The organism is Loktanella sp. D2R18 (assembly GCF_003318235.1).
Taxonomy (GTDB): domain Bacteria; phylum Pseudomonadota; class Alphaproteobacteria; order Rhodobacterales; family Rhodobacteraceae; genus Yoonia.
Genome location: NZ_QOCG01000022.1, coordinates 1 through 56469 on the forward strand (window position 1 = coordinate 1; position 56469 = coordinate 56469).

Here is a 56469-nt window from a genome sequence, read left to right on the forward strand (position 1 = left end):
ACCACATCCGTGTCTCGGTGTGCGGTAATCCATTTGTTCAGCGTCGACATGCCGACACCCAGATCGTCGGCTACTTGTTTACGCGTTAGCCCACTGGTCAACGCGATACGCACCGCATCTTGGCGGAATTCATCCGTCCGTTTCAGTCCCATAGTCAGTATCCTTTGCTACAATAAATGCTATCAAAGGAGCGGCATCAAACCGCGACAGGTCCAAACCCCTTTTTGAGCCAGCTGTCAGGAAAGAGTTTTTCGATGTAAAAAATCTGATTTTCCACCACTTGGGATGGGTATAACATACAGGTTTTCAGCGACATGGTAGAATGGTTTTGAGCCGCGATCTGGCCCCTTTTTACTCTGCGATTGACACAGACGCTATGCGAAGGATCCCGTTAGCCTGTTTCAACTCGCGGTTCTCGCGTTCGAGAGCCTTCATCTTCTCGGTCATCTCGGTCGTGACACCACTCCGTTGGCGAGTATCGACCTCGACCTTCTTGACCCATTCGTTCAACGTTTGCGGCGCGCAGCCAATCTTCGCAGAAATCGACAGGATCGCTGACCATCGGCTGTCATGCTGCCCTTGATTGTCCAAAACCATTCGCACGGCACGTTCGCGCACCTCTGGGGAATACTTGTTCGTTGTTTTGTTCATGATGCTCCATCCTACTCATGAGTTGGAGCCTCTGGCAAACAAGGCGCGGTTCAAATGACACTATTCGGCCCCATAGGCGCTGACGTCAGACAGACTAAACTCCTAAATGCTGCGGTTCGAACATGCGCCGCAGCATTTAGGCTAGGCTTTAGATAGCCAGTGTCTTTTCGACGTTTTTAACTTGGACACGCGCCATGCCTAAGTTTGCGCTCTTTTTGTCTAAGGCAACATAAAGGAAGACCGTTGGTGTCTTTTCTAATGGGCGGATCAAGTGAAATTGCTTACCCAAAGTGATCAAGATATCGTCGATGTGATCGTCGAGGCCGAGCATTTCGATTGCCGAGAGCTTGGCTTTGACAACTTCTGTGTTTGCTGCACCTGCGGCCTCAAGGTCCAGGTCGCCACCGCCGTCTGAGGCCATCATCAGCCCTGTTTCACTGTCAACTAAACATGCACCGATAAAACCACCTATTTCTGCAAGTTTCGAGATGTCTACTTTTGCCATGTCAGATTCCTTTTTTGAAGTTGGATGTCTTGTCGTTTCTTTTGGTGTGTGAAGGGGGCCTTTCTTTAGTTGCGTTTGGGAAGAGTGAGACGTCGCTTGTGAGGCATGAGTTGGTGACAACGTTGGGGTGGCAATATCGGGGCGAGCCAAGCAGGCAGCTTTGGCATCCGTAACGATCACCGTGAGGGCAGTCTGCAATGCGGAAATATTGCTTGCTTTCAAAAGATCGTCGCGGTCAGCTGCGCCTTTTGCTTGCTCTGCCTTTGAAGCAGTGTCGATCGATACTGCAAGCCGTTGAGCAAATAGTGTTTTCGTTTCATGAGTAACGCGTTTCATGACCTTTTCTACATCAGGCAGATTACGCAACTTGTCGCATTGCGTCAAAACGAGCAGGCTGCGCTGGTGCAACGGTTTCGGAAATGACCGCCACATTGATACTTCTGTCTGGCGCCACGCTTGGCTTATATTTGAACACCAGATGACTGCATCCAGAAATGGCGCAAACATGTGCAGCGATTTTTTGGTTAAACGTACATCCGAAATCCCGGGCGTGTCGATGATATCAATATCACGCAATAACGGGATCGGGAGTGCGACGCGCAAAGCTAAATATGCACTGCCGCTGTAATCGTTGATATCAATTGGATCAAAAGTTAGTGGGGGGGCATCTGCCCCAATCGCAATCCCATAGGGGGTATCGGCATAAGTCAGCCAAATCGGCGGATAATTTGTAGCTGTGATGCGAGTGGGAAACACGTTCGTACCAAGCAGATAGTTAAGCAACGTTGACTTGCCTGCACTATATTCACCCATAACAGCCAATACGGGGCGTTGACTGTGCCAACCGGCAAAATAGTTTTCGGGTTCATCGATACCTTTTGGCATATTAGGTCGCCTCTGCGGTTTCGTGCAGGTCGGCGTCAATACGGGTAGCCAAGGCGTTCAAACCGTCGGATATTTCGGACAAGGTTTCGAGCCTAACCTTTATTCCATTTTCCATCCCCAAGGCATCTAATGCATGTTCGTGCTGACCTTTGTCACGTAACAACACCAGATTTTTTAACCCGCGAATATGGTCTTCGAAAAAGCCATCAACAATCATCGTGTTCTCAGCTGCAAAGTCATCGATACAATCACTTTGAATCTCGGCGAGGACAAGCATTGCTTCCGCTTCAACTAGCTTGTTCAACTTGCGTAGAAGTGATGTCAGCTTTACCTTTTTCGGCATCCAATTTGACAGCCAGCTCGATGAAATATCCAACGGCAAGGTTTTCATTAAGCAAAGCGGTTTAGGAGGGCAGTTTGATTGTAGTGGTTCCACATGAAATATCTTAACCGGATTGTTCAACACCTCGTCGTAGGCGCCTTGAACCTCTTGTGCGGCACCAATCAAAATTTCGCCAATTTTGATTGGTAACGTTTCTGAGAATTTCGCATACGACGCCATTAACCTGCGACGTAGCACCTCAATATTGGGCTTCCAATCTGTCAGGGGGGCACCTGTTTCGGCCGTAAGCGCTTCTTCCTCGTGATCCAAAAAATTGCTGTACGTATCTGAAATAGATGACAGCAGAACCCGCGTAGCGGCTTTCAACTCGGTTTGGCACGATTGCTGTACCTTTTCGTGGACGGCCTCAACCCGTGCAATTGCACCCGTGATGCCGACCTCGTCTGCCCTCCGTAATTCAGTAACATCCGATTGGTCAAGAAAGGCTAACGATGATGATACGATTTCTCGCGCACGTTGCGTAATGTTGGCCAGCTTTGGAAAGCCATTGTCCATACGACTTTTTGCTGCGATCAGATTGCGTAGGTCGAATAACCCCGACAGATCTTGTGCTTTTGCCAAAGTATACGCAATCGACCCAATAGGATGGGGCTCTGTTGATTTGTCGTTAGCATACTGTTTACGTGCAGCGGCAAGCGCGTCGAGCTTGTCCATTGACACAGGGTTGCCCGTTGCGTTCATTCCGAATGACGCGATTTCACCCCATACCGCGCTACCGAAAATGATTGGGACGTCAGTTGGTAACTCTTGATCCGCCAAAATACCGCGGATATATGCGTCAATCTCGGGTATTTGTTCGTTCGGGTTACTCAGCTCGTCAATCCTATTCACGAAAAAGATGATTTGCTGCTTTTTCAGTGATCGTACAACCCGTAAAAGCCCCACATCTACGGTGCTAAACGATTGCTGTGCAGAAAGGACAAGAACGCAAATATCAGTATTGCCGAGGCTATTGAGCGTCACCGTTTCACGCATCAAGAAGGGGTCATTCACACCCGGTGTGTCTTGGATGATCGTCGGAACCCTATAGCGGTCGCTGTCTATATAGAGATCCGCCGTTTTTGTGACGTCAGCATAGCGCCCTTCCGGTGCCGATGCATCCGTTTCGTCGCCCAAACAAACGTATTTCTGAAGCATGGTGGGAGAGAAGCCCATAAAAGTATGCTGACCGCCCATCAGTAGATTGAAATTACGTCCAAGTCGCTGTTCTGTACGCTGCTGCATTTCGCGAATTTGATTTCGCATTTGATTGGCCTCAGCAGCAAATCCTGCGCGGTTTGCCGCTTCTCCCAACGTCCCGCCAGCCTCAACCATGCTGAGCCATTCCTGCGTCGTGAAAAAATTGAAAACCGCGTTTGCGCCTGCTGGTTTTGTAGTATTGATATGCACTGATGTGACGACTGAAGTCCAAGGGTTGACATCAGACGGTAACATATTTGGCTTACCGATAAGTGCATTCGTCAAAGCGGTTTTGCCTGCCTTAACTTGCCCAATTAGCGACACATGAATCGCAAAGCTTTCAAGTTCATCGATAAGGCTCACAACGCGGTCGTGCGCCAACAAAGCGACTGCTTCACGTAAGCGGCATAGCAAAGCGAGCAACTCATCACGGTGTACATTAAAGCGAGGTACTAGCCGTGGCTTATCAACCATAGGGTTGCCTGGAGAACCATACGGCGACTCGGCAAGGCCAAAGGTCAGGAGAGGATCACCGTTGTTGCTTATATCGGCTAATGACATGCTTATACTCTATATTTTTTGTCGAGAACAGATCAATTCATTAGGGCGTGCTCGGCACAAAACTATGCTTTCCAAGCTGGAGGCTTAGTTCAAAGATTCTCGTGTTCTACCTCAAGGTTGTGTTTGAAAGTTAACAAAGTCAATCGTTTCGCTGACAGTTTTATAATCTTTCTAAATAAATATATTTATCTGGGTGATGCCAGAAATGAGGGGTGTTAATCTCAAAGGTTTCTCGGCATTGTTGCGCGATTGAATAAAAGCAAGCCGTTTTTTTTGCCGCGCGGAATACGGCCAGTTTTTGGCAGTTTAAAATCTATTTTGAGCAAGATACGATGGCAAAGCCTGCTTTTGTATAGCCGCTTCAGCGTGTGGCGGTGCAATCGCTGGGTATGTACTGCGCCGCCCGAAGCGCCGCAGTACGCAGTTATCTTCGTTCGTTAGAGCGAAATGGTCTTTTCGACATTTTTAACCTGCACACGTGCCATGCCTAGGTTCGCGTTTTTCTTATCTAGGGCTACGTAGAGAAAGACGGTTGGCGTCTTTTCTAGTGGGCGGATCAAGTGAAACTGTTTGCCCAACGTGATCAGGATGTCGTCGATGCTGTCTTCGAGGCCCAGCATTTCGATCGCTGAGAGTTTTGCCTTAACAACCTCTGTATTGGCTGCGCCGGCTGCTTCGAGATCCAATGCCCCACCACCTTCGGATGCCATCATCAGGCCGGTTTCGCTGTCAACGAGGCACGCCCCGATAAAGCCACCGATGGATGCGAGCGCTGAGATATCTGTAGACATGTTTTCTTCCTTACTAGTTATAATGGCGGGGGGCATGCCCCCACTTTTTTCATGAGATCCCAAGGTTGCCTTGGGGCTCAATTCGTCAGCTGAAACCGATTTCGTTTCAGATTCATTTTTGCTTGCCCAGTTGGCACCAAGGTCCTTCAGAAAAGTCTTTAAGCTCATGGTGTATTTGCCTGTTAAGGGCTGTTGAATCGGTATCATCTTGCACGCGCAGCGACAACAATTCATGAATGACGCTCGCGTGTGAATCAGTATCCACTTCATCGCCGATAAACGTGGTTTTTAATTGATCAAATGAGGCAATAATATTTTCATTTGAGGTCATGCTTGTGACATCAGCGATTGCTGCCGCGATGCAATCTTCGATTGATTGCGTATCCGTGCCTGCCACATGCACGATTTCGACCGACGTGGGGACAGGTTCGGCAACTGCAATCTCTCCTTCACGTTCGCGGCGTTCGGCGCGGTATGAAAGCGAGGCCGCAACCCTTGCTTCTATTGCGCTAACAAGCGCCGCAGCGCCGCTGTCTTGCCAACCTTCATCGGTACCAGTCTTTGCAGTTTTGGTTGAAATGGGAATAATCGCATAAAACGACTTTCCGGCGTCACGCTGGCACCGGGTAACGACCCGATTCACATCTTTTTTTGCACCGAGCAAATCAATACGTGTGATAGCAAGCAGGCTGTTATCCTGCAGTTCGTAGGACACGCTGTTCCAAGCTGCAGTTTCAGTTTGTCGCCAGGCTTGGCTCGCAGATGTGCACCAGACCACAAAATCAACATGAGGAGTGATGAGTTCAACAATATCGTCTGCGAGGTTGGGGTCGGAAATTCCTGGCGTGTCGATGATGTCTGTGTTGCGTAAAATTTCAGAGGGCAGTGTGCACCTAATGACTAAGTTATCGCTTAAATTTGCCAAATCAGCATCAGGATCAGGGATGGACGAAAACGTTCCGTCGTAGTCTAGAACCTCAACCTTCCGCGTTTCACCATGGGTAATCCAAACCGTGGGCAGTCGTGTTGCCGTCACACGTGCGGGTAAAAGCTGCACACCAAGCAACAAATTCAGAAGCGATGACTTTCCGACGCTGTATTCGCCCATTAATGCAAAGCAAGGGGTTTTTCTTGACCAAGCTGTCAGGATTGATTTGGCTTTCTCTGACACCATATTAGTCATTCTGTTGTTCCCCTAGGGCCAAGCCTTGCGTATCGCGCGAAATGGACTGCAAGTCTTCCTTCAAGGCGCTCAGAGCTGTGATCCGCTGTTTTACTTCGTTCTCAAGCCCAAAAGATTGGCGCGTTTGCGCAAATTCGGGGGCACCCTCCGTTATAGTGATATTGCGAATTGTTGCGATGTGGGCGTCGATGAAATCCTGCAACTTGGCCCGTGACTGGACCGCAAATTCGTAAATGTAGACGCGTTTTAGCTCCGAGACAGTCGATAACATTTCTTCCGTGGCAAGTTTTTCAAACTGTGCAACATAGCTTGTTGCTTTGCGTTGTTTTGACGTTAGGCGCCCTAGCCAGCCAGCGCTCAGATCTATGCTCATTGTTTTCATTAGAAAAACGGGAGTCTTCGGCTGCTCGAACGCCGGCCCTACGACAGGGAAAAGACTCTCACTGCTACCCACTATGTCAGCATAAAGCGCTGATATACTGTTTGCCGCATTTTGGATAACTTCGCCTAATTTCGCAGTAGCCCTATTTGAAAATTCATTATAGCCATGAAATAACTCTTTGCGTAACCCTTCGGTTTGCGGCGCCCAGTTTTTAAGGCCTTTGCCCTTTGTGACGGCACTGCTGAGTTCACGGGATTCTTTGACTATGAATGAACGATATGCATCTGACATTGCAAATGATGCCATTTCGATTACGTCGTTTATCAACGCGTCCAAATCCGCATTCATGGTATTGTAAATTTCTGAGGTGCGTAATGAAATAGCGTCCGCATCATTTCCGATGCCCGCCACGTTTCGTTCGCTTAACGCATTGTCTAAGACAAGGACGGACCGGTTCACCAAGTCCGTGCATTCGTCACGCAAAGCCTCAATTGCTGGCCAACTTACATCATTCGTAGATTTCTCGTCCAAAACCCGCATTAATTCGCTGATACCGGACAGATCAGCCTTGTCGCCATCATCACCATCAGGCGCCAAACCCAATTCGGCACCCCACTTCGCACTGCCGAAAACAATCGGAATGTCTTGCGACATGTTGCGATCTTTAAGCGTGCGCTGAATGTATTTTTTTATCTCAACCGTTTGCTCTTTGGGGTCTTCTAGCTCATCAATTCGGTTTACAAACAAGACGACTTGTTCGTGGTGCAGCCCCATAATGATGTTGATCAATCCAATATCCACGGTGCTAAGCGCCTGATGCGCGCTCAATACAATGACGCAGATGTTTGAACTCGCGAGATTATCGAGCGTGACCGCTTCGCGAACAAGAAACGGGTCATTTACTCCGGGTGTATCGGCCAAAATCACTGGCATGGGGAACGATGAATCTTCAAAGTATAAATCTGCGGACTTTGTCAGATCGGCGAAACGACCACTCGGGTCCACGTCCGCATCGTCATCGTCACCAAGGCAGACGTACTTTTTGATCAATGCTGAATCGAATTCAGAAAAACTATGCTTGTTACCAAGAAGCAAGGTGAAGTTTACCCCCAATCGGTTTTGGGCGTGCGATTGCAGCGCGCGCACCTGTTCGCGCATTTCATCGGCTTCTCGTTCGAAATTGGTGCGTCCTGCGAACTCTCCAAGTCTGCCGCCAGCAGCGGTCATGTTCGCCCATTCATCTTTATCAAAAAATTGAAATACGGCACCTTTTTTTGGGGGGGTGGACGGATTCATATGCAGGGATGTGATGACCGATGTCCAAGGGTTTACATCTGAAGGCAGCAACCCAGGGCGTCCGATTAACGCGTTTGTCAATGCGGTCTTACCTGCTTTGACCTGACCAACGATTGAAATGCGGGCCTTAATTTCAGGAATGTTCTGTTGTATCTCTAGCGCACGTCCCAATGCATCGGGTACAACGAGGCGCTGCATATCCTGTGCGATTGCCTCCAAGCGTTCCACTGCAATCCTTGCAGCCTGCGCGTGCTTCATGGAAGCGGGAAATAGCTTTTTTTGCTGATCATGATCAGCCGTAGATAAAGACATGTGGTAATCCAACAGATTAGGAACGCAAACAGTCGTCAGGCAGACGCTCAGTATAGGCTACAATACCCAGATCAAACACTGGTTAACCGCAAGGGTGCCAGAAATGTGAGTGATAGTGTAGCTCTGCTTTAAGTGGTATTGACAGACAAATTACGAAACGAATCGCAATGTCCCAATTATTGTTCCATCTGCGCGTCGAACTTCGATTGAAGATATTTCTTCGCTTGAACTTAGCTCGCAAGCAATCTCTTGTAGGTGTAACATTCCGGAAATGATTTCACTCGATGCGGTGATCGGCGCAGATAAGAAATCGCCATTTACATCTATATCCCACGCATGCGTTGATTTGTCGTTATTTGGGGCAAGCAAACTACTAATCGGGTAGGTGTACCGTACCGCTAGTTCTGAATTGTCCCCGAGTGAATAAGCGGCCTCTTTGCCGTCCTCGGCTGCATTTTGGATGGCCTTGGCGATTTCTATCGGTGATGTGGCGCCGTTTAAGATATTAAAGTAGCCGCGATGGGCTTGCAGCACGATTTCATTCTGACCAGCGCGAAGAACAAACACACGTGTTGCTTCGCTGCGTGCAATACGTGCGCAAAGTGCCAAGAGTATTTGGCGTTGGGCTGTACCTGCGCGAATATTTTCGGGTTTCAGCTCTGCCGCATGAGAATCCAGAGCCCGTAACTTTGGAAGTAGAAGACCGATGTTTAGCGATTGAGTGCCTTCGCAAATCAAGGAACCTTGAAGCGACGCAACGGAGGTACGGTCGTTAGAGCGGACGATCAACGTGCATGCGTCAGGAATGTGCAGCGCGCCTTGCAACAGTGCGCGGCTTTGCGCTGCATAAGCGCCAAGTGTTGCAACATCGGCATGCGCCGCGACATTTGTAGGGAGCACATCCCTACCTGCAAAACTGTAAAGAGCAAGAAATCCGCGGCTGTTAAAAACGGGCCAATCGAAAGTTACCATAACTTTTTGCCTCTACACTACAAAAACCTGTGTCAGTTATCTCAGTGTTCGAAACCCGCAGTGCCTAAGAGTGCACGGAAGTTTGGTTCACTTGATGGAGTTAAGTATGTAGCACGTCACCAGTTATGCAAGCGGCATGTTGTTTGAGCAGCCCCACTTGAGTGGTCCAATTTGAAAGTGAGTGCATGATCGGCCTTTGGTCCATCGGGATGATGGCTTCGGGCGCTGGTGGGCGGTAGCCCAATGCACTGTGTGGCCGCTTGGTGCTGTAGTGTTTCCTCCAGCTTTCGATGAGCCAAGAACACTCTCTTATCAAATACGGCTATTTGGACCCATAAGCGCTGACGTCAGACAGGCTCCCTGCATTTGCAATGCGGCCATTGAAGCCTTGAGCCGCAAAAGACCGCTGTGAGCCCATTTTTGACCGAATCTGTTGCATCAACAAATGTCGACTTTGATGACCTTCGCTTTACTATACGCCTGCCGCCACCTCCCGTGATGCGCTTTTCGCCGTGATTTGGAGTTTACTGAGCTCTCCCTCTAGCACCTTGCGCGCATCATCCATCAATGCATCGCGTCGCGCGCCGAGTAGATCGTCTTCGCGGCGTGTTCCGGGCAGCATTGTCCCGACCAGCAACCCAAACCCAAGTGCCACAGCCCCGACGGCAAGTGGTTGCTCTTGCATCGCGCCTTTGGTCTTGTGCGCCGTCCGACGGGCCTGCAATTCGACCGCTTCTTGCGCCGCTGATGCTGCCTTGCGGGCTTGAATGACCCGCTTGCGTGCTTTGGGTGGCAAGTGATCAAGACCCTTATCAAGGGTTGCACGCAATTTTGACGCTTTGGGGCGATGCGACATTTGTCCTGTCATATCCTTTCTTATTTCATGATCGGCTTGTGCGACGCGGGCATCAAAACCGATCAACGCCTCCTCAGGGTCAACAGCTACTGGACCCTTTGCGCGTTCAGGCGCTGGTCGGCTAAGCGGGCCGGACGCCATGAGGCCGAGACCGATTAACGTCATCAAACTGCCTGCCGGGTTTTGACGCACACTTTCCCAAGCCTTGTGTGCGAGGTCTCCCCCAATTTGCCCGGTCGCATCGGACACCTGATCTGCGATGCGTTGTGGCGCCACGGCATCCGAGAGCGCGTCAAGCGTTGCTGCAAGGTCTGCGCGGTCCTGTTCGACACGTTCGGTCATTGTGTTCAGATTAGGCATTGGTTGCCTCCTTTATTGCGTGAACATCACGGCGGATGTTTTCGTTCGTTTTGTTTGGCGACAGCGCTTCTGTGTTCAGCCGGGATTTCCCCATAAGCACAAACACCAGTGCGATCAGTAGCAAGGCACCGCCAACGATCAGCGCGGCAAGCGCAACAGACATGCCATTTGCAGCGATGTAGGCCACGGCAGCAGATGCCAGCACATTCAAGGCAACAAGTCCCATCAAGAAGGCAATCGCCAAAAATACCAACCCCATGGCAGCACGGCTGAGAATGGCTTTCAGTTCTGTGCGTGCGAGCTTCAGTTCGCCTTGCACGAGGGATGTAAACTGCCGGATCGTATCAACAAAAAGCACAGGAGTGTCGCGTAATGTATTCTTATGCATGGCCGCGCTCCCCGTTGATTTGTGCAAGCACAGAGCTATCATTGCCGACAATTTCTTCTTCGCTTCCGCGTGAACCTGCATATGGCGCCGCCCAAGGATCGGATTCCGCGACGTCGTCAGAGCGCTCAGGGTTGCGCGCCTTTAAAAAACGCGCGACCGCAAAGCCCGCAACTGCAGCACCACCGATAAACAACAGCGGATTCGCCCGCGCAATATCAGCCGTTTGTCGACTTAGCGTTGCGATGTCAGTGGTCCGTAGCTTCGTGGCGAGCCCTTCAACTTGATCGGCAAACTGTGCGACGGCCTGCGCTTGGGGCGTTTGGGCATCCAGTTGATCGACTGCGGCGTGCGCCGCTTCTGCCGTGTTTTGCACCCTGTCCGCCGCAGCATGTTTGACGTCTGTTGCCCTTGCGACGGTTTCGTTTTCAATGTCTGATTTCACTTTACGCCCAAGACTACCTGCGTAGTCGCGCGCTGTTTGGTTGAGATCGGATGTCGTTGTCATCGTTTCATCTCCTTGTGTTGTTCCGTTGGAAAACCAACACAAAGGGCTCGCAATGGTTCCATAATAAACCACAAAAGGTGCTGCGGGTGCGTCGCATAAATGGCAATTCAGGCATGTATCAAAAAATTAAAGCCGCAGCGGTTTCCCGCTGCGGCCATTAAAAAATCTGGATGTAGCTTCTAGTCGCGCCCGCGCAGCGCAATCCCTAACAAGACGCCGACACCCAATGCACCCGCTACGGCAAGCCCCGGGTTTTCACGCACGAATGCAGTACCTTGTTCATTGATTTTGCGCAGTTCTTTTGCCGTTTGCTCTGCTGCCTGGTTGACCGTCTCTTGCGCAGCTTCGAGACCTTTTTCGATTTGCGCACTTGCTTGTTCAGCCATAGCCGCAGTATCATGCTTGGCCTTTTCCAGGCCATTCTTGATAGTTTTTTCTGTCTCTTGCGTCTGTGTCATTTTTATATCTCCTGTTTGTGAAGGGCATTGCGATCACTCATTGATCTCAACGTCTCGGCTTCGGGTTTGCTGTTAGCGATCTTCTGCGACATCTTCTTCTGGGCTCTGGATATCAATTGTTGGTACGTCCAACGTGATCTCCTCGGTTCCCAGTTCAACATCACCGAGCTCAGTTTCGTATTGAGGCAAATTACCACCCTCGATTGTGACATCAACGTCTGGCAGGCTTGCCTCTTGGGTTTGTTCGACATCGACCATGTAGATGCCGAAGCCGATAGCAAGCGCAGCAACAATAATGGCCGCTGAGGCAGTGATCGTTTTCATCGCTATATCTCCCGTTTCGGTTACATAGAGTAAACGAGCAGATGCGATCAGAGTTCCAATTTCATTTAGATTTTTGTTGCTGCCACTTCGCTAAATACGATTTTCTGTATGAAAAGATGATATCTTGACGATACATTGAGGGGCTTTTCAAAGAATAGGCCGCTTCATCACATGCGCATCGTAGAGCAAGCCAACCTCTGCAAGCGTCACGATATCTGGGATGCGTAGCGTGCCATCGGTCCAATTAGCAAGTTGTCGTTTACGCAGCGCGGCGAGCGTCTTATTTGTGTGCACAAGAGATAGACCCAAAGCATCTGCAAGATCCTGCTGCTTATACGGCAGCTTCATCTGCCCATCCTTCACCAAACCAAGCGCTTCGCCACGTTGAAATATCCGCGCCAACGCCCATGCGACGGCCTGCACCGCATTGCGCTGCCCCAGTGTTGCAAGTGCATCGCCCAAAAAGTGTTCTTCAACAGCAGCATGCCATGTGAGCGCATAGGCGCGTTCTGGCATATCTTTGAATAAAGACCACATCGCAGAGCGATCAAAAACACAAAGGGTCATTTTTGATGTCGCTTCGACGGAATGTCCCATCTCTCCCATCATCGCGGCTTGCAAGCCGATAAAGTCGCCTGGAAATATCAGGTTCACGACTTGCCGCTTTCCGTCCGGCAAAATCTTATACCGCACCCCCAACCCGTGTAATGCCGTGAAAAGCTGTGGACTATTAGACCCTTCAATTAAAATTGGTGTCCCAGGGTCAATGACGATCTCTCCGACCTTAAACCGCTGCATGTAGCGAACTTCTTCTTGGGTCATAGACGCAAAAATGCCACGCCGTCGTAATGGGCAATATTCACATTTAGTTGCCAAGTTTCTTACTCCTGCTATGTCATATGCTTATTCGGCGATGCAGCATTTTGCCTAAGATGTATCGACACATTTCTAAGGATACCCTCAGTGTTTAACGCATTCATCATCATTGAAACTGACCCTATCGTCATTATGGATTTAACAGGGCTACTTTCTGCCGATTATCCTAGCAGCCGCATCGACGCACCTGCAAATAACCAAGACATCGCCAGTACCATCGCGCAAAGTGGCCCGAACACTGTTATTATTATCAAAGATGCGTTGCTGCGTGATTACCTCGACCCAATCAAATCCGCGGCGACGCGCGGCAACCGGATCGCTATTCTTGGCAACACGACCGATATTGACCTGCCTGCCATCACAATTGAAATGCCATTTACACAAGAAACCATTATCGGTGCACTTTGTTCTGATGTGCAAGAGGCATCGCGCAGCACGTAACGCGCTACACGCTGCCCATTCACGGCGTCCCAATCGGATTGTTTGGAACGGTTTGCAGGTTCATGCGTTTTATCTCCAGAAGACACCATCGTGTCAGAATAAAAGGAGTGAAACAATGTTATCTTACGCACTCGCGTTCTTAGTTGTCGCAATCATCGCGGCTGTTTTTGGATTTGGCGGAATCGCCTCTGCTTCGGCTGGGATTGCCCAAATCCTATTCTTTGTTTTCCTGGTCTTGTTCGTCGTCACGCTGATCGTGCGTGCCGTTCGAAGCTAGATACAACGAAGAATAAGACAGGAGAAGATCATGACAGACGCACTGAAAGTTGTTGCAACCCCGCATGAGACATCATCGGGGTTGCGCGAACCTGAAACTGTTGCAAAGGGGTTGGCCAGCGTATTGGCCGACACATATATGTTAACGTTCAAGACCCATGCGTATCACTGGAATGTGGAAGGCCCACTTTTCTACGCGATCCACAACCTTACCGAAGGGCAGTACGAAGACATGTTCGCTGCGACTGATGTTTTGGCAGAGCGTATGCGCGCCATGGGCCAACTTGCACCGATGACCATGACTGAAATTCAAAAACTATCGGTCATTGCGGACAGTGAGCCAGCACCAACAACGGGCGAAATGTGTGCAACGCTCGCCCAAGATCACGAGCGGATATCGCACCGTTTGCACGCGCTTATTAAACTCGCGGGCAAGCAAAACGACCCCGTGACAGAGGATCTGGCCACCGCAAGATCGGCGTTCCACCAACAAGCGGCATGGATGCTCAAAGCGCTTGTTGCAAAATGAACTGCGAAAATGGCCCCGCACGCGGGGCCATTTTCGCATCAAAAAGTACGCACCATCAAGGTAACGACTGCAGCGTAAGGAACCAAGGCCAAACCCAATACCACACCATCACGTGTCAACATCGCGAGCGCCAAAAAAACCACTCCCACGCCCATGATCGACGATGAAAACGGTACGAATTCTAGCAACGGCATCATTAGCCCTGACAGCACGCACAACAATTGCGGCAAGTATATAAGCGGCCTGTGAAACATGACTCGAGCCCGCTTATTTGTGCGTCGATCAATCCAACACGCGACGGGATGTGCTTTCTTAAATGCGCCCTGCACTTTCGCGCCAGAAATCTGCCGGCTCAGCACCCAGTTTGGCAACCAAAGGTGAGTGCGTCCCATCATCATCTGCACTGACACCAAGAAAATCACGGCCCCCATTACAGCCGAAAACAGTGGCACACCGCTGAGCGGGGTCGCGACGGCCATAGCCGCAAGCAAAAGCATCGGCGCAAAACTATCGTCACCAACAGAGCTGATGACATCACGCAGGTTCACCGTATCTTCCTGAGCTGCATCAATGACCCTGTCGATGACATCTGGCAAAGTTTGGTTTTGATATGACATGGCGATTGACGCGCGTTGATCGATCATGATCACCGCGCGCATTGGCTCCTTAGGAAACGCTATGCTTTCAGCGTCGCCGTGGACGCAAAGAACATCGCTTGGCTTACCGCTGACTGCACTTGGGTTTCTTGGAATGGCTTGGAAATCAAGAAAGCGGGTTCAGGACGATCGCCGGTCAACAAGCGCTCTGGGAAGGCCGTGATAAAGATCACCGGGACATCCATCTGCTTCAGCAAATCATTCACGGCATCAATGCCAGACGAATTATCCGCCAATTGGATATCCGCAAGGATCAAATCAACCTCATGTTCGCCGCCAAGCGCCAATGCCTCTGTATGGGTGCGGGCAACGCCAGTGACATCGTGACCAAGCGCCGTGACAATCGCGGTTAGATCTGCGGCAATGATGGGCTCATCTTCGATGATCATCACTTTGCCCGTCACGCTCTCGGCCAGTTCAGAATTTGCGGCCCCAATCAAATCACGAACTTCATCTGTGCTAATTTGCATGATCTTTCCGACACTATCGAGGCTGAACCCCTCAATCGTGCGCAAGAGCAACGCCTCGCGTGAATTTACGGTCAGTTTTGATAGTAAGCCGTGCGCGCGACCGCGAATGCTGTCTTCTGGATCAGCAAACAACTGACCAGAACTTGACCATATCGCGTGAAAGCACTTGAATAGATTGACCTTTACCGACTCTTCGTTTTCAAAATCGCTACGATCTTTTAAAATAGCCTCGAGCGTAGCGATTGTGTACTTGTCACCACGGGACTGCGACCCGGTCAGGGCACGCGTATAGCGACGGAGGTATGGCATCTCAGCCGCGATCAGATCGGAAAAACTTGCTTCCTGACCATTATCTTGCATTTTTTTGTCCCTTTTTTACTTTTTCTTGGAACCAAACGTTTCGGTTGGCAGTTGGTTCCCAGATGGTGCAAATTTTTTTTTGATACAAGGCGGTGACCCAAGATGAGCAGTGTAAACGATCCTAAAAAACAACGGATCGAAAAATATATAGATGAAAACCTCAAAAAGGTGTTCTCCGATCTTGAAGATGACCAGATGCCTGATCAGATTATTGATCTGCTCTCCGTGCTGCGCGCGCAAGATGAGAGGCTAAAACAAGAAAAATGAGTCACCCTGATCCAAAGGATGAAATCGTAACGCATCTCCCCGCGTTACGCGCTTTCGCACTGAGCCTGACGCGCAACCGCGCGACCGCCGACGACATGATGCAAGACACCGTATTGAAGGCCTGGACAAATATAGAAAAATTTCAGCCGGGCACCAACATGCGTGCATGGTTATTTACCATCCTGCGCAACAATTATTACACGTCCCGCCGCAAATTGAACCGCGAAGTTGCAGATATCGATAATGCGTTTTCTGACACGCTGTCGGTAAAACCCGATCACGACGGGCGTCTGCAAATGATGGACTTCAAGGTTGCTTTTGATCAGCTTGCCGATGAACACCGCGAGGCATTGATCCTTGTTGGTGGGTCAGGTTTTTCCTACGAAGATGCGGCGAAAATGTGTAGCGTTGCAACGGGTACGATGAAAAGTCGCGTGAACCGGGCACGCGCAAAGCTAACAGAATTATTGAGCCTCGAAGATGATGCGGTGCTTGAACTGACCGATGCCGCAACAATGGCGGTAGTCGGCAGTCCCCGTATTCCGTCATGATCAAAGGACCTTGGTACAAAAGCCTTCGCGCGCAGATTGCGGCTTTGATGACACTTGCGCTTTTGCCGCTGGGGTCGGTCGCCGTGTTTCAGACGAACCAAGTCGCAGAAAAGGCACGCGAAGACGCGGAACTGGCGTTGCTGGCTTTGACTGAACATACGGCACGCACCGAGCAATTGGTTATCGAACGTGCCTTTGGTGCTGCGCAGTTCCTAAGCGCTGTTGCCCCCAAAGTGCTTGCCGATCCGGAAACATGCCAGGAAACATTGACACCGTTTCTTGCGCGCAATGATGATTTCAGTTTTGTTGGCTTGCTGCCTGTTTCTGGCGTGATCACTTGCTCTACGCTGGACCGCGCACTGGATCTTAGCAATGCCCCCGGTTTCGACGAAGACATGGCCGCCCAAAAGCGCACGATCATCGTCAGTTCCAAAGGCCCGGCAAGCCAAGAATCGGTTTTTGTCGTGTCCGAACCATATTACCTAGAGAGCGGCTTCGCAGGCTTTGTATCTGTTTCAATCCGCCACAGTGAGCTACGCGGTGCGACCGACAGCTTTGAACAACCCGGCCTAATTGAACTGATTACATTTAACGATGACGGCGAAATACTCACGGCGCGCACATCGCGCGAAGGCGCTGCGATGGAACTGCCAAAGGACCGCGCCTTGGCCGCCTTGCGAACAGACAGTAGCATCGGATTTCACGCACCGAATACGAACGGAATTGATCGCCGCTACACCGTCGTGCCGATCTCTGGCAGCCCGGCAACTGTTATGGCTATCTGGGCGCAAGAAGGTGAGTTTGAGGGCGAGGCGCCAAAGTTTGCAAAGCCCGCGCTATTTCCGATCCTGATGTGGTTCGCAAGTATGGGCGTCGCTTTGCTTGCAATGCACACGCTTGTTTTGCGGCACCTCAAAACAATTCGCAAGAACATGTTGGCCTTTGCTGACAGTCGGCACCTTGGCGAACGCAGTGCCGTCGCCAACATGCCAACCGAACTGCAGGCCGTGAATGAGAATTTTTTACGGATGGCCGATACGGTTATGCATGATGAAGCGTTACTCGAAGATGCGCTGCGTGAAAAAGGTGTTTTGGTGAAAGAAATCCACCACCGCGTTAAGAATAATCTGCAATTGATTTCGTCTATCATGAACATGCAAATCCGCGCGGCTGAACACGAAGAAACAAAATCCGTGATCGCACGACTGCAGGACCGGGTACTCAGCTTGGCAACGATCCACCGTGATCTGTATCAATCGCAGCACGCGGGAATGGTTAACGTCGGCGGCCTCATCACCGAGGTTGTTGAGAAAACGTTCGAAATGGCCCGCGCCGAAGACACAAAACTGTCTTTAGAGACAGCGATTGATCAGGTTCTGCTCTATCCAGATCAGGCCGTCCCCCTTTCGCTCTTGGCTACCGAAGCGACAACAAATGCGCTTAAATATGTCGGGGCGAATGATGGCAGTACACCGTGGATTAAGGTGCGCCTGACGCAAGATGGTGATGACTGTACTCTCACTTTATCCAATTCTTTGGGTGATAGGCAAACGCGCGAAAGCACGGGGCTCGGTAGCCAATTGATGGGCGCGTTTGCAATCCAATTGGGCGCAAAAATGGACACCGAAGAAACCTACAATTCCTACACGACAACACTCCGCTTTCAGGTTCAAGAATTTGAACCCGAAGCACGAGACTTTTGACCGTGAAAAATCGCAACAGGCATTTTGAGGTGCTTCTCACCGCGCAGGAGGCTTATCCTGCGCTTGAGAAGCAGTTCTTGGACGCACAGAACGAAATTATCGCTGGGTTTCGAATTTTTGACGCCAGGACAAAACTACGCTTGCCCGCGGCCCAAGAGATCGGCGAGACTTGGATTGATCTGATTTGTCATACGCTTAAGCGCGGTGTTCGCATCACGCTTACGATTTCAGATTTTGATCCGATCGCCCGTGCAAGCCTGCATCAATACGCTTGGGACTGCTATTGGGTTTTGCTTAACGCGGCTGAAAAAGACGGGTGCCGTGATAATCTAACACTGCGTATCGCAACCCACCCTGCACGGGTCGGTATTTTACCGCGCATCTTGCTTTGGCCGCGCTTGATCAGCGAAATTTCAAAGTGCATTAATGACATCGATAATGTCGAACATACCCCAAACCTAAAGCCGTTGGTCAAACGTAAAGGCGCAAAACTATCGCCACGGCTGTTCCCGATACCGCCGCTGGCGCCCGTCAGTCACCATCAAAAGCTCGCGGTTTTTGACGGACAGCGGCTGTTTATTGGTGGCTTAGACCTTAATGAACGTCGCTACGATACGCCCGCACATAATCAAGAAAGCGATGAAACATGGCACGACGTGCAAGTGCTCACTGACGGACCCGTCGCGGTAGAGGCACGCCAGCACTTACTTGAAATGGACGATGTCTTTGAGGGCAAGGCTACCAAGCCCAAAACTCACCTGTTGCGTACCATATCTGCAAAGCGGCGGGTTTCATTTCCATATATGTCGCCGCGGCGTATGGTGACTGAAATCGCTGACACACACGCAGCCCAGATCGCCCTGTCCGAAAATTTGATCTACTTTGAAACACAGTTCTTTCGGGATGAAACACTCGCCCGACACCTTGCAAAACGGGCGCAAGAAAACCCCGATCTATCGCTCATTATTATTCTTCCCGCAGCGCCCGAAGATGTCGCTTTCTCAAGCGATTGGGGCGTGGATGCCGCCTATGGAGAACACTTGCAGGTGAAATGCATTGATATCGTGCGTCAGGCCTTTGGCGACCGTGCATTCTTTGGATCACCCGCGCAGCGCAAGCTGTCGGCTGACGACGGGCGCGCAGTTCATTTTGACGCACCAATTGTCTATCTTCATGCGAAAGTTTCAATCTTTGACGATCGCATGGGTATTGTATCCTCGGCCAATCTTAATGGGCGCAGCATGAATTGGGATACGGAAGCCGGCATAAAGACCGCGCACCCGCAAGAGGTGCTGCAGCTGAAAACAAAGTGCTTCACGCATTGGCTCGGTGCCGACGCAAGCGAGGCATTTTTCAATCGGCAAACCGCACGCAAAGCTTGGTCAGACTTGGCCACATCGAACACGCAACGCGCCCCGGACCAACGTCGTGGGTTCATCCTGCCGTATCTATCGGCCCCAGCAGAGAAGATTGCTCAGGCTCTGCCCGGCGTACCGGCCGAAATGGCCTGAGCCGGAAGACCCTGCGCGACCGTTAACGTCCAGATCAACATCGGGATTGCAATGATGCCGCCAACAGGACCCCAAAGCCACAGCCAAAACACCAACGATAAGAACACCAGCAGTGGGTTTACTGATAGGCTTCTGCCCACAAGCGTTGGGGTCACAAATTGCGCTTCTGTCGCGTTCATCGCAATATAAATGGCTGCCGGCAAAAAGCTTGCCGCGCCTTCAAACACAACGATCCCAGTAATTAACAACGTCACAAAAAGAAAGACGGGGCCCAAATACAAGATAAAGTTCAAGACAAACGCAAGTAGCCCCCAAATTACCGGGGATGGCATGCCAATGATTTGCATCACGATTGATACCAAGACACCAAATGTGAAATTGATGGCAGAAATTGTGAGCACATAGCGCGACACCTGCCCCGCAGCGCGGCGCAAATCAGCTTCTTGTAGCCATGTAAACGTGCGGTTCAGCCAGCCATAGACAGAACTTCGTGTAAGCAAGAAAAAGTACAGTGTACCGGCGAATATTAACAATTGAGCCAATACTTGCGGCGCATAAAACAGCGCATCGGTGATGGAAGGGACCGCCATCGCAGCATCTTCGGCGGTCGCGGCAGGGTCAGCGTCGATTGCGGCGGCAACATCAGCAGATATTTCTTCAAGCCCACGCAAAAGGCGGCGCGCTTCGTCCACGGTTTCGCGTACTTCGTCACGAATGAGCGGGGCTTGGTTAATCACATGGGTAACATATGGTTCGATCAGAAGGATCAGAACAAACAATATCGCCAAAGCAAGTGCCACGGACAACAGCGAGGCAAGCGCCGTGGGAACGCGCAGCCTGTCCCAAAAGTCGGACAATGGCGTCATCACGATGCCGAGCAGAAACGCGCTCACAATTGGCACCAGCACATCCTGTCCAAAATAGAGCACCGCAATGCCTGAAAAGGCCGACAATAAGACCAGGCACCACGTGTTTATCGAAATTGGCATAAAAGAACTCCTTCACTGACAACGCACAATGCGCCCCGAGGTTCCACAATAAATTTTCAAAACTCTGCGCCCGGAGCGACCGTTCCATAAAAAAGGAGAGCATAGTTGCATGCCCCCCTCCTTCGTTGCGGTCGTTCATATGAACCTATGCAACCGCGGTCTTACTTGCGTTAGATCGACGCCGCCTTGCCCCGTGGTCCAGCCACAAACCAAATAATAAAGCCAATTACTGGCAAGATCAGCACGAGAAGCGTCCAAAGCACTTTACTGCCTGTTGTCGCGCCTGAACCCAAGATTGAGATGATCGCCCAGATATTTAGGGCGAGGACCAATAGACCACCAATACCAGCATATTCCATTTTATTTTCCTCCGTTGCAGGGTTTCATTGGTGAATAAACACACCACTGCGCTAATGGTTCCATGACGATGCTCTGTCAGAGCGCTTCCCGGCTGTGCTAGCACGACAAATACCTTGACCCACGGCAACTTAGTTGATTGGTCTTGGGTATGGGAAAACGTGCACAGCTGCTAAAAATTCTGCAAGACATTCGTGCTAGCTACTGGTTTTTGCCAACCGTTTTGGTCTTTTTAGGGCTGTTTCTTGCGGCGGTCATGGCTTGGGTGGATCGGCATGCGGGGTCCTTGCCCATTTCACTGCCTAAGACATTCATTGATACCCAAGCCGAGGGCGCGCGCACGACGCTGGCGGTGATCGCCCAAGCTATTATTGGGGTGACTGGTGTTACTTTCTCAATGACGCTTGTGGCTGTATCCTTTGCATCAGGCAATTATGGGCCCCGGCTCGTCGGGAATTTCATGCGTGATCGCGGCAATCAGCTTTGCTTGGGTGTTTTAATCGCGACCTTTGTCTATACAGTCATTGTCTTGCGGTCTGTCCAAGACAGTATTGATGGCGGCGTCGCACAATATGTGCCGCAATACTCGATTATTATGGCGCTTGTGCTAACGCTGTGCTGCGTCTTTACGCTCATCTATTTTATCCACCATGTCCCAGAGACGATCAACGTATCACGCATATCCGCCACAGTTGGTCTGGCGCTTGATCGGCAACTGCGTGACCTTATTGATCGGCAACCAAAGGCCGCACCTGTTACCGCATGGCCCAATGGTCGGGCAAACACCACGCTTACCGCAAGCACCTCTGGCTACATTCAAACCTGCAATTTTGAACGGCTCACTAATTTGGCCACGGACAATGATTGGTTCATCCGGATGCGGCCCTCGATCGGCGATTTTCTAACCCAATCAACTGTTGTCTTTGAGATTTGGTCTGACGGTGACCTAACCGGCAACGAAAAAAACTGCATTATGGACTGCTATGCTGTCGGGTTCACACGTACCGAAAACCAAAACCCAACCTTCTTGGCTGAACAATTGGTCGAAATGATTGCGCGTGCACTCTCGCCAGGGGTGAACGACCCCTACACTGCGATGGATTGCTTGAACCGCCTAAGCGCTGCGCTAACCCTAGCTTGCGGCTATCATGGCGGGCTTTCACCCGCGGCCGTCGATCGGGTCGACTATCCTCGATTGTCATTTTACGCGCTATTTGCGGCGTCGTTTCCGCAGTGCCGACAGTACGTGACACCCGATGCAATTACCCGCAAACACGCGATTTCTTTGCTGGATCACTTGCACGACACGGCACGCCCACAAGACCAATCCGTGATCAAAGCAGAACGCGACGCGCTCAAGCCTTAAAGCTGCCATCACCACCCAATCGGGAACTATTTGAACATCCAAACGTTGGATCGCTGAATTTGAGTGACAACAGCGGAGCAAAACAATGGAAGTTCAGGTTAAAAAAGTTTGGTACAACCCCGCACAAGCCGCCTTCGAAGGCCGCGTCGATATTGTACGTCAAGGACGGCAATTTCGTTATCCTTGTTTGGTCAAAGGCCCGGTGGATATGCCGGCCAATGACGTTCTTGCACAGATGAAAAGCCAAGCGGCAAGCATGACGGACAGTCGGCCTGCGGCCTCCTCATAGTGCTGACTGCAACCACCCCAAAACGAACCTAAACTTACGGATATCTCAACATGGACGCTTTCATTGAGTGGAGCAAAAACCTTTTCACGACAGAAATTTACGGCGGAAAGTCCTTCGCTGACTATCTGACACTTGAAACATTAATCGCATTGGTCGGGAACACGCTTGCCGCCGCGCTGATCATCTTCTTGGGTTTTGTCATCGCCGGCTTTGTGAGGCGCCGCATCCACAAGATTGGCGAAAATCACGCCAGTCTAGATGATACGTTGTTCAGCTTTCTCGCAAACATGGCGCGCTATGTGGTGCTAGCTTTTACGTTTCTTTTCGTGCTGAATACCTTTGGAGTGCAGACGACGTCAGTTGTCGCTGTCATTGGTGCCGCCGGGCTGGCCATTGGTCTGGCCTTACAAGGAACACTTTCCAATGTTGCAGCAGGGATCATGCTAATCCTTTTCCGCCCCATCAAGATCGGCGACTTTGTTGAGGTGAACGGCGTCCTTGGCACAGTGAAAGAAATCACACTCAATTTCACCGAGATTGCGGATCTTGGGAACGTTAAAGTCGTGGTGCCAAATTCTGAAGTTTGGGGCAGTACAATCAAGAATTACTCTGAATATCCGACGCGACGTGCGCAATGGACGTTTGGTGTCGGATATGGTGCAAATCTCGGAGACGCTGAAAAAACTATCCGCGATACAATTATGGCCGATGAACGGTCCCACAGTGATCCCGCGCCGTTTATTCAAGTTAACAACCTTAACAGCAGCAGCGTCGATTTTCTGGTGCGCGTCTGGTGTGATGGTGATGACTATTTTCAGTATCAAGCCGACATGAAGCGCAAGGTCAAAGAGGCGCTTGATCAGGCCGGAATTGACATTCCATTTCCGACACGGACGCTCAACGCCGCGAAACCAGTGCTTAGCGTGCTCGAAGGTGGTAAACAGCCCGCCGAATAAGGAGCTATAGATGCCTTCGGAGTAATATCCATACCCGCGGGCACTCTTCGCTGGGCTGCCGCAATGGCGTCCAGCCATCGCCCAATTCGCGGCCAGAAATTTTAGATTAATTTAAAAACCAAGGAACGAACTTGGCTACGGCGCGTTGTCTTTGTGTAACCCGTGGCGACCTACCCGCCGCAATCAAGAACGAAAGGAACGACAGATGAATTGGGATCAAGTCCAAGGTAAATGGAAAGAAATGAAAGGCAACGTCCAATCAAAATGGGGCGAATTGTCTGACGATGAAGTTGATGAAGTGCAGGGCGATCGCACAGCGCTCGAAGGCAAAATTCAACACAAGTACGGCAAGACAAAAGAACAGGCCAAACGCGAAGTCGACGAGTTCATCGACTCTTTGTAAGCCCATAAAAAAAATTGCCATTATACAGCGCGCCAACCATGGCGCGCTGTATCTTTTTATCCCCACCGCGAATAACTGCTGTGCGCAAATTTACCCTAATGCATTAAAAATAAATAATAAAACACATGGAACCATCGTATCAGCCAGTCGTTTTGTAAGTAATGTTGGATCATCCAACGCAACAACGAACGGAGAAAAATTATGAAGACTTTTCTGACAACTACCGCTGCTGCACTTGTTCTTGGCACATCTGCTTTTGCCGAAACGCACACAGGCGCATTCGCCGACCTTACGTTCGATAGCGCCTCAAACATACACGCTTCTGAAATGATTGGCATGCGCGTCTATGCATCTGAAGCAGCTATTGACCCGAACACGCCCGTCGCTCTGGATGGCGCCGTCGACTGGAACGATATCGGTGAGATTAATGAAATTGTTCTGACGCGGTCGGGCGACGTTCAGGCCGTAATCGTTGGTGTCGGTGGCTTCCTTGGATTGGGTGAAAAAGACGTCGCCGTTGACATGTCGCAAATTCGTTTCCTGTCCGAAGACGAAAACCCTGACGACTATTTCCTTGTGATCAAAGCGGACACTGCTGGCGTCCAAGACGCGCCCAGCTATGAATATAGCATGACCTCTGGTGCCCCATACGTCGTCGGCGAACGCGTTCCGCTGACTGCCCCGGAAATCAACCGCGACGGCTACAGCGCTGCGGCAACACAGGATTTGACCACTGAGGACCTGACTGGCGCACGCGTTTACGGTCCGAACGACGAAGATGTCGGCGAAATCTCTGAACTTCTGTTGACAAATAACGGAAACCTAGACCGTGCCATTATCGACGTTGGTGGTTTTCTTGGTCTCGGGGAGCATCCTGTTGCGGTAACACTGGAAGAGCTGACAATCCTACGGACTGAAGATGGCAACGATTTCCGCGTCTACATCGACAGTTCGCAAGACACGTTAGAAGCACAGCCTAAATTCGAAAGCTAAATTCCAGCTGGGCTGGGGCATTGTCCCAGCCCAGCCGAGTATACGGATTTAATCGGGTAGGCGCGGCGAACCTCGTTTTTTTTCAACATGGGCCAACGCGCGTTCGATTGCATCGGGGTTCCATAAGCCACTTTCGTTGGCCAGCGTCGAGAATGATGCTCTGAAACCATGGGCGGTCATTTCGTCGCCAGAGTAACCCATACGGCGCAATGCCGCGTTCAGGGTGTTTTTAGACATAGGGCGCGTCCATGTTCGCAAAGACGGAAACAGGTAAGCGATGACGTCAGACACTGAACAAGTACGCATCCCCAGCACAGATTTCAGTTTTTAGTTGTTGGTCGGCCATCCCTTGCACCTACGTATTAATTACCAAACCTCATCCAAATGAGTGACGGTACACTAGTCCTTTTTGCGGTATGTTTCCTGACGATAGGAGACGATGAATGCAAAAAAACAAACCCACCAGGCTGGCAGTTGCAGCAATGGCCATAATCGCAGTGATAGCTTTGATATTTATCATGACGATGGGGCGAACTGCCGACGAACCGTTTGTTGAATTAGAAGAAACCGTCCCATCTGGCCCTGTGATGATCGTCGAACAAAGCGCGGTTGGTCCTTGGACTGTCGCAACTTATGAGATTGTACAAACGCCGGACGGTGCTTTGAGCGGAATGCTGACGTTTGATACTGCCAACTCCGAAGAATGCGCCAATTTTGTGAAACAGGCACAACCATGGCTGACGATGTGTAATATTGCAGCTACGCAGGGTCATCCGGTCATCATGGAAGGGTCTCTTGTTCAATCATATCAGGACACTACCGTTTATGATGGGATGCTGGTGCGCAGTGATACAACAGATGAGTATCGCGCCGCCTTTATCGAGGCACCCTTTGATAGCTATAACATGCGCATGAGCCCGATTCCCGGCAATAACCTTGATCAAGCCCAAAGCTTTTTCTTTGATGCCGACACCAGCGCGGCACGTTCGGAAATCCTGAGGATCGAAGAAATGCGAGAGAAAGGATAACGGCTGATGACACGCTTATTTCAGGTACTCATCGCCACATCGTGCATAGCAATTGGGCAGACGGTGGCTGCACAAGACATCAATGTTTGTGGGATGCGCGATGCAAGATTTAACGCTCAATTGGAGGCGGTTCTTGAACAAGATTGGCTTTTACAAATTGGCCCCAGTGTTGCCGAGGTTTCGGGTGCTGCCATCCCAGACGGTTTTGTCTCTCCGCTGCTGAATGTCACTCTGTCGCTCGACAATGGAACGCTTGTGATCCAAGGCGAAGGTCTGCGCCGCGAATTTGTATTGGATTGGGAACACGAAAAAACTGCTAATTTTGATGCCCCCGACCCCACAAACCCCGCATACAGCAACTTCCCAGACACGGGGGAGGTAGATACTCTATTTGAGTGCGGTCTCGCCGGAACTCCGTTTTTGAGTGGATATGGCGTCTCTACAAATGCAAACGCGCCGCAATTGTCGATCTATCTTTGGATTCAGTCTAACACCAGCATGATGGGCATGTCTGTTGCAAAGGTTAGAAATGGCGCAGCACGCAGTATGCTGAGGTTGTGGAAAGTGGAAATAGAGTGAAATCGCCCTTAGATGGTTAGTCTATCAGCTCTCACCTATAGCTGTCGCGCTAGGCTCAAACACATAATAGCTTATGCTGGCCACCATAAATCCAACAATAGTGACAAAATCCTGTGCGAAAAAATTGACGCAAAGTGCGCTGAAGAGACCGATGGACATGGAAACGAAAGCAGCCCTTGCGGTGGGCGCTTCTCGAAACAAGCTGCCCTAAGCCACAGGAAGAAAAACAGAGAGCGTATTAAAAGCCGTGGTGACCTGATTGACAAGACTTCACATCAAGATCGTGACGGCAGCCGTTATTGTTAGCAATGCGACGGAAATGAAATGTATGTGTTCGCTGCTCAGATTGGGGCCAAGCCTGTAGGTAAAAGGGATGATGAACGTGTCGACCAGTGACATGGAGCAGGCTGTGAGCATTGCAATGACGACCCGCGACATCCCCGCGACCACATAGCGTTGTCGCGCGATTTGCGGAGTTTGTGCAATGGTGATGTGTTGCCAGTTATCCAACGCAAATTGTTCAGCGTCTACAATGCACCCCGTTGCAGGTGAGTCCAAGCGCAGATCACAAGCGGAACCAACAACACGCCAAGAACGAGAAGGGTTTGCGTGTTGCTTACATTGAACATAATGTGTCAACGCCGCGCGATCAGGCCAAGCGGCCCCTTCAAAAGCCGCGCCACGAGGTCGGTTTGCCCCTTTACCCCCACTTTCTCGTAAATATGCTTAAGGTGCGTCCGGATGGTGTGGATCGACACGCCAAGCAGCGTTGAAATCGCATCGGGTGACAGCCCGTCAAGAATACCCACGGCGGCCAGCGATTCTTTGCGTGTTAGTCCATAGGCAAGTTGCAACAATTCCGCACGATTGCTGTTATCCATGTCATGCCCCGACGGCCGCAAGATCAGCACCGCAGCAGGCCCACCACGTTCAAGAGCAGCTTGCCGCAATGCGGCTGGCCGAAAATGAAACCCAACGGCCTCTGCGTCAACAACAAGAAGTTGCTCACCGGACCCTTTGCGACAGGCCGCGCGGAATGATGCATCACAATACGTCTGTGCAATGCGTGTCAGTGCATTGAGATCGTCCGGCGCAGGGCGCGGATTGCCCAATTCTACAAGCGCATCAAAGAAACTTTCATTGGCATAAGACACTTCGAAATTTGCCGACACGACGGCGATCCCGATTTGAAATCGATCAATCACATTCTGAAAAATCGCTCCAAGGGCTGCGGACGACATCAGTTTCTTATTCAGCGCATATGACCGTTCCATATGCGGCATCAATACCTTTAGAACGCTATCAAATTGCGCAGCACTTAGGGGGGTGTCAGCGGCCATTGCGTAGGTCCAGCGATACAGCATTTCAACCCAGCGGTCATCGTCTTCAATATGCGTATAGCAAAATGCGACAAGTTCTTCTGGTGTGAAAGTGCGATCAAGGTCCTCATGTCCAAGCCGCCGTAAGATGTCAGAGCTCACATCTACCATGTCAAGTGACGTGTCCGCGGAAATCGCCGCATTTCTTTCGTTTGTTTTCCCACACCAATCGCTGATCAAAGTAGATATATTCAAACGCTTTTCGTCGATTACCATGCCTGCGCGGCCGCCTTCGACGCACAAGCTATCGACCTGCGTTGCGCCCATTTTTGCAAAGTGTTTTTTCATCGGCACAACAAAGGCGCCGCTAGCCGTCATCGGATCGTCGCTGCCATACATGATAAGAAAGGCAGTCCCTTTTGCCAATTGCACCGTCTTGTCACGTTTCCACGCGTTATCAATGCCACGAAACATTTCATAGAAATACCCAGTGGTTGGCGTCGGCCAAGCCAAGGGATCGGCCAGCAAAGCATCCGTAATTGCACGGTCCGAGGACATGACATCAATCAAATGATCACGATCCTTTAAATGCGCCCCAAGAAAGCTGTAAAGCTGATGCATGGTCAGATCGTCAGGGCTATCCTCAGGATTAAACTGAGCCCTCGCACGTGAAATCCCACGCGCCAATTTCATGATCACAGGTTGATTTGGCGGCGGAGCTATCATCACGATTTTGCTGGCTAGGTCAGGCCATGTTTTCAGCACTTCCAGCACAAGTGGGCTGCCGATGTTGGGCGCAACGATCAAACGGTCTTCCCACGGCACACCTTCAAATGCGACCTTCATCGAGAGGATGAGATCCGCCACGAGTTTCTCCCAGCCCGCCCCAATTTCCATATGTCCCAAAGGTGCGCGCGGTCCCGATGAATGCCCATGCCCGCGCAAATCCGTTGCGCAGACGTTCCAGCCATGTTTGGCCAGCCCACGCATTGTTTCTGCCAGATTAAGCGAATGTTGCGCCGTTCCGTGGATCAAAAAAGCAGTGCCACGCGCAGGCCCTACCGCCGCGATTTTCCTGCGTGCCAAGGCCACCCCGTCAAGTGCGAATATCTGGTCTTCTATTATTGGCATTTGCGTATTTTGCACATGACGAACGTATGGCATTCTGGTTTTTGCTCCAGTTTGGTGTGCGCAGGTAGGTAGTCAATCGCAAAGAGCACCTGTCATTGTGCCATCAATCGGAAAAACGAATGTATCAATAATCTGAGTGCATTATGGCGTGGTTTGCTTTGCGGTTCAATGCAGCCAACTGTGGTCAGGTCATCCATTTGAGTGAGGGCAAGCCAATACGAACATGATAGGTTTCGCAAATTACACCATAAGGATTGAACGGATGCGCGTTGCAAAATTGAAGACTATATTATTTGCAGGCGCTTTAGGGATGATCGGCAGCAATTTAGCATATGCCCAAGATGGCGCCCAACAAAGTGATTTAATGATCGTTTTGGATGGGTCAGGGTCGATGTGGGGCCAGATTGACGGGCGCACCAAGATTGAAATTGCGCGTGAAACACTGTCGCAAGTGTTGGAAGAAACGACCACCGAAATGAATATTGGCATGATCGCCTACGGCCACCGTGAACGCGGCGCGTGCGGCGATATTGAACTGCTTGTGCCTGTAATCCCTGCGGCGCAATCGGTGTCGCAAATCATCAGCGCCGCATCAAACCTGCAGCCCAAAGGTAAAACACCCTTGTCTGATGCCGTCCGGATGGCTGCTGAAACAATGCGTTACACGGAAAATGCGGCGACCGTTGTGCTGGTTACAGATGGCATTGAAACCTGCAATGCGGATCCTTGCGCGCTGGCGTCCGAACTTGAGGCTGCGGGTATTGATTTCACCGCACATGTCGTGGGTTTTGGCCTGAGCGCCGATGAGGGTCAACAGGTCCAATGCTTAGCTGACATAACCGGAGGTGCCTATTTTTCGGCATCAGATGCCGGCGGGCTTCAAGATGCTTTGACACGCGCACTCAATCGTCCCGAGATCGCCATGGACGACAGTGATTTCACCCCCGTCGGGCCTGAACCACGCAATGTGGAGTTCTTTATCCGCGATACCGCAAATGATCCAATTTTGGGCATACGAGAATTGACCATCGCCATCACACGCGCGGATGGAACGCCCGTCGCGCGCGATGACTACAGTCTCAATTATCCAGAGGCATCCGACCTTTCGGCAACCGCAAGCCTTCCACCGGGCCAATATACTGCAGCAATCACCCGGATTGGGATATACGAGGCTTCTGTGACCTTCGACGTGCCAGCGGGCACGGGTACACATTTGGTTGATTTGTCCCTTTCGGCGCGGCTTGTGATCAACACATTTTTGAACCCTGCTTTGCCACTTGATACAGGGAATCCACCGGCCTCATCGGTGAAATCTGACGCATGGTCCTATTATGAAATCTATGCCATTAATGACGGAGATATCGCTGAAACGCCATTATTTGAAGCCTACCAAGACTTAGACTTTGCCCTGCCAGCAGGCGTCTATTTGATACGCGCCAATTTGGACCGCACGACATCCGCAGAGAAAATTGTGGCGGTCGCGCCCGATGGAATCACTGAGGTCGATTTTTCCTTCGATGTGACCCGTGTTTTTGTCGAAGCCATGCAGACAAATGGACAACGTGTTGAGCGTCAGACCACCTACTTCTATGACGAACCCCCCTCGGGTCGGAATTATTTTGCAAGCGGCGGGGGAGTTGCCAGCAATGGGGACGTCACCCCGTTTTATCTACCGACGGGTCGTTTTGTTATGAATGTTGGTGGCGAAGGTTATGGTGCGCGGCGTAGCGAATTGATCGTCGACGTGACGGGCGACTATGCCGACATCCGCTTAGTCGTCGGTGAAGGTGCGACACTCAGCACTGATGAAATCGCATTCCTGACTTCGCCCGACCATCGCCCCTGTGCGACATTTCTACGTGTAAAATATGTCGGTTGTTTGATGAATCCTGTGCCATGATGTTCCGTATATGCGCCATTATCTGCCTCTTCTGCGGCAATAGCCTCGCGGCCCAAGATGTACGCGACGGATTAAGTAATTGGTACGCCCGATTTGAGGCCCTGGAAGCCTTAGGCGGCTTTGAAATAGTCGCCGACATTATCCATTATACGGGGCAATCACAGGTCACGGCAGATTTGCAGATATATGACGTAGGTGCCCCCTGCGCGGCCACGTTAGAGAACATGTTTTGCCCGGCGTTACGGCTTGCGAGCAATGCATATGGTGCGGCTGAAGTTCACGTGCTTCAGAGCCAATTTCTTTCCAATGGCCCCGGTAACGACGCTATAGAAATTTCGTTTCGCATTGGGCGCGCGCCCGAGGTATACCGTTTGGCTCTGTCAACGGGGCCGCGCCGCGAGATCGCATCGCTTTTCACCGGCGCAGACACTGCCCCCATCTGGCAGGGCATTGCCTTTCGTGGCCCACATGTGTGCGAAGACATGATGTGTTCAGCGGATATTTTTGCCCAAGCCAAACAAACGCAGCCCGCCGGATTACCGCAGGGCATGCATTTTTTACGGGATGACACCGGGCGGGATCTTGGGAATATCTCGTTCTCGGATAGTCCGACAGGCCCTTCGGCGACGGGTGCGTTATTTGGGCTTTTTGGCAGCCCTGTCGCGCATGAAACACAGTTTACTTTTGATCGTCAGACCGCCGAAGCGCTATCGTTGAAAGTGACAACCCGTGACGCCAATAGTATCGCGCAATGGTCGGGGCATTTGCTGATCGACACGCGCAGCCATCCGCCGCGGGGCACACTGTTCATCGGTAACGACATTTTTCTAGTGACATTGAGCCCCGCGGAAACGGCGCAGGACACACCCGAAGACGAATACGACACGCCCGGTTTTGGGATCTATAAATACACCTACGGATTGCGTGACATCCCCGCCAACAGCAGCTTAAATCTACGCAGTGCGGCAGACCGATCATCGGCCATTGTCGGCACATTGGCGAGGAATGCGCAGGATTTGCAAGTGATTGCCTGCCTCCCCGAGATCGACAATATCATGTTCGAAGAATTCACGCCCGCCCAGCAAGCGGCAACATTGGCCCGTGTCTGGTGCAATATCACCACCGGAACCGTTCAAGGCTGGATGCCGGGGCGATACCTTGTGATCAATCGATAAGAAGGGGCACACATGTTTCAACGCGTAAGAATATGGACGTTTGGGATGCTTTGCGCCGCGATAGGCACAGCGCATGCCGACACCTTGACCTATTCCCACAACGGATCTGATATGGCGGTCGAGGTGGAAGGTGCGCGTGTCACGATCCGATACCTGACACCGCGACAAGGGTTGCAGGACATTGGGGTCAATGCAGGCACCGTGCTTTTTAGTGGGCAACAGGGTGACGGCTATCTTGACGGCATGGCCCAAATGTTCAGCGCGCGTTGCGAAACCATAGACTACTTTGTCTTCGGAGATTTCATCCAAGGGTCTGATTTTACGTTGCGCGGGGTCGCCCCGGTTTTGGCCACGGATAGCTGCCGCGTGGTAGATAATGTGAGCGGTACAGGAAACGGGGTGCTTGTTTTCAATGTGGCACCACAAACGCAGGCGGGGTGTTTGCAAGGCGTCAACACGACCCTCAATGTCCGTGTAGGCCCTGGTTCAGATTACGGCGTGATTGCCGAATTGCCTGCTGGAACCTGCAATCTGCGCATGATGGGCCGGTGTGACAGCGCATGGTGCAGCATCAAGGTCGGCGGCATCGTGGGATGGGTCGATCAAACATATCTAGCCCGATAGCGCGGAACGATTTATGAACCTATTCACGACAATTTTTGTATTCAGTGCCGCGATCCTTTTCGCGACACATGCGCATGCAGACCAAGCCGCAGACGTGGCCTGTGACGCTGTGGGGCTACCGGTACAAGTGAGCAGTTTTCAGACGGCGGCTCTCAATTTGCCATTTGATAAAGTGGACACACCTGTCGTCTGGCAAGCCGTTCTTTTAACTCCCCAAGATGACCGTCTGCTCTGGCTCCAAAACCCCGAACCCGCATCAGACACAAGGCTGATCATTCCCCTGATTGAATGGGCAAGTTCAGGTGTCGATACCCATGTATTGTTAATGGCCAAAGATCAAAACGAAGATGTGGTTTTTGAATGCCCACCGCATCCGTTGCGGATTTTGCCCCCCGCAATTCGACCAAGCGCCTACCTTGAACTGATCGTGCACAACAGAGAACTGGCTGTTCGTACGCAACGATTGATCGACGTGATTACGCCAGAAGCTGCCCCGTTGATGACCCGCCAAGAGCAAAACGCACTTCATCTCGAAGACCTTGATAATGCGGAACACTATCTGAATGCGGATGCGCAAACGCAACGTGTTCAAGATGCCATTGCGACATATGTTCTGGACCTGCCCAATACGGCAGCCGTGCAAACACTGGATATGGTCTTGGCACCGCCCCAACAAGCACCTGTTGTCGATAAAATTAGTTTCAATACATCAGATTTTTCGGCGCAAACCCTTGCATTTCGTCCTGATATTGATCGTTTCGCGTTACATAACGCTCAAGACTTTATCGCAAGTGGTCTGCGCACATGTCCGCAGACAGAGGATGAATTACAACAAATGGTAGCGGCACTTTATCAGGCCAACCAAGACACAGGCGGAACCATATACGCCAAAGAAAAGGCGACTTTGAAATCAGTCGAAGTCGTTTTGATTGCGTCCGGTGTCGGTTTGATAAGTGGAAGCACCAAAGCTGCCACGACAACAGCGAACACGCTCAACACTTATCTGGCATTTCAAACATTGCTAGATGACGTCATACGCGGCACCTATCCATCTAAATTTACCAACCTATTCGCAACAGCGACCCCACACGCGATCTATGCGGACAGTTTGCAAGAAGACCGTATCTTTCGCGTCGAAACAGTCGAATTAACAACACTAAGCGCTGGATGGTCGATGTCGAAATCAGCCTTTGATTTCACGATGGCAGCCATAGGCGGCAAATCTGTACCGGGCGACCTTAAACAATTGCTTGTCGCTGCCCCCAGAAACCGCGCAGCCCTTGTATCACGGGTGCAAGCAGCACATCAGAGCTTTCGCACAACAAGCCATGCTACCACCCGCAATGCACAACTAGATATTTATCTGTCCGGCGCAGAAGGTGTCAGAGACGGGGAGATCCTTAACAACGCTTACAGCCACATAACCAGGTACCTTGGCGAGACCTCGGAAATTAGAACGCCGCCAGAGATATGCCGCTTGGACCTGAACGCATCAACCTTGATCGCCGCAAATACGGTAGACCTCCCGCTTGGCAATGCCCTGCGCGCCGTCAATATCGGAATTGAGAACCGGGAATTTACAGCCGTAAACACAGGTCAAGGGGCTGTTGGGATCGCTTTTGAAAACTTACCACCAGAATTCAAAATCATTCCTGAGCTGCCAACAACAACCGTGCGGATTGATATCCCGCAAATTGCTATAACGATCGATGGTCCTAGTGGCATTTCACCCTATGGGACCGGGAATTACGAATTCACCATAGAAAATAGCGCCCCCACCGCGTCACCGATTGTGCAATGGGACCATCTTCCGACAAATTTGGTCGCCGCAGGTCCGCATAACGTGGATGGGTACGCAATGACGCCCTTGGACGTCACCTGCCAGGCCCGCACCATGCTTTTGACAGCGACCTACGACGCGGACTTTCTAGAGCAGATCGACGTGGCACCGTTTGCTTCACGTCAGGTGACATTACTTGCAGATCAAGATGAATGTGAAGACGTCGAAGACCAGCCCGATGTCGACGCTCCAACATGGGACGCCGTGGGCGGACAATGGCTAGAGACACCATTAAGTGATCCATTTGTCTGTACATTTATTGGGTCGGCAATCGGTTCCGGACACGGACCCGGTCAGACTGTCGTTGCGCGTGGGTGCAAACAAATTGGCGAAGCGACTTTTGACTTTGTCGACAACAACGCCCTCTTGATCGTCAATGCACTGGGCATGGAGTTTAGATTTCAAAAGTCTGAACAACGCTACATGGATATACGTGATCAGATCCTATTTTACGGTGGCCGTTCAATTACAGCCTACCCGCCCATGGACCTGTTTCGAATCGAGGTCGACGTTGAAGATCTACAAGCTCAAAATCCATTTATTTATGAAAGCGAGAACTACGGCTTCAATGATTTTGCAACTTATACGTTTGCGTATCGCAACACGCTATACGCGATGGGCGGGTTTTCACAAACTGACGCAGGCTTTGAAACCATATACCGTATTCCCGATCCCACATGGCTTAAGCTCGAGCCATAACTGGGCGGCAGCGCGGGCTGATCAGCCGGATCAGAACGGAAGAAGGGCGAGGCTTGCGCGTCGCCCCGTGTCAAATCACCCCTGGATGCTTTTGGCGGAGGCCATGCCCGGCGCGTCGGATTTCCCGCCAAGCTTCTCGCGTACACCGTCTTCGATCTTTTGACCGATAGCGGCGTCAATGTTACGCCAATATTCAGACGCCCGCACGAGGACCTTTTCGCTGACGCCATCACATAGATGGCCGACCACGTTGCCCACCAAGCGAACGCTCAATGCGTCCGCAAACGCGCTCCAAGCGATTCTGTTGGTTGCGCCCCTGCGCCCCAGCCATTCGCTCCTTGCGGTACACCTCTTTGGCGTCCAGCATTGTGACCACTGGTTCATCCGCATCAGGTGCGACTACGGCACAATAAATAATGGGGTCAACACCGCGATGCCTAAGTTCATCAGCAAGCACCTCCCTTGCCTCATCTTCATTCCGCACACCGGATATATCAACCGCTTTGAGATAACGCTTCTTAGATGTACCAGATCAAATGGATATGGCAGCAACAGATAGCTGACTTTCCAATGAATATAATGAACGGCAGGTTTGAGCCCATTTTTGACCGAAGCTGTTGCATCAACAAATGTCGGCTTTGATGACCTTCGCTGTTTGGAAAGTGCATTTTGCAGAATAACTGTGGGCAGGTCTAAGCCTTTGCCTTTAACCGGGCTAAACCTCTAAGGTCGCCCCTCTGGAATTCCAACCTCTCTCAAGTAAGGCGAAAGACATCATAGCAGTCCTGCAAGAGACCGCTAGGTCTTTGGCACAGCTGGGGGCGACGGCGATAGAGATACCACAGGCCTAAACGGGTTGCCCTTCAAACTGCGCAAGGGTGACGCCACCCTCTTGCAATGCACGGCGAACCTCCGAAGCAATGCGGACGGCCGTCGGGGTGTCACCGTGTAGGCAGATCGTATCGATGCGCGTTTTAATGCGTTTGCCGCTTTCGGTGATGATGGCGCCCTCGCGGACCATTTCGGCCATGCGGCGGCCTGCTTCGTCAGGGTCATGGACCACCGCACCAGGCAGGGCGCGATCGACGAGGGTTGCGTCGTCATTATAAGCCCGATCCGCAAAAATTTCGCAGGCAACCTTGCAGCCCAGAGCAGAAGCGGCGCGTTGCTGGGCGGTGCCTGCCAGAACCATGATGGTGATATCCGGCGCGATATTGAGTGCGGCTTCGTAACAGGCCTTGGCCATCGCCTCGTTTTCGGATGACATGTTCGCCAAGGCGCCATGTAGCTTCAGGTGCCGGATTGTGCCGCCTGAGGATTTTGCCATCGCTTGCGCCGCCCCCAGTTGATACCGCACCAGATTTTGCAGGGAGTCAGAGGCAATGTTCATTCGTTGCCGCCCGAAACCGTGCAGATCAGGAAAGCCTGGATGTGCGCCGATGCCAACGCCCTTTTGCGTGGCCACCTTCATGGTTGCGGCCATCACGTCCCAATCGCCCGCATGAAACCCGCAGGCGACATTGGCAGAGGTCACGATATCCAGAAGGGCCGCGTCGTCGCCCATTTCCCAGGCCCCATAACTTTCGCCCATGTCAGCGTTCAGATCGACTGTTTGTGTCATTCTATTTTCCTTAAATATCTTCGTTTCCGGCGATCATTCCGCCGATAAGATTGTATGACAGCAGATCGCGCATAAGGCGCGGATCGCGGATCAACGGGCGGCAGTGCTTGCCCAACTCTGCGCGGCGTTTGGCCTCGGCACGTTCCAGCTCTACGGCCTCGTTCAGATCAACAAAACGGAACCGGAACTCTGCCCCCGCGGGCGCCTGCGCCACACGCGGCAGATCGCAGGGTAGAACCGTACCGATCCGAGGGTAGCCGCCAGTTGTTTGGCATTCGACCATCAGTACAAAGGGCGTGCCATCGCCAGTGACCTGAATGTCGCCGGGCAGCACGATTTCTGACACGACGTTGCGCCCGCCTTCGATGTGATACCCACCGCCATGGGGGGTCAACGCCAAACCCATTCTGTTTGCGCGCGCCGCGCGGTGCAGCGGTTCTAATTGCAGGCGATCCAATTCGGTCTTGCCAAAAAGATGGGTCTGAAAACTGGGGGTAAGACGAACCTCACCGCCTTGAAAACGGTCTTCGACGTCGATCACCCTGTTTGTTTCGCGCCCTTTATCGGTGCCAATGGCCAGAACTTCGCCATCCTGCAGCAAGGCGCCAATTCCGGCAGAGAGATGCGCGGACCTCGCCCCCAAGAACGGATCAGAAGCAAACCCGCCGCCAACATGTAGATAGCCGTAGCACCCCGACATGGCCGCGCCGATGGACAATCGCGCGCTAGCAGGCAGGCAATGCGACGCGTTCCACACCACCGCATCGCCGTCGATGGTGACGCGCATGGGCGCGCCTGTAAGCGCGATGCGGGTGTCTTGGCTTGCCTGAAATTCCCCACCCAGCGCGGCCATTTCCAGCGCAAGCGTATCGGCAGGCTGACCAAGCAACGCCGCGCCCTCGGCCAGCGCCAGCCTGTCCGCTGCCCCACCACGCGACAGGCCCAACGCCAGATGGCCGGGGCGCCCCATGTCCTGCAATGTCATACTGGGACCGGCGCGTAAGATCGTCAGTTGTGCGCTCATTTGAGTGTCTCGTACGTCGCGCCGCCGTTCGGATCGCTGCGCATGTTGTTCAATGACGCGGCATCCGTGGCGATGAATTGCACTTCGTCACCGGGGCGCAAAAGGATTGGTTCGTCGGCTTCGGGTTGGAAAAGGTTGATTGCCGTCTGACCAACATGTTGCCAGCCAGTTGGCGCAGAAACGCCAAACAATACAAATTGTCGGATCGCCACGACCAGCGCACCTTTCGAGACGCGGTCCGTCAATTGGCTTTGGCGGGGAATGTCCCAGGCTTCGGGCAATTCACCCAAATAGGGCTGACCGGGCGAAAATCCGAGCGCTTGCACACGCACGCGCGCGTTTGAAAGAGAGGTCTCCGCCTCGGCTTCACTCATTCCCGCTGCCGTGGCGGCCTGTGCCAATTGCGGGGCCAGATCGCTGCCATAAACGGTCGGAATGCGCCAAAAACGCCGCCCTTCGGGCAAGGCGGCATCAAACCAGTTGCGGCGTTTCAGAAGGGTATCGACCTTGGATCGCAATACATCGTGGGCTAGGTGCAAAGGATCAAAGCGAACGAAACAGGATACGAGAGTCGATGATGTTTCCTCGACACCCTCCCAACCTTCGGCCTCGACAGCTGCACGAAAAGCCAATGCCGCACGATTAGCTGGTTCGCTTAGCTTGTCACCAAAGCTGACAAGAAGACCGTCCACACCTCCGGTGCGGATCATGGGAAATGCAGGGGAGGATTGAGTCACATCTGCTCCGGCAGGTAGGTTACGATGGATGGGAAGATCACGATTAGAGCCAACGCGACGACCATCAAAAAGAAGAAAGGAAGTGCGGCATAGGCGACCGTCAGAATATCGCGCCCGGTCAGGGATTGTAGCACAAAGAGGTTGAAACCAACTGGCGGGGTGATCTGGCTCATCTCAACAACGATCACCAGAAAGATGCCAAACCACAGCGGATCAATTCCGGCCTGTTGCACCATCGGCATGATGACCGAGGCCGTCAACACCACGACCGAAATTCCGTCAAGAAAACAGCCAAGGATCACGAAGAACACGGTCAGCGCAGCCAACAGGGTATATGTCGACAGACCAAGCCCACCAATCCATTCGGCAAGGATACGCGGGATACCGGTAAAGCCCATAGCAACGGTCAGGAAAGATGCCCCCGCAAGGATGAAACCGATCATGCAAGAGGTCACAGTTGCGCCCATCAACCCCTCAACAAAGCTCGCGCGGCTTAGCGTGCCGGAACTCCATGACAGGATCAGCGCCAGCACAACCCCGACAGCGGCAGCGTCCGTCGGCGATGCGATACCGGCATAAATCGAGCCGATCACTCCGCCGATCAGCATCATCACCGGCAGCAACCGACGGGAGCGGCGCAGCTTTTCGCGAAAGTTTACAGAGATGTCTTCCATAGGAAGTGAAGCGCGGTTCATTACGGCCCAGATGGCGACATAGCCCACGAACAAGGTCACAAGCAGCAGCCCGGGCAGGACGCCCGCAACAAACAACCGCGCGATGGATTGCTCGGTCGCCACGCCATAAACGATCAGGATGATGGATGGCGGGATCAACAGCCCCAGCGTCGCCGATCCGGCCAGCGTCCCGATTACCATCTTTTCAGGATAGCCCCGTCGCGACAGTTCGGGGATCGAGAGCTTGCCAATGGTGGCCGCCGTTGCCGCCGATGATCCGGATACCGCAGCAAAGATCCCGCAGGCAAAGACATTAACGTGTAAAAGCTGGCCTGGCAGGCGGTTCATCCACGGCGAGAGACCTGTGAACATATCGTCGCTCAGCCGAGAGCGAAACAGGATTTCACCCATCCAGATGAACAGCGGCAGCGCGGCCAAGGCCCAAGAATTCGAATGGCCCCACATGGTCGTCGCCATAACAAGACCCAAGGGCGCATTGCTGAACAATGCCATGGCGGCAATTCCGACACCCAACAGCGAAAAAGCAACCCAAAGGCCGGCCCCAAGGAAGGCAAAAAGAAGGACAATCAGAATGACGGAAAGGACGGCAACGGACATGGTTCAGTCTCCTATTCGCTCAGCAGGTTTTCGCCCTTGCCATCCCAAGACGCGGGACGACCGCGCAAAAGGCCGACAAGTTCGTCAAGCAGAGCAATGGTGAGAATAGTAAGCCCAAACGCGATGGGCAGTTGCGGCAACCAAAGCGGAACGGAGACCATACCAGAGGACCGGTCACCATATTCAAAAGATTCATAAACAAGCTGGAAGACAAACCAACTTGCATAGGCGCTCATCGTCAGGGCAACCGCGACGACGACAATTTCGAAGCCACGCTGAGCGCGGGCCGGCAGGCGGTTCAGCAACAGCGTGACGCGGATGTGCCCGCCTTCGCGCAGCGCATAAGCCAGCGCAAGAAAGATAGAGGCCGCCAGAAAGAAACCTGTGAAATCCGCATAGGACGGGATCGTCAGCCCAAGGCCGGTTCCCGTTATGGCGGCGGCGATCTTGTCTGCAAGGTTCAGGCAGACCTGAACAAAAACGACGGCGACGATGGCGACAATGAAGGCCGCAGCCAGCCCGCCAGATATTCGATAGAGATTGTCCAAGGCTCGCCGCATGATCGCTTCCTCTGTGTTAGGGGGTAAGGCCGGACGCGCTGGAGCGTCCGGCCCGTTAGGTTATTGGCCGTAGGCGCTTAGCAATGCGGCACCGGCGTCGCCTGCTTCAGCGCTCCAGTTTTCCAGCATTTGCGTACCAATCTCGCGCAATCCGGTCATCAGTTCCTCTGATGGCTCCACAACGATGATGCCGTTTTCAGCCAGAACCGCTGTTTGTGCTTCGGTTTCCGCACGGCTCATCTCCCAGCCGCGGGCTTCTGCGGCGGCGGCGGCTTCAAGAACAGCGGTCTGTGTGGCGTCGTCCAGACGGCGGAAAGAACGGGTGTTGACCACCACGACGTTCTTGGGAATCCATGCCTGAATGTCGGTGTAATGTGTCAGGAAGTCCCACGCCTTGGAATTCACACCAGTCGAGGATGAGGTGATCATCGCCTCGACACGTCCGGTGCTGAAGGCCTGCGGAATATCCGGGTTTTCGACCTGTGTGGGCGCCGCACCTGCAAGGTTGGCGAACTCTTCAAGGGTGGCGTTATATGTGCGGAACTTCAGCCCTGCGAGGTCTTCGACTGAATTGATCTCCCCCGTGGTATAAAGTCCCTGCGGCGGCCATGGCACCGAATAAAGAACCATCATGCCTTGTTCGTCCAGAAGCTCGGAAATGACGTCTTTCTGGGCAGCCCAAAGGCGCTCTGCATCTTCGTAGTTGGTGGCGAGGAAAGGCAGTGAGTCCGCACCAAAGGCCGGATCTTCATTGGCCAAGAGCGACAGGAAAAATTCGCCAATGGGCACCTGACCGCTGCGCACAGCCCTGCTGATTTCGGGGTGCTTAAAGAGTGATGCCGCAGAATGGACGTTGATTTCGAGTGCGCCATCCGTGGCCGCAGCCACATCAGCGGCAAACTCGGTGATATTGACGGTGTGGAAGGTCGCATCTGGGTAAGGCGTCGGCATATCCCAAGTTTCAGCCTGCGCACTGATCGTTAGACCCGTTAGAGCGGCGGCTGCCCCGCCAAGAATTCGTGAAATGAGCATTGTGCTCTCCCTGCTTTGTTGGATGGAAACAGGCTTGCACTACACTTACATTTCGTCAACGTTTTATAAGTATAGTTCACCAAATTCAGCTCCGGCTGTTGAAATGCTAGGGAAATATTGACATTATATGCGGAAATTATCAGCGAATTGAGCATAAAGAGAGCTATAAATGACTGACACCCCCCCCGCTGACCGCCGAATCGTCTCCTCTCGCCATCTCGCCCAAGGCGACGGCTGGGAACTGTCAGAGCTTGAGTTTGGATTGATCGTCGGGTTCAACGCCTTTTCGCGATGGGTCACGCGCTGCATGGCCGCTGCAGGCCAGCCCGACCTGAGCCCTCTCGAAATTCTGATCCTGCATAACGTCAATCATCGTGACAGGGACAAGCGGCTTTCCGACATCAGCTTTCTGCTGAACATCGAAGACAGCCATACAGTGAATTACGCTCTGCGCAAATTGTTAAAGGCCGGATTGCTGGTTTCGGAAAAGAGAGGCAAGGAAGTGTTTTATCGCACTTCGCCCGAAGGCGTCGCCCTGTGCGAGGCCTACCGGGATGTGCGGCGACAATGCTTGCTGAACGGCCTCTCGCCTGCGGAAATGAGCGGCGCAGAACTGCGGGAACTGGCCCGGATGCTACGCGCTCTGTCCGGCCATTACGACCAAGCCAGCCGCGCCGCCGCTACACTTTGAAACCGCTGCGCGCTCTAGCAAAGAAACCGGACCGGCTTATGACTTTGACGGGTACTCATCCCGTGTTTCCATCATTCGTTGACGTCTCGCGCCCCCAAACCGCAGCCATTTTGAAATCTGCGTAACGACGCTGCACTGAACGGCCCCACCTTTGCGCCAAAAAGTAATTTGGACCAGTCGCTTTTTCGTGCCGTCCTAAGTGCACATTTAGGCCACTTTCTGTTCGCAAGTGGCACTCTGGAAGGAGTGAGTGTTCAGCTCTGAGCTGATTTCAGGAAATCGAGTGCAGCAGCAAGGCACGAGCGTACTTGAAGCCGTTTTCCAAAGCTTGGTCGATTTCCTTCAGCAGTTCCGCATCTCCCTTGTTCTTACCTCCGTGAACGATTGCATTGCGGGTTCTGTAAAAGCTATCGATGTCCTCACCAATCTGAACATTCTCTTCGTTGCTCGCACCCAAGAGGCTAGAAACGTTGCGGCTCAACTCCTTCTTGTATGTCTTCTCTTTTGGAAAGTAGCGTTCGAAGATGATTGCAAGATCAAGGATGCGATCTTCCTTAGCAAACCTGCCAAATGTCCTTTGGGCCTCAGCAAGTCGGTGAATCAATGGAGCTACCGTCGCGTAGTTTGTCGTGCTTTTTTTTGAGAACAGTTCCACCGCATGTCGAACACGATCTGGGCTTGCGGGACTTTGCTTCCGGAACGGGTCGTGGAAATTGCCAACAAACTCACCAGCTCTTGCCGAACCAGAGCCATAGTGTTGTCCCAAGAGTTGAAGGCTTGTTTTTGAGACAACACACGGAAAGTCATACACCCACGTTATTGGGCATTCCAGCACGACTGACAAGAGCTCGGCGAACTCTGCTGCGACACGGTGAAACAACAAAGGCACGTCTTTCGGGCGTCTGTCCCGCAGACGGGCATTCACTTGGTGGAATTCTGGCTTCCAACGGAACGGGGCCGCGATCCCAAAAAACAACTCTAGATCACGCGCCTTCACTTGATCTGGCGCCCGATCTTTAAACCAACTTGGATCAATGTAATCGCGAAATTCGTCGAATGGAGCAATGAAGTAGCCATCTCCCAGATCGTATTTTTCGGCGACTCTAATTCCATAAAAGAGATCGACGTCGTACCCAAGATCCAAGTCGTTCGTCAGGGGTGAAACCCTAAGCTCTGAAGAGAGCATCAGCAACGAGTTCAACTCACCTGCTGTCCTGCCAAACTTCTTTTCCAACCGGTAGTATTCTCGGGCCATTAAACCCGAAATTATTTGCGCAATGCCTGTAAAGGTCTTGCCGTTAATTATTCCTACTTGAACAAAGTCACTGTTCGCGAGTTTCAGGTGATACTCTGTCTTCGACAGTGTGGCCGCTGACTTCCCCTCTTTGCGTTGTTTAGCTAGAAATGCGGCACCGATTTTTTCAAAGGTCTGGCCTTTGGCCTCAAGCCTAATACGTTTCTCTTCCTGCTTGGCTTCGCTAGGGTCAATACCGTCCGCCAATTGGGCCTTGGCAATATCGCGCGCTTGACGCGCCTTCGCTAACGTCACTGCTGGATAGTCCCCGATCACCAACAAACGCTCTTTGCCATCGATACGGTACTTAAAGCGCCACGACTTTGATCCGCTGACCTTCACAAGCACAAACAGCCCTTCAAAGTCGCTGACTTTATAAGCCTTCTCGCGTGGTTTTAGATTTCGAATCTTGATGTCACTTAAGGGCATGGTGGGGGTAGGCAGTTTTTCCAATTTTTATCGTACCCCCAATAATACCCCTTTTCTGGGGGTACGCTGCTGGACGTTATAAAGCAGCATTGGACAAACGATCTCGACAAATCCCTTATAAACAAGGATCATTCGGATGTCATTGGATAAATCTGGATGATAAAATGGTGCCCCCACACGGACTCGAACCGCGGACCTACTGATTACAAATCAGTTGCTCTACCAGCTGAGCTATAGGGGCACTGGTGTGCAGTTTCCTGCGTCGTCTCATCGACTGAGCGGCATATAGCAGGGAGAAACTTGGCAATGCAATGGGGTTTTTGCTTCATTTGCAGAAAAATTCTTACAACCCTGTTACCGGTTTGTCCGCGCCAGTAATGCAACGGCTCCCAGCCCGACCAAAGTAATCATCAACGCGGCAGGAGCGGCTTGGGAAATATTTTCGAGCGAGGCTTTCGCGTGCACGCGGGTGGCCAATGTTTCATAGCTAAACGGGCGCAAAAGCAGGGTCGCGGGTAGTTCTTTAACGCAATCTACAAAGACCAAAAGCAGCGCCGATCCGATGGAGGCTTTGACCAGCGGCAAATGCACAGCCTTCAAGGTTCCGCCTGCGCTCCGCCCAAGCGAGCGCGCGGCCATGGGTAAACTAGGGGATACGCGGCCCAATGCGGCGTCTGCCGTGCCCTGCCCAATCGCAAAGAATCGCACGACATAGGCCAGCACAAGCGCGGCCGCGGAGCCGGTAAAGATCAGCCCCGGATCGCCGAACCCAAAGCGCACAAAAGTATCTGCAACAACATTATCAAATTTCGCCAAAGGCACGAGAATCCCAAGCCCCAAGACGGCCCCAGGTGCAGCGTAGCCAATCGCTGTGACCGGCATCAGCAGCGCAGGCAAGCGCTTGTGCGACAAGCGCACGCCGTAGACCATGAACACCCCGCCTAATACGGTCAAAACAGCGGCAATCCCGCCGACGGTAATTGTATGGAACAGGGCACGGCGCAGACCCGGAGCGACCCATTGCCCAGCGTCAAACGCATGTGTCATCAGAACGCCAACAGGCAAGATAAAACCGCCAATGACAGGGATAAGACAGCATAATGTCACCGCCCAAGCCCGCCAACCGTGCAGCGCCACCGCAGTGACAGGGCGTTGCCCACGTGCAGAGCCAAAAAATTTGCTTTTGCGGCGGCTCAGTTTTTCCAGCGTCACCAACAGAATAATCAACCCCAAAACGCAGGTCGCCAGTTGCGCGGCCCCTCCAAGATTCCCCCCCTGCAACCAGACCGAAAAAATGCCGGTGGTCAGCGTTTGCACCGCGAAATAATCAACTGTGCCAAAATCATTCACCGTCTCCATCATCACGACAGCAACCCCGGCCGCAATTGCGGGTCGCGCCAGCGGCAAGCCAACCCGGTAGAACCGCCCAAAGGTCCCTGCCCCAAGCGCTTGGGCAACCTCGTAGGCCGCGCCAGATTGTTCGCGAAATGCGGCCCGCGCCAAAAGATAGACATAGGGGTAGAGCGCCATGCTGAGCACCAAGATGGCAGCACCACGCGTCCGAATACCGGGGAACCAATAATCGCGGGCGGTTTGCCAACCCATCACCTCACGCAGGGTGGTCTGAACGGGGCCTGCGTACTCCAAAAAATCGACCAACGCATAGGCCCCGACATAGGCAGGGACGGCCAGTGGCATCAACAATGCCCATTGCAAAACCCGCCGCCCCGGAAATTTATACATCACGACCATCCACGCCGCCCCAGTGCCGATCATCGCCGTAAGCGCCCCGACAGAAAACATCAGCACCGCCGTGTTTGTCAGGTAGCGTGGCAAAGTCGTGCGTAACAAATGGGGCCAGATATTTTCGGTCGGGGTCAAGGCGAACCAAATCACCGCGACAATCGGGATCAACACCATCACAGCGATGCAAACCGCACCAATAGACCATGGCGATACGCGTAGGCGCTTGGGCTGGACGAGAGGTAACTGACGTATTTGATCGGACATAAATTTGCACTATCCGAAAGCAGTTTAACTGTCCAGAAATCCCCCTATGATACCGGCAGTCAGACTAAAAGGGTGAGCCCATGCAAATTGCACATCACATCGGCGCGCATGGCATCGATGAGGACCGGTTGCTGAAATCGACCCTGCGCAATGCGGATGCATTGGTAAAAAACGGTATCGCCGCGCCCGGTCCGGGGAAATACCGCAGCCTTATTCGCACAACGATTCAAGGGCTTGATGGCGCACAACCTGCGCCCGGCACTCGTGACGTGCTGCTTGATAGTATCGTCGAAGACGATCGTGCGCGCCGCCTGCTATTGGCCAACGGCAATTTCATCTGCGTGCCCAACCGGGTTTTCGAGCACGGGGCGTTTTATCCGCAGGCTGAGCCAAAGGTACGGGCCCTGCTCAACCTCTTTCCCGATGATGATCTCAGCCTATTTTTCGCGATCCGGCATCCGGCTACTTTTTTGCAAGACCTGCTGCGGCGACCCAAAGCGACAACATTTGCGTCCATTCTGGGCATCACCCACCCCGCAGACATCCGCTGGGCTGATGTCGTGCGGCGCATACAGGCCGGCGCTCCGAACGCACAGATCACCGTCTGGTGCGAAGAAGATACGCCGCTGCTTTGGCCTCAACTGATCCGGCGGTATACTGGCATCCCAGCCACCGCACCGATATTGGGCGGCTTGGATGCGCTCGATGGGCTGATGCAGCGCGAAGGCTTTAATGAGCTACGCGATCAGTTAAACGCGAACCCCGGTGCCTCAGAAATTGCGCGCCAAAACATGATCGCGGATTGTTGGGAAGCCCATGCAATTCCCGGCGCGGATGACGTCGAAATCGACCTGCCAGAGCTTGATGCCGCACTCGTTCAGGCGATGACAGAAACCTATGAGGCCGATATCGCGGAAATTTCCGCGATGGAGGGTGTCACACTGGTTTTGCCATTCACCTAAAGCCTACATGCCCATCGCAGCCATATACATATCCATCACGGCTTCTTCTTCAGCGATGTCATTTGCGTCGCGTTTGCGGATCGCGACAATCTTGCGCAACACCTTGGTGTCATACCCGCGCCCTTTGGCTTCTGCCATGACTTCTTTTTGGGCTTCGGCGATGTCCTTTTTTTCCGCCTCAAGACGCTCATAACGCTCGATAAATTGGCGCAGCTCGTCGCCTGCGACATTGGACACTGACTCGGTGACTTGATCGTTCATGTCTGCTCTCCTGAAAGGTTTTTCATGTCCTAGCCCCTGCCCCGCAGCGCTGCAACCCTTGCATGGCGCAGCTGAGCGCGTTAGGCGGACAGAAATACAAGGAGGCAGGTCATGGAAATCGTTGTTTGGATCGGGGCGGTCTTGTCGGTCGTCGGGCTTGTTGGGATTGTTTACAGCATCGTCGCAGTGACCAAAGCGAAACGCGCGAACCTGTCCGACGACGACTTGCGCGCCCGCGTTTCAAAAATTCTGCCAATCAATTTGGGCGCGATGTTTGTCTCGATGATTGGGCTGATGGCTGTCGTGGTCGGGGTTATGCTCGGCTAGATCGGGCAAAAGACCTCGTACACACGTTCTAAAATCGGACGCACACGCGGATCCGCCAGACGGTAGCGCATGCTGCGCCCGTCACGTTCACAAGCAACAAGCCCTTCACCGCGCAAACGCAATAGTTGCCCTGACACATAGGATTGGCTTGCGCCCAATTGTTCTTCGAGCGCGCCGACACTTTGTTCGCCCGGAACCAGTGCGCAAAGAATACGCAAACGCCCCGGGTTTGAGAGCGCCTTGAGCAAATCGGCCGCATCTGCTGCAGCTGCGTCCATTTGATCTACAATCATTTCATTCGCTTCGGTCATGCAATCAGTACTACCATAAAAATTTTAACATTCCAATATTGAAATGCATCAGAAAGCCGATATATTGGCCGGGACTAGAAAATGTGAATACCCCCTGATGTAAAGACATATTTGTTGTTGGCGTGTGAAAATCAAGCCGATGTCAATCACTGTTCAGTGCGTTTGGGGCTAACCTGACAGGAAAACGATATGCATATTGACTGGATTTATGGGCTGATTGGGGGCGCAATCATTGGGATTGCGGGCGCCATTTTTCTTTTATTTAACGCGCGGATCATGGGGGCCTCGGGGATCATCGGGGGCCTTGTTGACGGCAGCGGCAAAAGCGATTGGCAAGAACGCGCAGCCATGGTGGCCGGATTGTTCATTGTGCCGGGCATCGTCGCGCTCTTGATGGGCGGCGCACAAACCAATGTAACGGGCAACCTTGCCGTGCTTGTCGCCGCTGGTCTGCTAGTCGGCGTTGGGACGCGGCTGGCGAATGGCTGCACATCTGGCCACGGAGTTTGCGGAATTTCGCGGTTATCGCTGCGCGGGATCGTTGCGACCGGGTTTTATATCGGCGCGGGCGGGCTCAGCGTTGTGATCTTTAAACATGTCTTGGGGGTTATCTAATGCGGGTTTTGGTTTCATTTATTGTCGGCGCGACCTTTGGGGTTGGATTGCTGATTTCGGGCATGACGAACACAAATAAGGTGCAGGGCTGGCTGGATATTTTCGGCGCTTGGGATCCAACGCTGGCCTTTGTGATGGGGGGTGCGATTGTGCCAATGGCGATCGCATGGCAGCTCACAAAGACGCGCAAACCCGTTTTCGCCGACAGTTTTCCTGCGGCACCAGACCCACGGATCGGGCGCAATTTGGTGATCGGGTCAACGTTGTTTGGCGCAGGCTGGGGGCTGGCTGGTCTTTGCCCCGGCCCTGCGGTTGCATCGCTCAGCTATGGTGGGATCGGTGGGCTAACATTCATAGTCGCGATGCTGTTGGGCATGTTGATCGCGCCACGCGTGCGGACGCGTCTGGACCAAATGGCAACGGCAAGCTAAAAGGCACCCCATGGATATTAGACAGATCAGCCAGACCTACGCGGTTTCACCACAAATTGATGTCGCGGACATCCCGGCCATTGCGGCGGCCGGGTTCACAACCATCATCTGCAACCGCCCCGATGCCGAGGTGCCGCCGAGCCATCAGGCAAACGCAATCGAAGCCGCGGCCCTCGCGGCCGGGCTGACGTTTATTGTCAACCCGGTCACCCATCAAGGGTTGAACATGGATATGGTGCACAGCCAAAATGCGGCAATGGCGGCCTCTGACGGGCCGACGCTGGCCTATTGCGCCTCTGGCACCCGGTCGTCGATCGTTTGGTCATTGGGTCAAGCAGGGACAATGGCGACCGATGATATCATCGCGGCTACCGCTGCCGCGGGCTATGATTTGGCCGGGATGCGCGCGCAGCTGAACACGCTCGCCGCTGGCTAATTTTCCTCAAGCGCTGGAAACCCTTCTGCTGGGGCCATCGGGAAATCCAAATCGAGGTCTGGCGTATCATCTGACATGGGCGGCACCGGTTCCTCTGCAACATCATCCGGTGCTGCATCCATCAGCCCCCCCACGCCTAAAGCTGTTGGGGGAGCCATCGGTGCCCCGTCAAGCTCTGCTAACTCGGGCGTCATTTCCTCTTCGATCCGCAATGCACGCATCCCCCCGACTTGGCCCAACTTGGCTTGCGCAACCGTCTTTCCATCGGGTGCGAGCAAGCGCACGGAGTTCACAGTGCACCCCGGCAAAGGCACAACCTGCCCGACGGTCAATGCCTGCGCAGCACCTATAGGTATCTGAAACCGATGCAAATGCGCGTCCAGACGTGTTGGTGCGGCGTTAATACTGGCCTGAAACGCCGTGGACCAATTGACGCAAGCAGGCGGCGCGAGCTCTGGTTCTTGGGTCACCGTAATGACGGGCAGCGCGATGACAATATCCGCCTTGCGTTCTGCAACACCTAGATCAGTGGTCATGCGCACCACGCGGTAGGGACAATCGCGCAGGTTCAACCCTGCCCAACGTTTGCTATCAATCTGATCATCCAGTTGAATGTCATCCACCCAACCTCCAAACGATGTTCCCGCCAACGCCTGCGGCAATGCCGCAAGAAGCGCGGCCAACATAGGGTCACACATGGTTTTATCGGTGCCAGTTGGCGCGCGGTCTTCCGGCTTTTGCGCGCTGAGCCGCCCCATTGTTTGCATTTCAACCACTGCGGCACATAATTCCATATCAAGTGCTGCCAGGCCAACCAGCTGGCCGTCGCGCGTCAACCCGATGAGCAGTAAACCATCTTCCAAATCAGCCAACATTTCATCAAGCGGCAAGATTTGATCCGCGACACCACCAACCGTCAGCACCAATCCGACGGTATCATTCGCAGCCTTTATCAACGCCAATCGCACCGCGCGCGACGACGTGACGGGGCTGTTGCCCTTTGCTTGTTCATTTTGCCCCGCCATGCGCCGCAAAATCGATGAATGTGTGCTTTCAGTCATACGCCTGCCACAAAATACCCGGTGCCAGATTAACCAACCATTGGTTACAGTAGCCCTAACACGCTGCAGTTTTTATTTGGGCAGTGTGATCCGGAAGGCAGTGCCATATTGCCCGGGCAGATAGGCGATATCACCGCCCAAACGGCGCATTATTTCGCGACAAATCGCGAGCCCTAGCCCTGCCCCACCGGCCTTTGATCCATCTGCAACCCGGGAAAATTTTTCAAAGATAAGCTGTTGATTTTCCGGCGCAATTCCGCAACCATTATCAACAAAATCAATAAGATACATTCCATCCCGCTTCAGCACAGATATCTTCAGCCGCTGCTGTTCTGCATCGCAATATTTACGCGTATTCGCGATCAGGTTAATGAAGACTTGCACCAAACGGTCAAGATCCGTGGTGACAGCAATTTGGGCCAGTTCCGGTGCGCAGACAATTTCGAGCGTGTCTTCCAACCCACCTGCCGCGCCGATCGCTCGTTCGATGAGCACGCCCAGATTGCCAGTATTCACGTGCAGCATGACCTGACCGTTCTCAAGCACCGAAAGATCAAGCAGATCATCGAGCAATCCCGTCAAACGGATCGCCTCATCATGGATAATCCCGGAATATCGTTTCTGGTCGGACAGTGGGATATCACCATCACGCAAAATATCTGAAAATGACCGGATCGACGTCATAGGGGTGCGCAATTCATGGCTGATTTGGCTAAGAAACGCGTCCTTTTGGATGGAAAGTGCCGTCAATTTGTCGTTGGCATCGCGCAGCGCGCGGGCGGTCTGTTCTTGCTCTGATGATTTGGCTTCAAGCCGGTTGGAATACTCCAAAATCTGAGCGGCCTCGTCCGCAACGGCGATCAAGTCTTCAACAGACACGCCGCTGCCACCGATAAGTTGGCCTACCATCGCATGGGAGGTCGCAGCGCCGACGCTCCCCGCAAGCTCTCTCTCGAGCAGCTCCACGAAATTAGGGGTCACCTCTGGCAGGAATCCGTTTTTTCCTTGCCGCGCGGCTTCACGTTCAAAGATCGCCTGCGCCTGTTCGCTGCCCATAATACGCTGCGCCATAATCAGCAGGTCTTCGGCACCGGCGGCAGCGGTGGTCCAGGCGGGCGCAGCTGCCGAATGTTCAAAGACATTCACGAATTGCGCGCCTTGCAGGCGTTCAAGCGGGGTTGGAAATGTCACAAGCGACACAAGGATAAACATTCCCGTATTCAACAGCATCGACCAGAGCAACCCATGTACAAGCGGATCGAGCCCCACGATCCCAAACATAGCCTGCGGACGCAACCAAGACAGCCCGTATGGCCCCTGCTCTATCACTGTTTGACTGATCAGTGCCTCAACCCCGAAACTCGGCAAAAACAGCGTCCATAGCCAGAACGCAAGCCCGGTCAAAAGCCCTGCCGCGGCCCCCAACCGACTGGCCCCACGCCAAAATACGCCGCCCAGCATGGCAGGCAGGATTTGTACTGCCCCCGAGAAGGAAACCAGACCGATTGCGGCAAGCGCCGTGCCACCACCCGACACGCGGTAATAGACCAACCCCAAGAACAGTACGCCCGCGATCGACAGCCGCCGCGCGAGTAAGATAACATGACGGACATCCCCCGACATCACCGCCTGTTCGTTAGGGCGCAACGAAAGCCACATCGGCACAACGATGTGGTTAGACACCATTGTCGCGAGTGCAATTGTGGCGACCATCACCATCGAGGTCGCCGACGAAAACCCACCCAAAAATGAAAGCATTGCAAGCCCTTGTTTGCCCTCATGCAGGGGCACTGTCAGTACAAAAAGATCGGGGTTGCTGCCTGCAGGCAAAAGATCCAATCCGACCACTGCGATTGGGACGACAAACAGGCTCATTAGCATCAGGTAGGTCGGAAACGCCCAGCTCGCGATGGCAAGATGACGTTCGTCTGCGTTTTCAACCACCAAGACCTGGAACATGCGCGGCAGACACAATAGCGCCGCGCCCGACAAGAAAAGCAGGCTGACCCAACGCCCCCCATTTTGATCCCAGAGAACAACGTCAGAGCTATCAATCCGCGTCATCATTTCGGCAGGTCCGCCCGCGACCCCCCAAACAACAAAGACCCCGACAGCCAACAGCGCGATAAGCTTCACCACCGCTTCGACCGCGATTGCCATGACAATCCCATGGTGGCGTTCGTTGGCATCAAGGTTACGCGTGCCAAAGATCACCGTGAATATAAACAGGCCAACGGCCACCCACATCGCTGTCGCATTGAGATCAGCATCTTGCCAAAGCTGCCCGCCTGTCTGGGCGAAAACGGCGAACGCAAGGGTCACCGATTGTAACTGAAGTGCAATGTAAGGCGTTGCTGCGACAACAGATATGACGGTAACGATCACCCCAAGACTAGTAGATTTGCCAAAGCGCGACGACACAAGGTCCGCAATAGACGTGATCCGCTGGGCGCGGCCAATACGGACGAGCTTGCGCAAAATCCACCACCAGCCGATCATCATCAGCGTTGGTCCAAGATAGATCGTGACGAATTCCAAACCGGACCGCGCTGCATAGCCTACCGCGCCATAAAAGGTCCACGCCGTACAATAAATACTGAGCGAAAGCGTGTAGATCAGCGGCGAATGCAGCCAAGTCGCATTGCCCTGCGTTGCCCGTCGTTCGGCTAAGAAGGCAACCATAAACAAGATTGCCACATAGCACAGTGATATTGCGATGACGGTGTTAAACCCTAGCATCTGCGCGCTCAGGGTTTCGGGGTGGGATCAGGTACATCGTCAACGCGCAGCCCGCGTGCCATGATCGCGGTCACTGCAATCAATAGCGCCCAAACGCCAAACACATAGATTAGCGCACGCGCGTCCAGCGCATGATCAGTTGCGTCAGGCTTCCATAACAATGGGATGACCAACAAAATGCAACCAAATATCGGCCAAAACCGCAGCGCATCGCGCAATCGCCGTTGACGGTAGCCCGCTTGTTCAAGAAATATCTTGGACTTGAGGCCGTTGCTCATGCGTCAATCAAACTACGCACATGGTCGCGCACATCTGCGTTTGAAAACGGTTTGGTCATGAAATGATTGGCACCAAGGCGCATTGCCAAATCGCGGTCCTTTTCTTGTCCACGTGCCGTCAACATCATGACAGGAATGTCTTTTGTGGTTTCAGTCTCGCGCAGCTCACGCAGGATATCAAACCCGCTGCGTCCCGGCAGCATCACATCAAGAATAATCATATCGGGCGGAAACCCAATGACCTTTTGGATTGCCGTTTCCCCATCTTCATGGGTGTGCACTGTCCAGCCATCGCGGGACAAAATAAAACTGATCGCCTCAAGAATATTCGGCTCATCCTCGATCAGAAGGACACGTTTGCCCATCTCATCAACTCCCCAATTGTCTTACTCCCCCCGAAAAGGCAGCCTCCCTAGTACCGAGTATCGGGGGATTATGGGGCGAAGTCAAAGCCCTGCTGCTGTATTGATACCAATTATCGCAGGCTCACGGCGGCTTGTACAATCAGGACGCGGACAAATGCGACACGAACCACCGACTGCGATTGGGTCGGACTTGCTTTCGGGCGGGTCGGAAACCACCAACATCGTACTTTGCAAGACCGGGGTGACATCAAACTGCTGCGCGCCTTGGGGCGTCGCAATCGCATAGCACATAAAGCGTGTTTGTGCTGCATCGGGCAAGGATACTTCGGCACGGACGGGTTGGTTTGGCCGGCTCAGCGCGCCAAAAATCGGCCATAGCGGGCAGGCCCCGTTGCGGCGTGAATAGTTGAACCCCGGCACCGGCTTAAGGAAGGTCAGCGCGCCGGACACATCCGCGATGGCTAGCCCCATTGCAGGATGCCCGGCATCGGCAGGCAGACTCGCCAACCGGCGCAGGACCGCGGCAAAATCAACATTGAACTTTCGCGCCAATTGCGCCGGATCGTAATCAAGTGCATGATACGCATCAACAAAAACGGTCAGGGGCAAGGCACGCGCATCCGCCATATATTGCGCCGCGTAATCGACAAATATCTGCCCCGCAGGGCCAATCAGCCCCATGTTACGGGCGACCTCAAGGGTATCAGCTGTCCCAGCCTCGAGAGCAGAAACATGGAAACCCATCCGCGCTAAGGCGCTTTCAACCTGTTCAAAGGGCGATTGCGCGACATCGACTTCAGTTTCTGGCGCCTCGAGATAGGCGACCAATGCTTCGCTACTCGTCGCAAGCCGCAAGCTATCTTTGTGAATGTTCTCGTGAAATCGGCGCTGCCAATCCGCGTCGAGCTCGTCTTGGGTCACCAAGATCGACGCTGATGATCGGATCGACGTCACCGCCGAAATTACTTCGTGCAGAGAATTGGCAAGCTGAGGATCATGGGCGATGCGATCGGTAAGCGCAGCCATATGTTCATCAAGTGCGGCGATCCGGCGGGCTTGGGCTACGATCAAAGCGCTCCACCCAGGAAAGCGAGCCGCAAACTCATCGGTGCGTGCGATCTCGGCTTCGGTTTCAAATGTGGCAGCTGCGCTGCGCATCTGGTCCAGCAAGTTCCTGTCGGCCCCATCTGTCAACAATGACGCATCGACGCCCAAAAGACGGGCGATATCCGTTAACAACTTACCGCCGATTCTGCGGCGATTGTGTTCAATCAGGTTCAAATAAGAGGGAGAAATTCCAACGGCTTCGGCGACGGCGGCTTGGCGCAAACCTTGTTCAAGCCGCTTTTCGCGGATGCGGGCTCCGGTCAGTCGTTGGGTAGGCATGGGAAATTACCTTAATGCTTTCAAATGCTTTCTGCACCTGCGGGATAACGGGTTTACAGCCTCGCAAAAAAGCTTGTACAGAATTTTACAAATTAAGCAAGTCGCCCCAATGGTTTGTTGATTGAACACCCCCTGCCCCCAACAATGGTCGTGTACGTACACGTACAAGCTGTAGGGTCCCTCGTGGATCAAGCGGCACAAAACCTTTAGGGAGGAAACTAATGTCAAAATCGAATTTCTCACGTCGCGGCGTGCTGAAAACCGGTGCAATTGCCGGTGCTGGTCTTGCGCTTCCGACGTATCTACGCGCGGATTCACATGCTGGCTTTACAAACGCGCCAGGCGACAGCGAAGTCGTCCTTGGCTTCAACGTGCCACAAACAGGCCCATACGCGGACGAGGGCGCAGACGAACTGCGTGCGTATGAGCTTGCTGTTGAGCACCTGAACGGCGGCGGTGACGGCGGCATGCTGCCAACATTCTCATCACAAGTTCTGGACGGCACAGGTATCTTGGGCCGCGAAGTGAAGTACGTCACTGGTGACACACAGACAAAGTCTGACGCTGCGCGTGCATCTGCCCGTTCGATGATCGAAAAAGACGGCGCCATCATGATTACTGGAGGGTCTTCATCTGGTGTGGCTGTTGCTGTTCAAGCACTATGCCAAGAAGCTGGTGTGATCTTCATGGCGGGTCTGACCCACTCGAACGACACAACAGGTAAAGATAAGCGGGCCAACGGTTTCCGTCACTTCTTTAACTCTTATATGACTGGTGCGGCACTTGCGCCTGTTTTGGCTGCGAACTACGGCAATGACCGTAAAGCATACCACCTGACAGCTGACTATAACTGGGGCTACACCACTGAAGAAGCGATCCGCTCTTCAACGGAAGCAATCGGTTGGGAAACTGTGAACGCTGTGAAAACACCGCTGACACAGACTGACTTCTCATCTTATATCGCGCCAGTTCTGAACTCTGGTGCCGACGTTCTGGTTCTGAACCACTACGGCGGAAACATGGTGAACTCACTGACCAACGCTGTTCAGTTTGGTCTGCGTGAAGCACAAGCCAACGGCCAGAACTTTGAAATCGTTGTTCCACTGTACTCTCGCCTTATGGCGCGTGGTGCGGGTGCTAACGTGAAAGGCATCTTTGGTTCAACCAACTGGCACTGGTCGCTGCAAGACGAAGGCTCTAAAGCATTCGTTCAGTCATTCGGCACAAAATACGGCTTCCCACCATCGCAGGCTGCACACACAACTTACGTGCAAACGCTGCTGTATGCGGATGCGGTTACACGGGCTG

61 protein-coding genes, 1 tRNA gene and 2 pseudogenes (1 of these 64 only partly in view) are annotated in these 56469 nt (G+C 52.8%); 25 read left to right on the top strand and 39 right to left on the bottom strand.

All coding sequences use genetic code 11. The features are described from left to right. From DS901_RS11355 to DS901_RS11425, 15 genes and pseudogenes are all read right to left on the bottom strand, one after another. On the bottom strand, nt 1-152 hold a 152-nt coding region (locus DS901_RS11355), incomplete at its 3' end, for a transposase (RefSeq protein ID WP_147249910.1). A gap of 217 nt (nt 153-369) precedes the next feature. Then, a pseudogene (locus DS901_RS11360) lies at nt 370-651 on the bottom strand (transposase); the annotation flags it as partial. A 148-nt stretch (nt 652-799) separates the two neighbouring features. Beyond that, entirely contained in the window at nt 800-2041 is a 1242-nt protein-coding gene (locus DS901_RS11365; RefSeq protein ID WP_113777071.1) for a dynamin family protein, read from the bottom strand. A gap of 1 nt (nt 2042) precedes the next feature. Further along, entirely contained in the window at nt 2043-4004 is a 1962-nt protein-coding gene (locus DS901_RS11370; RefSeq protein WP_181820842.1) for a dynamin family protein, read from the bottom strand. A gap of 617 nt (nt 4005-4621) precedes the next feature. Continuing rightward, nucleotides 4622-4975 (bottom strand): roadblock/LC7 domain-containing protein, encoded by a 354-nt coding sequence (locus tag DS901_RS11375; protein WP_113777073.1) that lies wholly within the window; start codon nt 4973-4975, stop codon nt 4622-4624. Between the two features lie 112 nt (nt 4976-5087). After that, nucleotides 5088-6158, bottom strand: coding sequence for a dynamin family protein (locus DS901_RS11380; protein ID WP_113777074.1), 1071 nt, complete (start codon nt 6156-6158; stop codon nt 5088-5090). Further along, nucleotides 6151-8148 (bottom strand): dynamin family protein, encoded by a 1998-nt coding sequence (locus DS901_RS11385; RefSeq protein WP_113777075.1) that lies wholly within the window; start codon nt 8146-8148, stop codon nt 6151-6153. The genes DS901_RS11380 and DS901_RS11385 overlap by 8 nt, the downstream gene beginning before the upstream one ends. 150 nt (nt 8149-8298) lie before the next feature. Continuing rightward, complete coding sequence (locus DS901_RS11390; protein ID WP_147249911.1) at nt 8299-9048, bottom strand: hypothetical protein; 750 nt, start codon at nt 9046-9048, stop codon at nt 8299-8301. Nucleotides 9049-9220: 172 nt separating this feature from the next. Next, a pseudogene (locus DS901_RS18985) lies at nt 9221-9421 on the bottom strand (integrase core domain-containing protein); the annotation flags it as partial. 171 nt (nt 9422-9592) lie between these two features. Next, the gene (locus DS901_RS11400; RefSeq protein ID WP_113777077.1) at nt 9593-10336 is read right to left on the bottom strand and encodes a DUF3618 domain-containing protein; all 744 of its coding nucleotides are present in this window, start codon (nt 10334-10336) and stop codon (nt 9593-9595) included. Further along, nucleotides 10329-10724, bottom strand: coding sequence for a phage holin family protein (locus DS901_RS11405; RefSeq protein WP_113777078.1), 396 nt, complete (start codon nt 10722-10724; stop codon nt 10329-10331). Before DS901_RS11405 ends, DS901_RS11400 begins: the two co-directional genes overlap by 8 nt. Then, nucleotides 10717-11229: a hypothetical protein gene (locus tag DS901_RS11410; RefSeq protein WP_147249912.1), complete on the bottom strand. Its 513-nt coding sequence runs from the start codon at nt 11227-11229 to the stop codon at nt 10717-10719. Before DS901_RS11410 ends, DS901_RS11405 begins: the two co-directional genes overlap by 8 nt. Nucleotides 11230-11408: 179 nt before the next feature. Beyond that, entirely contained in the window at nt 11409-11687 is a 279-nt protein-coding gene (locus DS901_RS11415; protein ID WP_113777080.1) for a DUF883 family protein, read from the bottom strand. Between the two features lie 72 nt (nt 11688-11759). Continuing rightward, a complete protein-coding gene (locus DS901_RS11420; RefSeq protein ID WP_113777081.1) occupies nt 11760-12011 on the bottom strand; it encodes a hypothetical protein in 252 nt (83 codons plus the stop codon). Between the two features lie 147 nt (nt 12012-12158). Next, complete coding sequence (locus DS901_RS11425; RefSeq protein ID WP_113777082.1) at nt 12159-12833, bottom strand: Crp/Fnr family transcriptional regulator; 675 nt, start codon at nt 12831-12833, stop codon at nt 12159-12161. A 141-nt stretch (nt 12834-12974) separates the two neighbouring features. Here DS901_RS11425 and DS901_RS11430 point away from each other — a divergent pair, with 141 nt between their 5' ends. The 3 genes from DS901_RS11430 (at nt 12975) to DS901_RS11440 (ending at nt 14133) form a co-directional block, all read left to right on the top strand. Next, nucleotides 12975-13328, top strand: a complete 354-nt coding sequence (locus tag DS901_RS11430; protein WP_113777083.1) for a hypothetical protein — start codon at nt 12975-12977, stop codon at nt 13326-13328. 115 nt (nt 13329-13443) lie between these two features. Further along, nucleotides 13444-13605 carry a DUF1328 domain-containing protein gene (locus DS901_RS11435; protein WP_113777084.1) on the top strand — a complete coding sequence of 54 codons (162 nt, stop codon included), beginning with the start codon at nt 13444-13446 and terminating at the stop codon, nt 13603-13605. 30 nt (nt 13606-13635) lie between these two features. Continuing rightward, the gene (locus tag DS901_RS11440) at nt 13636-14133 is read left to right on the top strand and encodes a Dps family protein (protein ID WP_113777085.1); all 498 of its coding nucleotides are present in this window, start codon (nt 13636-13638) and stop codon (nt 14131-14133) included. A gap of 38 nt (nt 14134-14171) precedes the next feature. Here the strand turns inward: DS901_RS11440 and DS901_RS11445 are convergent, their stop codons facing one another. Together DS901_RS11445 and DS901_RS11450 are read right to left on the bottom strand one after the other, a co-directional pair. Continuing rightward, nucleotides 14172-14792: an exopolysaccharide biosynthesis protein gene (locus DS901_RS11445; protein WP_258546712.1), complete on the bottom strand. Its 621-nt coding sequence runs from the start codon at nt 14790-14792 to the stop codon at nt 14172-14174. 17 nt (nt 14793-14809) lie between these two features. Continuing rightward, on the bottom strand, nt 14810-15619 hold the full coding sequence (locus DS901_RS11450; protein WP_113777086.1) for a response regulator: 810 nt from the start codon (nt 15617-15619) through the stop codon (nt 14810-14812). Nucleotides 15620-15721: 102 nt separating this feature from the next. Between DS901_RS11450 and DS901_RS18760 the strand changes: the two genes are divergently transcribed. The 4 genes from DS901_RS18760 to DS901_RS11465 are packed head-to-tail and all read left to right on the top strand — an operon-like array spanning nt 15722 to nt 19651. Next, nucleotides 15722-15886: a NepR family anti-sigma factor gene (locus tag DS901_RS18760; protein WP_181820844.1), complete on the top strand. Its 165-nt coding sequence runs from the start codon at nt 15722-15724 to the stop codon at nt 15884-15886. After that, a complete protein-coding gene (locus tag DS901_RS11455; RefSeq protein ID WP_113777087.1) occupies nt 15883-16437 on the top strand; it encodes an RNA polymerase sigma factor in 555 nt (184 codons plus the stop codon). Before DS901_RS18760 ends, DS901_RS11455 begins: the two co-directional genes overlap by 4 nt. Beyond that, nucleotides 16434-18140: a sensor histidine kinase gene (locus tag DS901_RS11460; protein ID WP_113777088.1), complete on the top strand. Its 1707-nt coding sequence runs from the start codon at nt 16434-16436 to the stop codon at nt 18138-18140. The genes DS901_RS11455 and DS901_RS11460 overlap by 4 nt, the downstream gene beginning before the upstream one ends. 2 nt (nt 18141-18142) lie before the next feature. Next, entirely contained in the window at nt 18143-19651 is a 1509-nt protein-coding gene (locus tag DS901_RS11465; RefSeq protein WP_181820845.1) for a phospholipase D-like domain-containing protein, read from the top strand. Here DS901_RS11465 and DS901_RS11470 read toward each other — a convergent pair. Together DS901_RS11470 and DS901_RS11475 are read right to left on the bottom strand one after the other, a co-directional pair. Then, the gene (locus DS901_RS11470) at nt 19615-20640 is read right to left on the bottom strand and encodes an AI-2E family transporter (protein WP_113777090.1); all 1026 of its coding nucleotides are present in this window, start codon (nt 20638-20640) and stop codon (nt 19615-19617) included. The two genes, DS901_RS11465 and DS901_RS11470, sit on opposite strands and share 37 nt — an antisense overlap. 170 nt (nt 20641-20810) lie before the next feature. Next, nucleotides 20811-20999, bottom strand: a complete 189-nt coding sequence (locus DS901_RS11475; RefSeq protein WP_113777091.1) for a PLD nuclease N-terminal domain-containing protein — start codon at nt 20997-20999, stop codon at nt 20811-20813. A gap of 149 nt (nt 21000-21148) precedes the next feature. Between DS901_RS11475 and DS901_RS11480 the strand changes: the two genes are divergently transcribed. The 5 genes from DS901_RS11480 to DS901_RS11500 all read left to right on the top strand — a co-directional run bounded on the left by DS901_RS11480 (nt 21149) and on the right by DS901_RS11500 (nt 25004). Then, nucleotides 21149-22363, top strand: coding sequence for a DUF2254 domain-containing protein (locus DS901_RS11480; protein WP_113777092.1), 1215 nt, complete (start codon nt 21149-21151; stop codon nt 22361-22363). A gap of 85 nt (nt 22364-22448) precedes the next feature. After that, the gene (locus DS901_RS11485) at nt 22449-22652 is read left to right on the top strand and encodes an orotidine 5'-phosphate decarboxylase (RefSeq protein WP_113777093.1); all 204 of its coding nucleotides are present in this window, start codon (nt 22449-22451) and stop codon (nt 22650-22652) included. A gap of 50 nt (nt 22653-22702) precedes the next feature. Next, nucleotides 22703-23608 (top strand): mechanosensitive ion channel family protein, encoded by a 906-nt coding sequence (locus DS901_RS11490; RefSeq protein ID WP_113777094.1) that lies wholly within the window; start codon nt 22703-22705, stop codon nt 23606-23608. A gap of 205 nt (nt 23609-23813) precedes the next feature. After that, nucleotides 23814-24011, top strand: coding sequence for a CsbD family protein (locus DS901_RS11495; protein WP_113777095.1), 198 nt, complete (start codon nt 23814-23816; stop codon nt 24009-24011). Nucleotides 24012-24212: 201 nt separating this feature from the next. Continuing rightward, nucleotides 24213-25004 carry a PRC-barrel domain-containing protein gene (locus DS901_RS11500; protein WP_113777096.1) on the top strand — a complete coding sequence of 264 codons (792 nt, stop codon included), beginning with the start codon at nt 24213-24215 and terminating at the stop codon, nt 25002-25004. Between the two features lie 48 nt (nt 25005-25052). Here DS901_RS11500 and DS901_RS11505 read toward each other — a convergent pair whose 3' ends face one another. Beyond that, the gene (locus tag DS901_RS11505; protein WP_258546713.1) at nt 25053-25241 is read right to left on the bottom strand and encodes a hypothetical protein; all 189 of its coding nucleotides are present in this window, start codon (nt 25239-25241) and stop codon (nt 25053-25055) included. A gap of 206 nt (nt 25242-25447) precedes the next feature. Here DS901_RS11505 and DS901_RS11510 point away from each other — a divergent pair, with 206 nt between their 5' ends. Beyond that, nucleotides 25448-26032: a hypothetical protein gene (locus DS901_RS11510; protein WP_113777098.1), complete on the top strand. Its 585-nt coding sequence runs from the start codon at nt 25448-25450 to the stop codon at nt 26030-26032. A 6-nt stretch (nt 26033-26038) separates the two neighbouring features. Further along, nucleotides 26039-26611 carry a hypothetical protein gene (locus DS901_RS11515; protein ID WP_113777099.1) on the top strand — a complete coding sequence of 191 codons (573 nt, stop codon included), beginning with the start codon at nt 26039-26041 and terminating at the stop codon, nt 26609-26611. 270 nt (nt 26612-26881) lie between these two features. Here the strand turns inward: DS901_RS11515 and DS901_RS11520 are convergent, their stop codons facing one another. Together DS901_RS11520 and DS901_RS11525 are read right to left on the bottom strand one after the other, a co-directional pair. Then, nucleotides 26882-27121 (bottom strand): hypothetical protein, encoded by a 240-nt coding sequence (locus DS901_RS11520; protein ID WP_181820846.1) that lies wholly within the window; start codon nt 27119-27121, stop codon nt 26882-26884. Between the two features lie 125 nt (nt 27122-27246). Then, nucleotides 27247-29061, bottom strand: a complete 1815-nt coding sequence (locus DS901_RS11525) for an alpha/beta fold hydrolase (RefSeq protein ID WP_181820847.1) — start codon at nt 29059-29061, stop codon at nt 27247-27249. A 262-nt stretch (nt 29062-29323) separates the two neighbouring features. On the opposite strand from DS901_RS11525, the gene DS901_RS11530 reads away from it, so the two are divergent. From DS901_RS11530 to DS901_RS11545, 4 genes are read left to right on the top strand one after another with little or no spacing between them, the layout of a single operon-like run. Beyond that, nucleotides 29324-30961: a vWA domain-containing protein gene (locus tag DS901_RS11530; RefSeq protein ID WP_220150233.1), complete on the top strand. Its 1638-nt coding sequence runs from the start codon at nt 29324-29326 to the stop codon at nt 30959-30961. Further along, nucleotides 30958-32136: an SH3 domain-containing protein gene (locus tag DS901_RS11535; RefSeq protein ID WP_113777102.1), complete on the top strand. Its 1179-nt coding sequence runs from the start codon at nt 30958-30960 to the stop codon at nt 32134-32136. The genes DS901_RS11530 and DS901_RS11535 overlap by 4 nt, the downstream gene beginning before the upstream one ends. A 12-nt stretch (nt 32137-32148) precedes the next feature. Next, a complete protein-coding gene (locus DS901_RS11540) occupies nt 32149-32760 on the top strand; it encodes an SH3 domain-containing protein (protein ID WP_113777103.1) in 612 nt (203 codons plus the stop codon). 13 nt (nt 32761-32773) lie between these two features. Next, nucleotides 32774-35299: a hypothetical protein gene (locus DS901_RS11545; protein WP_113777104.1), complete on the top strand. Its 2526-nt coding sequence runs from the start codon at nt 32774-32776 to the stop codon at nt 35297-35299. A gap of 75 nt (nt 35300-35374) precedes the next feature. Here the strand turns inward: DS901_RS11545 and DS901_RS11550 are convergent, their stop codons facing one another. The 7 genes from DS901_RS11550 to DS901_RS11580 form a co-directional block, all read right to left on the bottom strand. After that, entirely contained in the window at nt 35375-35572 is a 198-nt protein-coding gene (locus DS901_RS11550; RefSeq protein WP_258546714.1) for a catalase-related domain-containing protein, read from the bottom strand. Between the two features lie 574 nt (nt 35573-36146). After that, nucleotides 36147-36920 carry a LamB/YcsF family protein gene (locus DS901_RS11555; protein ID WP_113777105.1) on the bottom strand — a complete coding sequence of 258 codons (774 nt, stop codon included), beginning with the start codon at nt 36918-36920 and terminating at the stop codon, nt 36147-36149. A 10-nt stretch (nt 36921-36930) separates the two neighbouring features. After that, entirely contained in the window at nt 36931-37944 is a 1014-nt protein-coding gene (locus DS901_RS11560) for a biotin-dependent carboxyltransferase family protein (RefSeq protein WP_113777106.1), read from the bottom strand. Beyond that, nucleotides 37941-38654, bottom strand: coding sequence for a 5-oxoprolinase subunit B family protein (locus tag DS901_RS11565; protein WP_113777107.1), 714 nt, complete (start codon nt 38652-38654; stop codon nt 37941-37943). The genes DS901_RS11560 and DS901_RS11565 overlap by 4 nt, the downstream gene beginning before the upstream one ends. 23 nt (nt 38655-38677) lie before the next feature. Then, nucleotides 38678-39973 carry a TRAP transporter large permease gene (locus tag DS901_RS11570; protein ID WP_113777108.1) on the bottom strand — a complete coding sequence of 432 codons (1296 nt, stop codon included), beginning with the start codon at nt 39971-39973 and terminating at the stop codon, nt 38678-38680. 11 nt (nt 39974-39984) lie between these two features. Then, nucleotides 39985-40533 (bottom strand): TRAP transporter small permease, encoded by a 549-nt coding sequence (locus DS901_RS11575; protein ID WP_113777109.1) that lies wholly within the window; start codon nt 40531-40533, stop codon nt 39985-39987. Between the two features lie 60 nt (nt 40534-40593). After that, nucleotides 40594-41565 (bottom strand): TRAP transporter substrate-binding protein, encoded by a 972-nt coding sequence (locus tag DS901_RS11580; RefSeq protein ID WP_113777110.1) that lies wholly within the window; start codon nt 41563-41565, stop codon nt 40594-40596. 169 nt (nt 41566-41734) lie between these two features. Between DS901_RS11580 and DS901_RS11585 the strand changes: the two genes are divergently transcribed. After that, nucleotides 41735-42256, top strand: coding sequence for a winged helix DNA-binding protein (locus tag DS901_RS11585; protein ID WP_113777111.1), 522 nt, complete (start codon nt 41735-41737; stop codon nt 42254-42256). Nucleotides 42257-42527: 271 nt separating this feature from the next. Here DS901_RS11585 and DS901_RS11590 read toward each other — a convergent pair whose 3' ends face one another. From DS901_RS11590 to DS901_RS11600, 3 genes are all read right to left on the bottom strand, one after another. Then, nucleotides 42528-43979: an integrase arm-type DNA-binding domain-containing protein gene (locus tag DS901_RS11590; protein ID WP_113777112.1), complete on the bottom strand. Its 1452-nt coding sequence runs from the start codon at nt 43977-43979 to the stop codon at nt 42528-42530. Nucleotides 43980-44144: 165 nt separating this feature from the next. Continuing rightward, nucleotides 44145-44220: transfer RNA gene (locus DS901_RS11595), tRNA-Thr, on the bottom strand. A gap of 113 nt (nt 44221-44333) precedes the next feature. Next, complete coding sequence (locus DS901_RS11600) at nt 44334-45989, bottom strand: ABC transporter permease (protein ID WP_113777113.1); 1656 nt, start codon at nt 45987-45989, stop codon at nt 44334-44336. Between the two features lie 80 nt (nt 45990-46069). On the opposite strand from DS901_RS11600, the gene DS901_RS11605 reads away from it, so the two are divergent. Further along, nucleotides 46070-46951, top strand: coding sequence for a hypothetical protein (locus tag DS901_RS11605; RefSeq protein WP_113777114.1), 882 nt, complete (start codon nt 46070-46072; stop codon nt 46949-46951). A 3-nt stretch (nt 46952-46954) separates the two neighbouring features. Here the strand turns inward: DS901_RS11605 and DS901_RS11610 are convergent, their stop codons facing one another. Then, on the bottom strand, nt 46955-47212 hold the full coding sequence (locus DS901_RS11610) for a DUF2312 domain-containing protein (RefSeq protein WP_113777115.1): 258 nt from the start codon (nt 47210-47212) through the stop codon (nt 46955-46957). Between the two features lie 111 nt (nt 47213-47323). Here DS901_RS11610 and DS901_RS11615 point away from each other — a divergent pair, with 111 nt between their 5' ends. Then, nucleotides 47324-47539 (top strand): hypothetical protein, encoded by a 216-nt coding sequence (locus tag DS901_RS11615; RefSeq protein WP_113777116.1) that lies wholly within the window; start codon nt 47324-47326, stop codon nt 47537-47539. On the opposite strand, the gene DS901_RS11620 is transcribed toward DS901_RS11615, so the two are convergent. Continuing rightward, entirely contained in the window at nt 47536-47850 is a 315-nt protein-coding gene (locus DS901_RS11620) for an ArsR/SmtB family transcription factor (protein WP_113777117.1), read from the bottom strand. The two genes, DS901_RS11615 and DS901_RS11620, sit on opposite strands and share 4 nt — an antisense overlap. 189 nt (nt 47851-48039) lie before the next feature. On the opposite strand from DS901_RS11620, the gene DS901_RS11625 reads away from it, so the two are divergent. The 3 genes from DS901_RS11625 to DS901_RS11635 are packed head-to-tail and all read left to right on the top strand — an operon-like array spanning nt 48040 to nt 49332. Then, nucleotides 48040-48465: a YeeE/YedE family protein gene (locus tag DS901_RS11625; RefSeq protein WP_113777118.1), complete on the top strand. Its 426-nt coding sequence runs from the start codon at nt 48040-48042 to the stop codon at nt 48463-48465. Continuing rightward, a complete protein-coding gene (locus DS901_RS11630) occupies nt 48465-48896 on the top strand; it encodes a DUF6691 family protein (protein WP_113777119.1) in 432 nt (143 codons plus the stop codon). Before DS901_RS11625 ends, DS901_RS11630 begins: the two co-directional genes overlap by 1 nt. Before the next feature lie 10 nt (nt 48897-48906). Continuing rightward, the gene (locus DS901_RS11635; protein WP_113777120.1) at nt 48907-49332 is read left to right on the top strand and encodes a TIGR01244 family sulfur transferase; all 426 of its coding nucleotides are present in this window, start codon (nt 48907-48909) and stop codon (nt 49330-49332) included. Here DS901_RS11635 and DS901_RS11640 read toward each other — a convergent pair. The 5 genes from DS901_RS11640 to DS901_RS11660 all read right to left on the bottom strand — a co-directional run bounded on the left by DS901_RS11640 (nt 49329) and on the right by DS901_RS11660 (nt 55161). Beyond that, a complete protein-coding gene (locus DS901_RS11640; RefSeq protein ID WP_113777121.1) occupies nt 49329-50393 on the bottom strand; it encodes a flagellar motor switch protein FliM in 1065 nt (354 codons plus the stop codon). The two genes, DS901_RS11635 and DS901_RS11640, sit on opposite strands and share 4 nt — an antisense overlap. A 72-nt stretch (nt 50394-50465) precedes the next feature. Beyond that, a complete protein-coding gene (locus DS901_RS11645; protein WP_113777122.1) occupies nt 50466-53132 on the bottom strand; it encodes an ATP-binding protein in 2667 nt (888 codons plus the stop codon). A gap of 8 nt (nt 53133-53140) precedes the next feature. After that, entirely contained in the window at nt 53141-53410 is a 270-nt protein-coding gene (locus DS901_RS11650; RefSeq protein WP_113777123.1) for a hypothetical protein, read from the bottom strand. Continuing rightward, complete coding sequence (locus tag DS901_RS11655) at nt 53407-53775, bottom strand: response regulator transcription factor (protein ID WP_113777124.1); 369 nt, start codon at nt 53773-53775, stop codon at nt 53407-53409. The genes DS901_RS11650 and DS901_RS11655 overlap by 4 nt, the downstream gene beginning before the upstream one ends. A gap of 81 nt (nt 53776-53856) precedes the next feature. Beyond that, entirely contained in the window at nt 53857-55161 is a 1305-nt protein-coding gene (locus tag DS901_RS11660; protein ID WP_113777125.1) for a helix-turn-helix domain-containing protein, read from the bottom strand. A 221-nt stretch (nt 55162-55382) separates the two neighbouring features. Between DS901_RS11660 and DS901_RS11665 the strand changes: the two genes are divergently transcribed. Continuing rightward, nucleotides 55383-56469, top strand: the 5' portion of a protein-coding gene (locus DS901_RS11665; protein ID WP_113777126.1) for a substrate-binding protein. It continues 260 nt past the right edge of the window; only the first 1087 of its 1347 coding nucleotides appear in the window; it begins with the start codon at nt 55383-55385; its stop codon lies beyond the right edge, outside the window.

Coding starts and splice junctions, on each gene's coding strand:
- DS901_RS11375 (WP_113777073.1), bottom strand. CDS start 4,975: ATGTCTACAGATATCTCAGCGCTCGCATCCATCGGTGGCTTTATCGGG.
- DS901_RS11500 (WP_113777096.1), top strand. CDS start 24,213: ATGAAGACTTTTCTGACAACTACCGCTGCTGCACTTGTTCTTGGCACA.
- DS901_RS11485 (WP_113777093.1), top strand. CDS start 22,449: ATGGAAGTTCAGGTTAAAAAAGTTTGGTACAACCCCGCACAAGCCGCC.
- DS901_RS11530 (WP_220150233.1), top strand. CDS start 29,324: ATGCGCGTTGCAAAATTGAAGACTATATTATTTGCAGGCGCTTTAGGG.
- DS901_RS11565 (WP_113777107.1), bottom strand. CDS start 38,654: ATGATCCGCACCGGAGGTGTGGACGGTCTTCTTGTCAGCTTTGGTGAC.
- DS901_RS11560 (WP_113777106.1), bottom strand. CDS start 37,944: ATGAGCGCACAACTGACGATCTTACGCGCCGGTCCCAGTATGACATTG.
- DS901_RS11425 (WP_113777082.1), bottom strand. CDS start 12,833: ATGACCCAAGAAGAAGTTCGCTACATGCAGCGGTTTAAGGTCGGAGAG.
- DS901_RS11410 (WP_147249912.1), bottom strand. CDS start 11,229: ATGACAACGACATCCGATCTCAACCAAACAGCGCGCGACTACGCAGGT.
- DS901_RS11460 (WP_113777088.1), top strand. CDS start 16,434: ATGATCAAAGGACCTTGGTACAAAAGCCTTCGCGCGCAGATTGCGGCT.
- DS901_RS11545 (WP_113777104.1), top strand. CDS start 32,774: ATGAACCTATTCACGACAATTTTTGTATTCAGTGCCGCGATCCTTTTC.
- DS901_RS11620 (WP_113777117.1), bottom strand. CDS start 47,850: ATGACCGAAGCGAATGAAATGATTGTAGATCAAATGGACGCAGCTGCA.
- DS901_RS11655 (WP_113777124.1), bottom strand. CDS start 53,775: ATGGGCAAACGTGTCCTTCTGATCGAGGATGAGCCGAATATTCTTGAG.
- DS901_RS11435 (WP_113777084.1), top strand. CDS start 13,444: ATGTTATCTTACGCACTCGCGTTCTTAGTTGTCGCAATCATCGCGGCT.
- DS901_RS11380 (WP_113777074.1), bottom strand. CDS start 6,158: ATGACTAATATGGTGTCAGAGAAAGCCAAATCAATCCTGACAGCTTGG.
- DS901_RS11635 (WP_113777120.1), top strand. CDS start 48,907: ATGGATATTAGACAGATCAGCCAGACCTACGCGGTTTCACCACAAATT.
- DS901_RS11660 (WP_113777125.1), bottom strand. CDS start 55,161: ATGCCTACCCAACGACTGACCGGAGCCCGCATCCGCGAAAAGCGGCTT.
- DS901_RS11525 (WP_181820847.1), bottom strand. CDS start 29,061: ATGCCAATAATAGAAGACCAGATATTCGCACTTGACGGGGTGGCCTTG.
- DS901_RS11575 (WP_113777109.1), bottom strand. CDS start 40,533: ATGCGGCGAGCCTTGGACAATCTCTATCGAATATCTGGCGGGCTGGCT.
- DS901_RS11420 (WP_113777081.1), bottom strand. CDS start 12,011: ATGAAAACGATCACTGCCTCAGCGGCCATTATTGTTGCTGCGCTTGCT.
- DS901_RS11540 (WP_113777103.1), top strand. CDS start 32,149: ATGTTTCAACGCGTAAGAATATGGACGTTTGGGATGCTTTGCGCCGCG.
- DS901_RS11615 (WP_113777116.1), top strand. CDS start 47,324: ATGGAAATCGTTGTTTGGATCGGGGCGGTCTTGTCGGTCGTCGGGCTT.
- DS901_RS11650 (WP_113777123.1), bottom strand. CDS start 53,410: ATGAGCAACGGCCTCAAGTCCAAGATATTTCTTGAACAAGCGGGCTAC.
- DS901_RS11480 (WP_113777092.1), top strand. CDS start 21,149: ATGGGAAAACGTGCACAGCTGCTAAAAATTCTGCAAGACATTCGTGCT.
- DS901_RS11640 (WP_113777121.1), bottom strand. CDS start 50,393: ATGACTGAAAGCACACATTCATCGATTTTGCGGCGCATGGCGGGGCAA.
- DS901_RS11415 (WP_113777080.1), bottom strand. CDS start 11,687: ATGACACAGACGCAAGAGACAGAAAAAACTATCAAGAATGGCCTGGAA.
- DS901_RS11610 (WP_113777115.1), bottom strand. CDS start 47,212: ATGAACGATCAAGTCACCGAGTCAGTGTCCAATGTCGCAGGCGACGAG.
- DS901_RS11470 (WP_113777090.1), bottom strand. CDS start 20,640: ATGCCAATTTCGATAAACACGTGGTGCCTGGTCTTATTGTCGGCCTTT.
- DS901_RS11365 (WP_113777071.1), bottom strand. CDS start 2,041: ATGCCAAAAGGTATCGATGAACCCGAAAACTATTTTGCCGGTTGGCAC.
- DS901_RS11400 (WP_113777077.1), bottom strand. CDS start 10,336: ATGCCTAATCTGAACACAATGACCGAACGTGTCGAACAGGACCGCGCA.
- DS901_RS11510 (WP_113777098.1), top strand. CDS start 25,448: ATGCAAAAAAACAAACCCACCAGGCTGGCAGTTGCAGCAATGGCCATA.
- DS901_RS11625 (WP_113777118.1), top strand. CDS start 48,040: ATGCATATTGACTGGATTTATGGGCTGATTGGGGGCGCAATCATTGGG.
- DS901_RS11495 (WP_113777095.1), top strand. CDS start 23,814: ATGAATTGGGATCAAGTCCAAGGTAAATGGAAAGAAATGAAAGGCAAC.
- DS901_RS11600 (WP_113777113.1), bottom strand. CDS start 45,989: ATGTCCGATCAAATACGTCAGTTACCTCTCGTCCAGCCCAAGCGCCTA.
- DS901_RS11645 (WP_113777122.1), bottom strand. CDS start 53,132: ATGCTAGGGTTTAACACCGTCATCGCAATATCACTGTGCTATGTGGCA.
- DS901_RS11630 (WP_113777119.1), top strand. CDS start 48,465: ATGCGGGTTTTGGTTTCATTTATTGTCGGCGCGACCTTTGGGGTTGGA.
- DS901_RS11505 (WP_258546713.1), bottom strand. CDS start 25,241: ATGTCTAAAAACACCCTGAACGCGGCATTGCGCCGTATGGGTTACTCT.
- DS901_RS11515 (WP_113777099.1), top strand. CDS start 26,039: ATGACACGCTTATTTCAGGTACTCATCGCCACATCGTGCATAGCAATT.
- DS901_RS11585 (WP_113777111.1), top strand. CDS start 41,735: ATGACTGACACCCCCCCCGCTGACCGCCGAATCGTCTCCTCTCGCCAT.
- DS901_RS11580 (WP_113777110.1), bottom strand. CDS start 41,565: ATGCTCATTTCACGAATTCTTGGCGGGGCAGCCGCCGCTCTAACGGGT.
- DS901_RS11555 (WP_113777105.1), bottom strand. CDS start 36,920: ATGACACAAACAGTCGATCTGAACGCTGACATGGGCGAAAGTTATGGG.
- DS901_RS11605 (WP_113777114.1), top strand. CDS start 46,070: ATGCAAATTGCACATCACATCGGCGCGCATGGCATCGATGAGGACCGG.
- DS901_RS11590 (WP_113777112.1), bottom strand. CDS start 43,979: ATGCCCTTAAGTGACATCAAGATTCGAAATCTAAAACCACGCGAGAAG.
- DS901_RS11405 (WP_113777078.1), bottom strand. CDS start 10,724: ATGCATAAGAATACATTACGCGACACTCCTGTGCTTTTTGTTGATACG.
- DS901_RS11445 (WP_258546712.1), bottom strand. CDS start 14,792: ATGCGCGCGGTGATCATGATCGATCAACGCGCGTCAATCGCCATGTCA.
- DS901_RS11385 (WP_113777075.1), bottom strand. CDS start 8,148: ATGTCTTTATCTACGGCTGATCATGATCAGCAAAAAAAGCTATTTCCC.
- DS901_RS11490 (WP_113777094.1), top strand. CDS start 22,703: ATGGACGCTTTCATTGAGTGGAGCAAAAACCTTTTCACGACAGAAATT.
- DS901_RS18760 (WP_181820844.1), top strand. CDS start 15,722: ATGAGCAGTGTAAACGATCCTAAAAAACAACGGATCGAAAAATATATA.
- DS901_RS11440 (WP_113777085.1), top strand. CDS start 13,636: ATGACAGACGCACTGAAAGTTGTTGCAACCCCGCATGAGACATCATCG.
- DS901_RS11570 (WP_113777108.1), bottom strand. CDS start 39,973: ATGTCCGTTGCCGTCCTTTCCGTCATTCTGATTGTCCTTCTTTTTGCC.
- DS901_RS11450 (WP_113777086.1), bottom strand. CDS start 15,619: ATGCAAGATAATGGTCAGGAAGCAAGTTTTTCCGATCTGATCGCGGCT.
- DS901_RS11535 (WP_113777102.1), top strand. CDS start 30,958: ATGATGTTCCGTATATGCGCCATTATCTGCCTCTTCTGCGGCAATAGC.
- DS901_RS11475 (WP_113777091.1), bottom strand. CDS start 20,999: ATGGAATATGCTGGTATTGGTGGTCTATTGGTCCTCGCCCTAAATATC.
- DS901_RS11455 (WP_113777087.1), top strand. CDS start 15,883: ATGAGTCACCCTGATCCAAAGGATGAAATCGTAACGCATCTCCCCGCG.